This window comes from Thermobifida cellulosilytica TB100 (assembly GCF_001517975.1).
GTDB classification, from domain to species: domain Bacteria; phylum Actinomycetota; class Actinomycetes; order Streptosporangiales; family Streptosporangiaceae; genus Thermobifida; species Thermobifida cellulosilytica.
Map to the genome: position 1 here is coordinate 169,029 of NZ_KQ950184.1, position 57,671 is coordinate 226,699.

50 protein-coding genes, 1 tRNA gene and 2 pseudogenes (1 of these 53 only partly in view) are annotated in these 57,671 nt (G+C 71.3%); 42 read left to right on the forward strand and 11 right to left on the reverse strand.

Going from position 1 to position 57,671, the window contains the following annotated elements; all coding sequences use genetic code 11:
* Positions 1–91, forward strand: a pseudogene (locus AC529_RS20185) (4-amino-4-deoxychorismate lyase); the annotation flags it as partial.
* A 171-nt stretch (positions 92–262) separates the two neighbouring features.
* Here AC529_RS20185 and AC529_RS15340 read toward each other — a convergent pair.
* On the reverse strand, positions 263–679 hold the full coding sequence (locus AC529_RS15340; protein ID WP_068757893.1) for an SsgA family sporulation/cell division regulator: 417 nt from the start codon (positions 677–679) through the stop codon (positions 263–265).
* A 461-nt stretch (positions 680–1,140) separates the two neighbouring features.
* Between AC529_RS15340 and AC529_RS15345 the strand changes: the two genes are divergently transcribed.
* A tRNA-Val gene (locus AC529_RS15345) sits at positions 1,141–1,214 on the forward strand.
* Between the two features lie 73 nt (positions 1,215–1,287).
* Here the strand turns inward: AC529_RS15345 and AC529_RS15350 are convergent.
* Together AC529_RS15350 and AC529_RS15355 are read right to left on the reverse strand one after the other, a co-directional pair.
* Positions 1,288–1,683 carry a PGPGW domain-containing protein gene (locus AC529_RS15350; protein WP_332307067.1) on the reverse strand — a complete coding sequence of 132 codons (396 nt, stop codon included), beginning with the start codon at positions 1,681–1,683 and terminating at the stop codon, positions 1,288–1,290.
* 64 nt (positions 1,684–1,747) lie between these two features.
* Positions 1,748–2,875, reverse strand: a complete 1,128-nt coding sequence (locus AC529_RS15355) for an FAD-dependent oxidoreductase (protein ID WP_068757897.1) — start codon at positions 2,873–2,875, stop codon at positions 1,748–1,750.
* A 185-nt stretch (positions 2,876–3,060) separates the two neighbouring features.
* Between AC529_RS15355 and thrS the strand changes: the two genes are divergently transcribed.
* The 20 genes from thrS (at position 3,061) to AC529_RS15455 (ending at position 22,350) form a co-directional block, all read left to right on the forward strand.
* Positions 3,061–5,040 carry a threonine--tRNA ligase gene (gene thrS, locus AC529_RS15360; RefSeq protein ID WP_068757899.1) on the forward strand — a complete coding sequence of 660 codons (1,980 nt, stop codon included), beginning with the start codon at positions 3,061–3,063 and terminating at the stop codon, positions 5,038–5,040.
* 154 nt (positions 5,041–5,194) lie between these two features.
* On the forward strand, positions 5,195–5,962 hold the full coding sequence (locus tag AC529_RS15365) for an acyl-CoA thioesterase (RefSeq protein ID WP_068757902.1): 768 nt from the start codon (positions 5,195–5,197) through the stop codon (positions 5,960–5,962).
* Positions 5,963–6,042: 80 nt separating this feature from the next.
* Positions 6,043–7,731 carry a DUF885 domain-containing protein gene (locus tag AC529_RS15370; RefSeq protein ID WP_394326448.1) on the forward strand — a complete coding sequence of 563 codons (1,689 nt, stop codon included), beginning with the start codon at positions 6,043–6,045 and terminating at the stop codon, positions 7,729–7,731.
* 103 nt (positions 7,732–7,834) lie between these two features.
* Positions 7,835–8,611 (forward strand): TerC family protein, encoded by a 777-nt coding sequence (locus tag AC529_RS15375; protein WP_068757904.1) that lies wholly within the window; start codon positions 7,835–7,837, stop codon positions 8,609–8,611.
* Positions 8,612–8,709: 98 nt separating this feature from the next.
* Entirely contained in the window at positions 8,710–9,267 is a 558-nt protein-coding gene (locus AC529_RS15380) for an HIT family protein (protein ID WP_068757905.1), read from the forward strand.
* Positions 9,264–9,638 (forward strand): thiol-disulfide oxidoreductase DCC family protein, encoded by a 375-nt coding sequence (locus AC529_RS15385; RefSeq protein ID WP_068757907.1) that lies wholly within the window; start codon positions 9,264–9,266, stop codon positions 9,636–9,638. Before AC529_RS15380 ends, AC529_RS15385 begins: the two co-directional genes overlap by 4 nt.
* A 65-nt stretch (positions 9,639–9,703) precedes the next feature.
* Positions 9,704–10,339, forward strand: coding sequence for a phosphatidylinositol phosphate synthase (pgsA, locus tag AC529_RS15390; RefSeq protein ID WP_068758070.1), 636 nt, complete (start codon positions 9,704–9,706; stop codon positions 10,337–10,339).
* Between the two features lie 2 nt (positions 10,340–10,341).
* Positions 10,342–11,265, forward strand: coding sequence for a phosphatidylinositol mannoside acyltransferase (locus AC529_RS15395; protein WP_068757908.1), 924 nt, complete (start codon positions 10,342–10,344; stop codon positions 11,263–11,265).
* Positions 11,262–12,401 carry a glycosyltransferase family 4 protein gene (locus tag AC529_RS15400; RefSeq protein WP_068757910.1) on the forward strand — a complete coding sequence of 380 codons (1,140 nt, stop codon included), beginning with the start codon at positions 11,262–11,264 and terminating at the stop codon, positions 12,399–12,401. Before AC529_RS15395 ends, AC529_RS15400 begins: the two co-directional genes overlap by 4 nt.
* A complete protein-coding gene (locus AC529_RS15405) occupies positions 12,398–12,955 on the forward strand; it encodes a LemA family protein (protein WP_068757912.1) in 558 nt (185 codons plus the stop codon). The genes AC529_RS15400 and AC529_RS15405 overlap by 4 nt, the downstream gene beginning before the upstream one ends.
* A 205-nt stretch (positions 12,956–13,160) precedes the next feature.
* On the forward strand, positions 13,161–14,072 hold the full coding sequence (pdxS, locus tag AC529_RS15410; RefSeq protein WP_068757914.1) for a pyridoxal 5'-phosphate synthase lyase subunit PdxS: 912 nt from the start codon (positions 13,161–13,163) through the stop codon (positions 14,070–14,072).
* A gap of 286 nt (positions 14,073–14,358) precedes the next feature.
* Positions 14,359–14,964: a pyridoxal 5'-phosphate synthase glutaminase subunit PdxT gene (gene pdxT / locus AC529_RS15415; protein WP_068757916.1), complete on the forward strand. Its 606-nt coding sequence runs from the start codon at positions 14,359–14,361 to the stop codon at positions 14,962–14,964.
* Positions 14,965–14,966: 2 nt separating this feature from the next.
* Positions 14,967–15,716: a YebC/PmpR family DNA-binding transcriptional regulator gene (locus tag AC529_RS15420; RefSeq protein WP_068757918.1), complete on the forward strand. Its 750-nt coding sequence runs from the start codon at positions 14,967–14,969 to the stop codon at positions 15,714–15,716.
* Positions 15,717–15,837: 121 nt separating this feature from the next.
* Positions 15,838–16,386: a crossover junction endodeoxyribonuclease RuvC gene (gene ruvC, locus AC529_RS15425; RefSeq protein ID WP_068757919.1), complete on the forward strand. Its 549-nt coding sequence runs from the start codon at positions 15,838–15,840 to the stop codon at positions 16,384–16,386.
* 28 nt (positions 16,387–16,414) lie between these two features.
* The gene (gene ruvA, locus AC529_RS15430) at positions 16,415–17,023 is read left to right on the forward strand and encodes a Holliday junction branch migration protein RuvA (RefSeq protein ID WP_068757922.1); all 609 of its coding nucleotides are present in this window, start codon (positions 16,415–16,417) and stop codon (positions 17,021–17,023) included.
* A 12-nt stretch (positions 17,024–17,035) separates the two neighbouring features.
* Entirely contained in the window at positions 17,036–18,091 is a 1,056-nt protein-coding gene (gene ruvB, locus AC529_RS15435) for a Holliday junction branch migration DNA helicase RuvB (protein WP_068757923.1), read from the forward strand.
* 137 nt (positions 18,092–18,228) lie between these two features.
* Positions 18,229–18,600 carry a preprotein translocase subunit YajC gene (yajC, locus tag AC529_RS15440; protein ID WP_068757925.1) on the forward strand — a complete coding sequence of 124 codons (372 nt, stop codon included), beginning with the start codon at positions 18,229–18,231 and terminating at the stop codon, positions 18,598–18,600.
* An 89-nt stretch (positions 18,601–18,689) separates the two neighbouring features.
* Positions 18,690–19,220, forward strand: coding sequence for an adenine phosphoribosyltransferase (locus tag AC529_RS15445; protein ID WP_068757926.1), 531 nt, complete (start codon positions 18,690–18,692; stop codon positions 19,218–19,220).
* Positions 19,221–19,749: 529 nt separating this feature from the next.
* Positions 19,750–21,918, forward strand: a complete 2,169-nt coding sequence (locus AC529_RS15450) for a RelA/SpoT family protein (protein WP_068757928.1) — start codon at positions 19,750–19,752, stop codon at positions 21,916–21,918.
* A 48-nt stretch (positions 21,919–21,966) separates the two neighbouring features.
* Entirely contained in the window at positions 21,967–22,350 is a 384-nt protein-coding gene (locus tag AC529_RS15455; protein ID WP_068757930.1) for a cupin domain-containing protein, read from the forward strand.
* Positions 22,351–22,407: 57 nt separating this feature from the next.
* On the opposite strand, the pseudogene AC529_RS15460 reads toward AC529_RS15455, so the two are convergent.
* A pseudogene (locus AC529_RS15460) lies at positions 22,408–23,638 on the reverse strand (DUF349 domain-containing protein).
* Between the two features lie 482 nt (positions 23,639–24,120).
* Between AC529_RS15460 and AC529_RS15465 the strand changes: the two are divergent.
* From AC529_RS15465 to AC529_RS15520, 12 genes are all read left to right on the forward strand, one after another.
* Positions 24,121–24,795: an MBL fold metallo-hydrolase gene (locus AC529_RS15465; protein WP_068757932.1), complete on the forward strand. Its 675-nt coding sequence runs from the start codon at positions 24,121–24,123 to the stop codon at positions 24,793–24,795.
* Positions 24,796–24,981: 186 nt separating this feature from the next.
* Complete coding sequence (gene aspS, locus AC529_RS15470) at positions 24,982–26,718, forward strand: aspartate--tRNA ligase (RefSeq protein WP_068757934.1); 1,737 nt, start codon at positions 24,982–24,984, stop codon at positions 26,716–26,718.
* A gap of 273 nt (positions 26,719–26,991) precedes the next feature.
* Positions 26,992–27,441: an SSI family serine proteinase inhibitor gene (locus AC529_RS15475; RefSeq protein ID WP_068757936.1), complete on the forward strand. Its 450-nt coding sequence runs from the start codon at positions 26,992–26,994 to the stop codon at positions 27,439–27,441.
* A gap of 350 nt (positions 27,442–27,791) precedes the next feature.
* Positions 27,792–28,340 carry a septum formation family protein gene (locus tag AC529_RS15480; RefSeq protein WP_068757938.1) on the forward strand — a complete coding sequence of 183 codons (549 nt, stop codon included), beginning with the start codon at positions 27,792–27,794 and terminating at the stop codon, positions 28,338–28,340.
* A 469-nt stretch (positions 28,341–28,809) separates the two neighbouring features.
* On the forward strand, positions 28,810–30,756 hold the full coding sequence (locus AC529_RS15485) for a SpoIIE family protein phosphatase (RefSeq protein ID WP_083948312.1): 1,947 nt from the start codon (positions 28,810–28,812) through the stop codon (positions 30,754–30,756).
* A gap of 4 nt (positions 30,757–30,760) precedes the next feature.
* Positions 30,761–31,396 (forward strand): phosphatase PAP2 family protein, encoded by a 636-nt coding sequence (locus AC529_RS15490; protein WP_083948314.1) that lies wholly within the window; start codon positions 30,761–30,763, stop codon positions 31,394–31,396.
* Between the two features lie 9 nt (positions 31,397–31,405).
* Complete coding sequence (locus tag AC529_RS15495) at positions 31,406–32,731, forward strand: replication-associated recombination protein A (RefSeq protein WP_068757942.1); 1,326 nt, start codon at positions 31,406–31,408, stop codon at positions 32,729–32,731.
* Between the two features lie 562 nt (positions 32,732–33,293).
* Positions 33,294–34,364, forward strand: a complete 1,071-nt coding sequence (locus tag AC529_RS15500) for a protein kinase family protein (protein WP_068757944.1) — start codon at positions 33,294–33,296, stop codon at positions 34,362–34,364.
* On the forward strand, positions 34,364–35,785 hold the full coding sequence (locus AC529_RS15505; RefSeq protein ID WP_068757946.1) for a hypothetical protein: 1,422 nt from the start codon (positions 34,364–34,366) through the stop codon (positions 35,783–35,785). Before AC529_RS15500 ends, AC529_RS15505 begins: the two co-directional genes overlap by 1 nt.
* Before the next feature lie 11 nt (positions 35,786–35,796).
* Entirely contained in the window at positions 35,797–38,619 is a 2,823-nt protein-coding gene (locus tag AC529_RS15510; RefSeq protein ID WP_232306764.1) for an ATP-binding protein, read from the forward strand.
* Complete coding sequence (locus AC529_RS15515; protein ID WP_068757950.1) at positions 38,616–39,830, forward strand: hypothetical protein; 1,215 nt, start codon at positions 38,616–38,618, stop codon at positions 39,828–39,830. The genes AC529_RS15510 and AC529_RS15515 overlap by 4 nt, the downstream gene beginning before the upstream one ends.
* Complete coding sequence (locus AC529_RS15520; RefSeq protein WP_068757952.1) at positions 39,821–40,354, forward strand: hypothetical protein; 534 nt, start codon at positions 39,821–39,823, stop codon at positions 40,352–40,354. The genes AC529_RS15515 and AC529_RS15520 overlap by 10 nt, the downstream gene beginning before the upstream one ends.
* Before the next feature lie 28 nt (positions 40,355–40,382).
* Here AC529_RS15520 and AC529_RS15525 read toward each other — a convergent pair whose 3' ends face one another.
* Positions 40,383–42,041 (reverse strand): serine/threonine-protein kinase, encoded by a 1,659-nt coding sequence (locus AC529_RS15525; RefSeq protein ID WP_068757954.1) that lies wholly within the window; start codon positions 42,039–42,041, stop codon positions 40,383–40,385.
* A gap of 113 nt (positions 42,042–42,154) precedes the next feature.
* Entirely contained in the window at positions 42,155–44,041 is a 1,887-nt protein-coding gene (locus AC529_RS15530) for a serine/threonine-protein kinase (protein WP_068757956.1), read from the reverse strand.
* A 503-nt stretch (positions 44,042–44,544) separates the two neighbouring features.
* Here AC529_RS15530 and AC529_RS15535 point away from each other — a divergent pair.
* Positions 44,545–44,937, forward strand: coding sequence for a DUF948 domain-containing protein (locus AC529_RS15535; protein ID WP_068757958.1), 393 nt, complete (start codon positions 44,545–44,547; stop codon positions 44,935–44,937).
* Positions 44,934–45,182, forward strand: a complete 249-nt coding sequence (locus AC529_RS15540) for a DUF6167 family protein (protein ID WP_068757960.1) — start codon at positions 44,934–44,936, stop codon at positions 45,180–45,182. The genes AC529_RS15535 and AC529_RS15540 overlap by 4 nt, the downstream gene beginning before the upstream one ends.
* 78 nt (positions 45,183–45,260) lie before the next feature.
* Here AC529_RS15540 and AC529_RS15545 read toward each other — a convergent pair whose 3' ends face one another.
* Positions 45,261–45,620, reverse strand: a complete 360-nt coding sequence (locus AC529_RS15545; RefSeq protein ID WP_068757962.1) for a hypothetical protein — start codon at positions 45,618–45,620, stop codon at positions 45,261–45,263.
* A gap of 217 nt (positions 45,621–45,837) precedes the next feature.
* Here AC529_RS15545 and AC529_RS15550 point away from each other — a divergent pair, with 217 nt between their 5' ends.
* Together AC529_RS15550 and AC529_RS15555 are read left to right on the forward strand one after the other, a co-directional pair.
* Complete coding sequence (locus tag AC529_RS15550) at positions 45,838–46,689, forward strand: helix-turn-helix domain-containing protein (protein ID WP_068757964.1); 852 nt, start codon at positions 45,838–45,840, stop codon at positions 46,687–46,689.
* Positions 46,686–46,949, forward strand: a complete 264-nt coding sequence (locus AC529_RS15555; protein WP_083948316.1) for a DUF397 domain-containing protein — start codon at positions 46,686–46,688, stop codon at positions 46,947–46,949. The genes AC529_RS15550 and AC529_RS15555 overlap by 4 nt, the downstream gene beginning before the upstream one ends.
* 104 nt (positions 46,950–47,053) lie before the next feature.
* Here AC529_RS15555 and AC529_RS15560 read toward each other — a convergent pair whose 3' ends face one another.
* The 4 genes from AC529_RS15560 to fxlM all read right to left on the reverse strand — a co-directional run bounded on the left by AC529_RS15560 (position 47,054) and on the right by fxlM (position 52,777).
* Positions 47,054–48,280 carry a lanthionine synthetase C family protein gene (locus AC529_RS15560; RefSeq protein ID WP_068757966.1) on the reverse strand — a complete coding sequence of 409 codons (1,227 nt, stop codon included), beginning with the start codon at positions 48,278–48,280 and terminating at the stop codon, positions 47,054–47,056.
* A complete protein-coding gene (locus AC529_RS15565; protein WP_232306765.1) occupies positions 48,280–51,219 on the reverse strand; it encodes a lantibiotic dehydratase in 2,940 nt (979 codons plus the stop codon). The genes AC529_RS15560 and AC529_RS15565 overlap by 1 nt, the downstream gene beginning before the upstream one ends.
* A 71-nt stretch (positions 51,220–51,290) precedes the next feature.
* Positions 51,291–51,491: an FxLD family lanthipeptide gene (fxlA, locus tag AC529_RS15570; RefSeq protein WP_068757968.1), complete on the reverse strand. Its 201-nt coding sequence runs from the start codon at positions 51,489–51,491 to the stop codon at positions 51,291–51,293.
* 23 nt (positions 51,492–51,514) lie between these two features.
* Entirely contained in the window at positions 51,515–52,777 is a 1,263-nt protein-coding gene (gene fxlM / locus AC529_RS15575; protein ID WP_232306766.1) for a methyltransferase, FxLD system, read from the reverse strand.
* A 248-nt stretch (positions 52,778–53,025) separates the two neighbouring features.
* Between fxlM and AC529_RS21360 the strand changes: the two genes are divergently transcribed.
* The 4 genes from AC529_RS21360 to alaS form a co-directional block, all read left to right on the forward strand.
* Positions 53,026–53,310 carry a helix-turn-helix domain-containing protein gene (locus AC529_RS21360; protein ID WP_198156445.1) on the forward strand — a complete coding sequence of 95 codons (285 nt, stop codon included), beginning with the start codon at positions 53,026–53,028 and terminating at the stop codon, positions 53,308–53,310.
* On the forward strand, positions 53,214–54,227 hold the full coding sequence (locus tag AC529_RS19735; RefSeq protein ID WP_198156446.1) for a hypothetical protein: 1,014 nt from the start codon (positions 53,214–53,216) through the stop codon (positions 54,225–54,227). Before AC529_RS21360 ends, AC529_RS19735 begins: the two co-directional genes overlap by 97 nt.
* A gap of 273 nt (positions 54,228–54,500) precedes the next feature.
* Positions 54,501–55,169: a YdcF family protein gene (locus tag AC529_RS15585; protein WP_068757972.1), complete on the forward strand. Its 669-nt coding sequence runs from the start codon at positions 54,501–54,503 to the stop codon at positions 55,167–55,169.
* Between the two features lie 429 nt (positions 55,170–55,598).
* Positions 55,599–57,671 carry the 5' portion of an alanine--tRNA ligase gene (alaS, locus tag AC529_RS15590; RefSeq protein ID WP_068757974.1) on the forward strand. The gene runs 597 nt beyond the window's last position, so the window shows 2,073 of its 2,670 coding nt (coding positions 1–2,073); its start codon is at positions 55,599–55,601; its stop codon lies beyond the right edge, outside the window.

Genomic DNA, 57,671 nt, shown 5'->3' on the forward strand with positions numbered 1-57,671 from the left:
CGGCCGGGAGCTGCCCGCCGCTCCCGGGCCGTTCACGGCCAAGGCGATGGCGGTGTTCGCGGAGCGCAGCGCGGCCGACCTGGACCCCTGACCCTGCGTCCCGGCCCTCGGGCGGAGACGGAGAATGCCGCGATTCTGAGGAACCGCGGCATTCTCCGTGTTCTGCCAGGTATGGCGGTTTAGCCGATGGGCGGCCGGGTAAAGCACTGTGCGGAAGCTGCCGGACACCTCCGGTCGCCGGGGTGCGGGGGGTCCGACAGGGTCAGCAGAGGTGCTCGGCGATCTCGGCGTCCAGGTCGATGTGCTCGCCCTCCTGGCCGGCCGGGACCAGTTCGTAGGTGCGGTGCAGGAACTCCGAGAGGGGGGACACCTGCGCATCGAACTGCGCCTGCCCGAAAGGCGAGGAGAGCGCGATGTTGACGGTGCGCTCCCCCTCCCCCTGGGAGGGCCAGACGCGGACGTCGCCCTCACCGGCCGCGCGGACGATGCCGACGGTCAGTAGCTCCCGCGCGAAGATCCACTCCACGGGCTCGTCCTCGCCCACGTGGAAGGCGGCCTTGATGGCGTAGGGGTCGTTCACGGAGTAGTCGAGCCGGGCGACCAGGGGCACGGGGGCACGGTCCGGGACGATCAGTCGCAGACCGAGTTCGCAGGTGACGGAGGTGCCGCTGCTGTTCATAAGCCAAACCTTCTCTCGTCCGGGTCGGGTGCGTTCGGATGGCCAGGGCTTCCCCAGGCGTCGGGGCCTGCCATCTCGCCCGTTCCGACAGGGCCGGACGATCAGTGACGCGTAACCGGGGAACTTTTCGATTGGAGGTGAGGCGGCGTCGCGCCGGGACTTCCCACACTCTTCGGCCAATGTAATGAGCTGGGGAAACGAAGAATTTCCCGCGGGCCTGTGGGCCGCATCACCCAGGGGGTGGCGTGTGGGGCACCCGGGACCAGGGTATGCCTCGCATCGCCGATATATGAGGGGTTCTCACATTCTGTCCGTGTCAGCCTTCTCTTGCGCAAGTATTATGTGACATCGACCACACCTGTTGTCGAGAGGGCGCGCCCCAGAGTGGATCATCCACTCTCCGGGATGCGCTAGAGTCTTCCTTGTCCGGATCACCGCACGGGGAACCGAGACAGACGACCGGGCGATTAGCTCAGTTGGTCAGAGCGCGTCGTTCACACCGACGAGGTCACTGGTTCGAGTCCAGTATCGCCCACGGCCACCCCAGGTTACCCGCTGGCTCTCCAGCAGGTCACCTGGGGTTTTGTTCTTCAGCGAAGTTGCGGAGCCTAGGGGGAGTGCGCATCGCCCGGGGGCGAGGAACGGCGCGCCCGGTGCTCCCGGATCCGTTCGGCCGCCTGGGACCTCACCCGCGCGGCGTAGCCGCGGGCCCGCCGCAGCAGGCGGCGTGCCCACGAGAACTCCGTGGCCAGGATCGCCAGGCCCACGATGACTCCGCCGATGCCCGGCCCTGGGGTCACGCACATCACCACGCCTCCGAGCAGGACGGCCGCACCGACCAGACCGACCGTGAACCGCCAGGTCAGGTGGAGCGCCGGATGGGAGTGCATGAGCCTGCGCCACAGGCGGGAACGGGCGCGGAGCCTCCGCCAGCGGCGGCCCCCGGCGCGGCGTCCCGGCAGTACGGCCGCGCTGCTCGGGCCGGTCACTGGGTGTACAGACATGGCTCCACGATAACCGCCCCCGTGCCGGTGGCCCGGGGAAGACTCCGCGCGGGGCGCCGGGCGGTCAGCGGCCGCCGACATCCTCCAGACCCCGCGGCGGTCCGGCCGCCACGCCGGCCTCGCTCGCGGCACGCAGTTCGGTCAACGAGTCCAGCAGTTCCTGGGAGAGCTCCTGCAGGGAGCCGATCTGGCCCTGCCGCGCCGCGGCGTAGCGCTCCAGCACCGCCTCCACCGTCGGTCCGGTGGCCGTGCGCAGCAGGTCGGCCAGCGCCACCGCGTCCTCGACCGACTGGGCCAGCCCTTGGGGGAGGAAGGGCAGCACCGGGTGGGCCGCGTCGCCCATGAGCGCCACCCGGCCCCGGTTCCACGTGCTCGCCGGGGGAAGCTGCTGGGGCGTCCACACGCCGATCCACTCCGCGGCGGCGACCAGGCCGGTGACCTCGTCGCTCCAGCCCGCGAAGGCGGCGAGCAGGTCGTCGATCCTCCTGCGGGGCGCCCAGGACTCCAGCTGCCCCGGCTCGCTGGGCAGGACCGCGCCGAAACTGAGGGTGTGCCCGCCCTCCACCGGGTAGCAGGTGAAGTACCGGTCCGCCCGCGGCCACACCCTGATCCGCGCCTCGCCGGTGTCCGGCAGGCGCGCGGCCGGGGCCAGCCCCCGGCAGACCCGCAGTTGCAGGGGCCGGGGCACGGCGGGCAGCACGGCCTGGCGCACCGTCGAGTGGGCGCCGTCCGCGGCGATCACCGCCTCCGCGCGGACCCGGGTGCCGTCCGCGCAGCACAGGGTGACCACGTCGGTGCCGTCCAGCACGTCGGTGACGTAGCTGCCGGTCCGCACCGTCCCGGCGGGCAGCGCCTCCAGCAGCGTCGCGTGCAGCTCCGAGCGGAGCATCGTGTAGTAGGGCGCGCCGAAGCGGCGCTCGCAGTCGGGGCCCAGCGTCAGCTCCTCCAGCGGTGAGCCGTCCCGCCAGTCGAGGACGTCGACCCCGGTGGGACGGACGCCGCGGCGGTCCAGGGCCTCGCCCAGCCCGATCCTCCTGAGCCGGTGGACCACGGACGGGGGGACCTGGACCCCGGTGCCGGGCGGGGCGGGGTGGTGCGACTGTTCCAGCACGACCGGGGTGATGCCGTGGCGGCGCAGCGCGACCGCCAGGGTGAGCCCGGCGATCCCTGCCCCCACGATGACGATGCGCACCTGTTCTTCACCCCGTTCGATGAGGTCCCACTGAAGGTCTACCCGCGGTGTCCGCCGATGCACCCCCCGGGGTAACGCGGAGGCGTGGACCGGCGAAGGCCGCTAGCATCGGAACGGCGGGACGATCCCGCCGCCGGGCCGGTCCGGTCCGGTTTCCGGTACAGAGAACTTTCCAAGGAGACACCGTGTCCGCCGTGCCTGAACTGCGTATCACCCTCGCCGGAGCCGAGCGTGTGGTGGCGGCGGGCACCACGGCGGGCCAGGCCCTGGAAGCGGACGGGCGTACCGTGGTCGCCGCGCTGGTCAACGGGGAGCAGCGGGACCTCAGCCACGAACTCGCCGACGGCGACGTGGTGGAGGCGATCCGCATCGACTCCGAGGAGGGGCGCGCCATCCTGCGCCACTCCTGCGCGCACGTGCTCGCCCAGGCGGTCCAGGAGCTGTTCCCCGAGGCCAAGCTGGGCATCGGCCCGCCCGTGGAGAACGGCTTCTACTACGACTTCGACGTCGCCGAGCCGTTCACCCCCGACGACCTCAAGCGCATCGAGAAGCGGATGCAGGAGATCGTCAAGCAGGGGCAGCGCTTCTCCCGGCGCGCCGTCTCCGACGACGAGGCCCGGGCCGAACTCGCCCACGAGCCCTACAAGCTGGAGCTGATCGGCCTCAAGGGCGGCGCGGGCGAGGCCGCGGAGGGGGCCAGCGTCGAGGTCGGCGCGGGGCAGCTCACCATCTACGACAACCTGCACCCCCGCACCGGCGAGGTCTGCTGGAAGGACCTGTGCCGCGGGCCGCACCTGCCCGACACCAGGGCCATCCCCGCCTTCAAGCTGATGCGCACCGCCGCCGCCTACTGGCGCGGCAGCGAGAAGAACCCGCAGTTGCAGCGGATCTACGGCACCGCCTGGGAGAGCCGGGACCAGCTCAAGTCCTACCTCACCATGCTGGAGGAGGCGGCCAAGCGCGACCACCGCAAGCTCGGGGTGGAGCTCGACCTGTTCTCCTTCCCCGACGAGCTCGGCTCGGGCCTGGCCGTGTTCCACCCCAAGGGCGGGGTGGTGCGCAAGACCATGGAGGAGTACTCGCGCCGCCGCCACGAGGAGGCCGGGTACCAGTTCGTCAACACCCCGCACATCTCCAAGGCCAGGCTGTTCGAGACCTCCGGGCACCTGCCGAACTACGCGGACGCGATGTTCCCGCCCATGCAGTTCGAGGGGGCCGACTACTACCTCAAGGCCATGAACTGCCCCATGCACAACCTGATCTACCGGTCCCGGGGCCGTTCCTACCGCGAGCTGCCGCTGCGGCTGTTCGAGTTCGGCACCGTCTACCGGTACGAGAAGTCGGGGGTGGTGCACGGCCTGACCCGGGCGCGCGGCTTCACCCAGGACGACTCGCACATCTACTGCACCAAGGAGCAGATGCCGGCCGAGCTGGACAGCCTGCTCACCTTCGTGCTGGACCTGCTGCGCGACTACGGCCTGAGCGACTTCTACCTGGAGCTGTCCACCCGCGACGACTCCCCGAAGTTCATCGGCGAGCCGGAGGAGTGGGAGGAGGCCACCGAGATCCTGCGACAGGCCGCCCAGAAGCAGAACCTGGAGCTGGTCATGGACCCGGGCGGGGCCGCCTACTACGGCCCGAAGATCTCGGTGCAGGCCAAGGACGCCATCGGGCGCACCTGGCAGATGTCCACCATCCAGGTCGACTTCCAGCAGCCCAAGCGCTTCGAGCTGGAGTACCAGGCGGCCGACGGCTCCCGGCAGCGCCCGGTGATGATCCACCGCGCCCTGTTCGGCTCCATCGAGCGCTTCTTCGCGGTGCTGCTGGAGCACTACGCGGGCGCCTTCCCCGCCTGGCTGGCGCCGGTGCAGGCCGTGGGCATCCCGATCGCCGGCGAGCACGTGCCCTACCTGGAGGAGGTGGCGCGTCGGCTGCGCGAGCACGGGGTGCGGGTCGAGGTGGACGCCAGCGACGACCGGATGCAGAAGAAGATCCGCAACGCCCAGAAGCAGAAGATCCCCTTCATGCTGCTGGCCGGTGACGACGACGTCAGCAAGGGCGCGATCTCCTTCCGCTACCGCGACGGCTCGCAGAACAACGGCGTGCCCGTCGACGACGCGATCGCCGAGATCCTCAGCGCGATCCGCGAGCGCCGCCAGGTGTGACGCAGCGGGTCCCGGCGGGGCCGGAGGCGCGCGCCTCCGGCCCCGCCCGCTTTCCGGGGGGAGAGTTGGTTTCTCCAACTCGCCAGGTGTACGCTTCTGTCGTCTAATCAGTTGGATATTCCAACCCACTGTCCTGTGTGACCGAGGAGCCCTCATGACGACGGTGACCCCCGAGCACTCGCTGACGATCGACCGCTCCTGGTGGTCGTGGAGCGGCGTCCACGGCGGCCTGCTCGCCTTCCACATGGTCGAGCGGCTGCGCGCCGAGCACCCCGACCGGCACCTGCGCGACCTCTCCGTCGGCTTCCTCGCCGCCCCCGACGACCGTCCCATCACGATGGAGACCACCGCGCGGCCCGCGGGCCGCAACACCGTCTTCACGGACCTGCTGGCCCTCCAGGACGGGACCCCTGTTGCCACCGCACGGGCCGTGCTCGGCCGCAACCGGACCGGTCCGGCCTACACCGGAACGCCCGCACCGCAGGCGCCCCGGCCGGACGACATCGCGCCGCTGGACTTCCCCATCGAGCCGATCCCCTTCACCCAGCACCTGGAGTTCCGGCCGGTCAGCGCCGCCCGCCCGTTCGGCGGCGGCGACCGCGCCGACATGCTCACCTGGGTGCGGCTGCGCGACGGGCGCCCGCTGACCCCCGCCACGGTCGCCCTCCTGCTCGACGCGTTCGCCCCCGCCCTGTACGCGACGCTGCGCGACCCGGTCCCCATCCCCACCGTGCAGTTCAACCTCCAGCTCACCTCCCGCCTCGACGGGGAGCCGGTGGAGGGCTGGGCGCTGGGCCGCATCTCCACCCGCCACGCAGGCGACGGCTGGGCGGTCGACGACAGCGCGATCTGGTCCGTCACGGGGGACCTGCTGGGCCTGGGCCGCCAGACCCGCCGCGTCATCGTCCCCGCGCGCGGGTAGCGCACCGGGCGGCACCGCCGGGGGCCGACATCCCGCGCGGTGCCCGGCAGCCGGGCCGGGGCGCTGGCAGGATGGAGGAGATGACTCCGCCAGCAGAACCCCAGCAGCCCGACCCCGGCGTCAACGCCATGACCGACCGGTTCCGCGCCACCGCGGAGAAGATCCTCGACCGGCTGCTCGCCGACAACCCCGAGTGGGCCTTGCAGCTCGGCGACACCCGCAGCGCCGGGCAGCTCACCGACCGCTCGCCCGGAGCCTGGCAGGACCGCGCCGACGTCCTGGCCGACGGGCTGCGCGCGCTCGACGACATCGACGACACGCTGCTGCCCGCCGCCGACCGCGTCGACCTGGAGACGCTGCGCACCCGGCTCGGCGCGGACCTGTGGCGCACCACCGAGCTGCGCCCCCACACCTGGGACCCGCTGGCCACGCTGCCCAGCGACGCGCTCTACGCGGTCCTGCACCGCGGTCCCCTGACACCCGCCGAGCGCGCCGCCGCGCTCGGCGCCTACTGCTCGGCCCTGCCGGAGGCACTGCGCCAGGCACGGGACCTGCTGGCGGACGGACCCGGCATGCCCCGCGTGCACGTCGAGACCGCCGTCGGCCGCGCCCGCGGCGCCGCCGCGATGCTGGAGACGGACGCCCGTCGGCTGCTCGCCGCCCACGGGGACCGCCACCCCGGCCTGGCCGACCTGTGCGACAGCGCCCACCGGGAGTTCACCGACCACGCCGCCTGGCTGGAGGACCGCCTCGAAGAGTCCGCCGCCGACCCCCGCCTGGGCGAACGGGACTACGCCGCGCAGTTGTGGTACACCCTCGACTCCGAACTGGACCCGCAGACCCTGCTCACCCGGGCCGAGAGCGACCTGATCGCCACCGAGGAGGAGATCGCCGAGGTCGCCGCCGCCTACGAGGGGCGGCCGCGCCGCGCGGGCCAGGTCCGCGAGGTGCTCGACCGGCTCGCCGCCGAGGCGGCGTGCCCGCCCGACGCCGTGCGGCCGGTGTGCGAGCAGGCCCTGCGCCACCTGGCGGCCCGCACCGCAGACCTCGACCTGGTCACGCTCCCCGACCGGGAGGTGCGCGTCGTCGCCATGCCCGAGGTCCGCCGCGGGGTGGCCGTCGCCTACTGCGACCCGCCCGGACCGCTCGCCCCGGGAGACGAGCCCACCCTCGTGGCCGTCGCCCCGCCGCCCGACACCTGGCCGCGCGCCCGCCGCGAGTACCACACCTTCGCGCTGCGCAACCTGATGGTGCACGAGGCCGTTCCCGGGCACGCGCTGCAACTCGCGCACGCCGGGCGGCACGACGGCCCCACCCGGGTGCGCTCCGTGCTGCGCAGCGGCTCCATGATCGAGGGCTGGGCCGTCTACGCCGAGGAGGTGGTGGCCCGCGCGGGCTGGACCGGCGACGGCGGGGCCGAGGACCTGGCGCTGCGCCTCGCCCAGTTGAAGACGCGGCTGCGCATGATCCTCAACGCGATCGTGGACGTGCGGTTCCACGCCGGCGACCTCGACGAGGCGGGCGCTATGGCGTTGCTCACCGGACGCGGCCACCAGGAGGAGGGCGAGGCCGTCGGCAAGTGGCGGCGCGTCCAGCTCACCAGCGCCCAGTTGGCCACCTACTACGTCGGATACCAGGAGGTCAGCGGGATCGCCCGGGACCTGGCCGCGGCCCGCCCGCAGGCCGGCCCGCGCGCCCGGCACGACGCGATGCTCGCGCACGGCTCCCTCTCACCCCGGCACCTGCGCGCCCTGCTGGCAGTGGACTAGGAAACCGGACCGGTTGATTTTTATGCAAAACTTATTTTCTGTGCCCTAGAGTCCTTGCGCTTTCGACAGCCCCGTTGCTGACTACGTCCCGGAGCCGCGATCCATGGCCGCTGATCTCATCATCGGATTTCTGACGCTGTCGCTGTTGGAGATCGTGCTCGGGATCGACAACCTCGTCTTCATCTCGATCCTGTCCAACAAGCTCCCCGAGCACCAGCGCAGCAGGGCCCGCAAGACCGGTATCGCCCTGGCGCTGGGCACCCGCCTGCTGCTGCTGGCCTCCATCAGTTGGATCGTCCAGCTCACCACCCCGCTCTTCTCGATCGGCTCCTTCGAGTTCTCCGGACAGTCGATCATCCTGCTGGTCGGCGGCTTCTTCCTGCTCGGCAAGGGCACCTACGAGATCCACGAGAGCCTCGAAGGCGAGCACGGCCACAAGAGCGCCAGGGGAGGCGCGGTGTTCGGCGCCGTCGTGGCCCAGATCGTCGCCCTCGACATCGTCTTCTCCCTCGACTCGGTCATCACCGCGGTGGGCATGATCGACCCCGCGGGCCTCGGCATCTGGGTGATGGTCGCCGCCGTCGTCATCGCCGTCGTCGTCATGCTCTTCCTGGCCAACCCGCTGTCGGAGTTCGTCAACAGGCATCCCACCGTCAAGATGCTCGCCCTGGCGTTCCTGCTGCTCATCGGCATGAGCCTGGTCGCCGAGGGCTTCGGCTTCCACATCGAGAAGGGCTTCATCTACGCGGCCATGGGCTTCTCGGTCTTCGTGGAGGCCCTCAACCTCCTCGCCGCCCGGCGCCGCAGGAAGCAGCTCGAAGAGGTCGCCGAGCCGGTCAAGCTGCACAGCCGCTACGCCGAGGAGGCCGAAACCGCCTGACCTGGGAAACCATGCTGCGCCGGGCTGTTCCCGACCATTCCGGGGACAGCCCGGTTCTATGCTTGCCTTGCACGGACGAGAAAGGTGGGTCGGTGAGTATGCAGCGGGAAGCCCCGGACGACGGCGAGGGTCGGCAGACGCGCGGCCCCGACGGACTCCAGCGGTTGTGGACCCCGCACCGCATGGCCTACATCAAGGGCGAGAACAAGCCCAAGGGCACGGCGGCGGGGGAGGACTGCCCGTTCTGCCGCGCCCCCGGCCTGCCGGACGAGGAAGGGCTGGTGCTGGCCCGCGGCAAGACCGCCTTCGCACTGCTCAACCTCTACCCCTACAACAGCGGGCACCTCATGGTCTGCCCCTACCGGCACGTCGCCGACTACACCGAACTCGACGAGACCGAGACCGCCGAGATCGCCTCGCTCACCCAGGCCGGCATCACCGCGCTGCGCTCCGCCTACGGGGCGCAGGGCTGCAACGTCGGCATGAACCTGGGCGTGGCCGCGGGCGCAGGCATCGCCGCCCACCTCCACCAGCACGTCGTCCCCCGCTGGGGCGGCGACACCAACTTCATGCCGGTGGTGGGGCAGACCAAGGTGCTGCCCGAGATGCTCGACCAGACCCGCGAACAGCTCGTCGCCCACTGGCCGCGGCCATGACCGCCCCGGTGCTCGTCTACGACGGGGAGTGCGGCTTCTGCCTCTCCTGGGTGCGCGCCGTCGAACGCCGGGTCACCGACGGCAGCGGAGTGCGCAGTGCCGCCTGGCAGGAGCTCGACCTCGCCGAGCCGCTGCGGCGGCGCGCCCGCGAGGAGGCGCTGCTGCTGCACCCGGACGGGCGCCGCGTCTGGGGCGGTGTGGACGCCGCCGCGGTACTCCTGCTCAACAGCACCCACCCGTACTGGTGGCCGGTCGGCTCCCTGCTGCGCCGTCCGCTCGCGCGTCTTCTGGGCGCGGCCGCCTACCGCTGGGTCGCCCGCAATCGCAGCCGACTCCCGGGCGCTCCGGCACGCTGGACAACCGGAAAGTGAGTCCCCCGTGCTCAGGTGATGCAGTTCCGATGACCGGAGCCCAACTCCACGACGATGAAGAGATCATGCTGAGAATCCTGCGTCCCGTCACCGCCCGACTGCTCGCGCCCATCGGCCGTGGCCTCGTGCGCGTCGGCATCACTCCGAACACGGTCACACTCGTGGGAACCGCCGGCGTCGTCATCAGCTCGCTGGTGTTCTATCCCCTGGGCGAGCTCTACATCGGCACCCTCGTCATCGCGTTCTTCGCGCTGTTCGACATGCTCGACGGAGCGGTCGCCCGCGCCTCCGGGGAGACCAGCCGCTGGGGCGCGTTCCTCGACTCCACCCTGGACCGGCTCTCCGACGCCGCCGTCTTCGCGGGGCTGCTGGTGTGGCTCATCGACGGCGGACGAGACGAGGTCCTGGCCTGGCTGTCCCTGTTCTGCCTGATCACCGGATTCGGGGTGTCCTACATCAAGGCGCGCGCCGAATCCCTGGGCGCCAACTGCGACGTCGGCATCGCCGAACGCACCGAACGCTTCATCATCATCCTGGTCGCGGTCGGCCTGCACGGACTCGGCGTCCCCTACGTCTTGGCCGCCGGACTGTGGCTGCTGTCCGTCCTCAACGCCGTCACCATCGTGCAGCGCCTGATCGAGACCCGTATCCGCCTCACCGACCCCGAGGACAGGACCCTCAAGGAGACCGAGACTTCCTGACCATGCGTCCCGCCACCACGGACCGCGCGGTCGCCGCGGCCTACTCGCTGGGCTGGGCCCTCGTCCGGCACCTGCCCGAACGGGTCGGACGGTGGGCGTTCACCAGGATCGCCGACCACACGTGGCGGCGCCGCCCGAGCGGGGTCCGCCAACTGGAGGCGAACCTGCGCCGCCTCCTGGGCCCCGAGGCCACCCAGGCCGAACTGCGCGCCCTGTCCCGGGCGAGCGTCCGCTCCTACCTGCGCTACTGGTACGAACTGTTCCGCCTGCCCGCGATGGACCCCGGCGACCTCCTCGACCGCACCCTCAGCAGCGGGGTCGACAGACTGGAGGCGCACCTGGCGGCGGGCCGCGGCGTCGTCGCCGCCCTGCCGCACATGGGCAACTGGGACCACGCGGGAGCCTGGATCACCCTGCGCGGCTTCCCGCTGACCACGGTCGCCGAGCGGCTGCGCCCCGAGACCCTGTTCCGGCGGTTCACCGCGGTCCGCGAAGGACTGGGCATGGAAGTCCTGCCCCTCACCGGCGGCACCGCCAACACGGCCGGAACCCTCGCCCGCCGGCTCCGCGCGGGCGGCCTGGTGTGCCTGCTGGCCGACCGCGACCTCACCGCGCAGGGCGTCGAGGTCACCTTCTTCGGGGAGCGGGCGCGGATGCCCGCCGGGCCCGCCGCGCTGGCGCTGAGCACGGGCGCGGCGCTCATGCCCGTGTCGCTGTGGTTCGACGGACCGCACTGGGGCATCCGGGTACACGAGGAGATCGCACCGCCCTCCCACGGGGACCGCGCCTCCCGGATCCGCGCGATGACCCAGGAGCTGGCCTGCGTCTTCGAACAGGAGATCGCCGCACACCCCGAGGACTGGCACATGATGCAACCCGTGTTCACCGCCGACCTCACCGGACCGACGGACGGGGCGGGCCGATGAGGGTCGGCCTGGTCTGCCCCTACACCTGGGACGTCCCCGGCGGGGTGCAGCAGCACGTCGGCGACCTCGCCGAGGCGCTCATGGAGCTCGGACACGAGGTGTCGGTGCTGGCTCCCTGCGACTCCGACACCGAACTGCCCGCCCACATCGTCTCCGCGGGCCGGGCCGTCCCGGTGCCCTACAACGGGTCGGTGGCCCGCCTCGCCTTCGGGCTGCGCGCCGCCAACCGCGTCCGCCGCTGGATCCGCGAGGGCGCCTTCGACGTGCTGCACGTCCACGAGCCCGCCGCGCCCAGCCTGTCCCTGCTGGCCTGCTGGGTCGCCGACGGTCCCATCGTGGCGACCTGCCACACCTCCAACCCGCGCTCCCGCGCCATGGCCGCCTCCGCCGGCATGCTGAAGACCGCGCTGGAGAAGGTCAACGGCAGCATCGCCGTCTCCGAGGCCGCCCGCAAGACCCTGGTCGAGCACCTGGGCGGCGACGCCGTGCTCATCCCCAACGGGGTCTGGGTGCGCCGCTACGCCGACGCCGAACCGCTGCCCGGCTGGCCCGGTCCGGGCGGGGCGATCGGCTTCCTCGGCCGCATGGACGAGCCCCGCAAAGGGCTGGCGGTGCTCCTGGAGGCCTTCAACGACCTGGGCCGCCGTCGCCCCGGACTGCGGCTGCTGCTCGCCGGCCCCGGCGACGCCGACGAGGCGCGCGCCCGCGTCGCGCCGGACCTGCGGGACCGGGTGACCGTCCTGGGACGGGTCAGCGAGGCCGACAAGGCGCGCGTCTACCACTCCGTCGACGTCTTCTGCGCGCCCAACCTGGGCGGCGAGAGCTTCGGGATCGTCCTGACCGAGGCCATGGCCTCCGGCGCGGCCGTCCTGGCCAGCGACATCCCCGCCTTCCGGCACGTGCTGCGCGACGGCGCCGCCGGGGAGCTCTTCACCGTCGCCGACGCCGGATCGCTCGCACGCCGCGCCGCCGCGCTGCTGGACGACCCGGCGCGCCGCCAGGAGCTGTCCCGGGCCGCGCGCCGGGCCGTGCGCGCCTACGACTGGCCTGCCGTCGCCGCCGACGTGGTGCGCGTGTACCAGACGGTGCTGCCCGCCGGGGTCGGCGGACTGGTGGGGGCGGGGACCGACCGGTGACCGAGGTGCTCGCCGTCGTCTGCACCCTGCTGGTGGTGCTGGCGGTCTCCTTCTACCTGTCGTGGCGGGCCAGCCGGCTGGACCGGCTGCACACCCGGCTGGAGACCGCGCAGGCCGCCCTCGACGCCGCACTGGCCCGCCGCGGCGCGGTGGTGGGCGAGCTGGCCGCCTCCGGGGTGCTGGGACCGGCCGCCGGGGTGCTGCTCTCCGACGCCGCGGCCCGGGCCCGGCGCGCCGAGGACCGCGCCGAGCGCGAGGTCGCGGAGAGCAACCTCTCCCGGGTCCTGCGCGCGGTCCTCGCCGAGGCCGGGGATCTTGCCGCCGACGGCGACCTGCTCGCCGAGGTGCACGCCGCGGCCCGACACGTCCACATCGCCCGCCGCTTCTACAACGACACGGTCACCGCCGTCCACACGGCCCGCTCCTCACGCCTGGTCGGGGTCCTGCACCTGGCCGGGCACGCGCGGCTGCCCGCCTACTTCGAGATGGACGACGAGCCCCCGGGGCTTCCCGACCCGCACTGGCCGGATCCGGAAGGCGGGAATGACCGGTGACAGCGCGGTGTTGTGCCAACGGGTCGCCACTGTGGCGCAAACCTGCCGCCTGGCACGCCGGAATGTCCGCAAAAACGGACAAAACCGGATCTACCATTGAGAGTGCGGGTGAGGGAGCCGCCGCAGACGGCACACGTCCCACCCAATAAGATCCTCCTCGCATCGAGGCGATAGTCGTGTCCATCGAGAACCTGGAGCTGCAGTCGTGACCAACACCGCCGAGAACACAACCGAAAGCACGGTCGGCACCGATCGCGTCAAGCGCGGAATGGCCGAGCAGCTCAAGGGCGGTGTGATCATGGACGTGGTCACGCCGGAGCAGGCCAAGATCGCCGAGGACGCCGGTGCGGTCGCGGTCATGGCCCTGGAGCGTGTTCCCGCCGACATCCGCAGGGACGGCGGCGTGGCCCGCATGTCCGACCCGGACATGATCGAGGGCATCATCAACGCCGTCTCCATCCCCGTCATGGCCAAGGTCCGCATCGGCCACTTCGTCGAGGCGCAGGTCCTCCAGGCGCTGAACGTGGACTTCATCGACGAGTCCGAGGTGCTCACCCCGGCCGACGAGTCCTACCACATCAACAAGTGGGACTTCACCGTGCCGTTCGTGTGCGGCGCCACCAACCTGGGCGAGGCGCTGCGCCGCATCGCCGAGGGCGCGGCCATGATCCGCTCCAAGGGCGAGGCCGGCACCGGCAACGTCGTCGAGGCCGTCCGCCACATGCGGCAGATCCGCTCCGAGATCCGGCGGCTCACCCAGCTCGACGACGCCGAGCTGTTCGGCGCCGCCAAGGAGCTGCGCGCCCCCTACGAGATCGTCAAGGAGGTCGCGCGCGAGGGCAAGCTGCCCGTCCCGCTGTTCTCCGCCGGAGGCGTGGCCACCCCCGCCGACGCCGCGCTGATGCGCCAGCTCGGCGCCGAGAGCGTCTTCGTCGGCTCGGGCATCTTCAAGTCCGGCGACCCGGTCAAGCGCGCCAAGGCCATCGTCGAGGCCACCACCGCCTACGACGACCCGGCCGTCATCGCCAAGGTCTCCCGCGGCCTGGGCGAGGCCATGGTCGGCATCAACCTCGACGAGCTTGACGCCTCCCAGCGCTACGCGGGACGCGGCTGGTAGACCTACCGCGGGCGGGGCACCCGGCGAAGGAGCCGGGAGCCCCGCCCGCTCGGCGAAGAGCACGGTCCCGGGCGCAGAGCCGGACGGCCTCCGCAGCGGGCCGCCGCGCGGCGGCCCCGGGGCTCCTCCGGCACGCACCGCACCCAACCCGGCGCCCCGCGCCGTCCCGCGCGTTCCACCGCACCGCCTACCCTGGAGAACGCGGGACGGCGTCTCGGGCGCGGCCCGCGCCGCCGAACAGCACGTCGGCGGGCCGAGCAGCACGAGCAGTCAGCGAGGTCGTCCCTTGTCGTCCGTCCCACCCGTCATCGGAGTGCTCGCCCTCCAGGGCGACGTCCGCGAGCACGTCCAGGCCCTGGAGCAGGTGGGCGCCCGTGCGCGCGGCGTCCGCCGTCCCGACGAACTCGACTCCATCGACGGACTGGTCATCCCCGGCGGGGAGTCCACCACCATGTGGCGGCTGGCCGTCTCCTTTGACATGCTCGAACCGCTGCGCAAGTGCATCGCGGCGGGAATGCCCGCCTACGGCACCTGCGCGGGCATGATCATGCTGGCCGACCGGATCGAAGGCGGAGTCCCCGGACAGCAGACCGTCGGCGGGATCGACATGACGGTGCGGCGCAACGCCTTCGGACGCCAGGTCGAGTCCTTCGAAGCGCCGGTCGAGCTGGCCGGAGTGGACGGCGGCCCCGTCGAGGCCGTCTTCATCCGCGCCCCCTGGGTCGAGTCGGTCGGCGAGTCCGCCGAGGTGCTCGGACACGTCTCCCGCGGGGAGCAGGCGGGTAGGATCGTCGCGGTGCGGCAGGGGAGGCTGCTGGCGACCTCGTTCCACCCCGAACTCACCGGTGACACCCGTGTCCACCGGCTCTTCGTCGACATGGTGAAAGGATAGGCATGGCCGGCCACTCCAAATGGGCCACCACCAAGCACAAGAAAGCCGTCATCGACGCCAGGCGAGGCAAGCTCTTCGCGAAGCTGATCAAGAACATCGAGGTGGCGGCACGCACCGGAGGCGGCGACCCCGAGGGCAACCCGACGCTCTACGACGCCATCCAGAAGGCCAAGAAGAACTCGGTCCCGCTGGACAACATCGAGCGCGCCCGCAAGCGCGGCGCCGGTGAGGAGGCGGGCGGCGCCGACTGGCAGACCGTCATGTACGAGGGCTACGCTCCCGGCGGTGTCGCCCTGCTGGTCGAGTGCCTCACCGACAACCGCAACCGCGCCGCCTCCGAGGTGCGTGTGGCGGTCACCCGCAACGGCGGGTCCATGGCCGACGCGGGCTCGGTGTCCTACCTGTTCAACCGCAAGGGCGTGGTGATCGTCCCCAAGGAGGGCACCACCGAGGACGACGTCACCCTCGCGGTGCTCGAAGCCGGTGCCGAGGACGTCAACGACCTGGGCGACTCCTTCGAGATCGTCTGCGAGGCCAGCGACCTCGTCGCGGTGCGCACCGCCCTGCAGGAGGCCGGCATCGAGTACGAGTCCGCCGAGGCGAGCTTCCTGCCGAGCATGGAGGTCCCCCTCGACGAGGAGGGCGCCAAGAAGGTGCTGCGCCTCGTGGAGGCCCTGGAGGACTCCGACGACGTGCAGAACGTCTACACCAACGCCGACATCCCCGACGAGGTCATGGCGAAGATCAGTTGATCCGCCCCTCCCGTTCACGCACGCCCCGGCACGGTCCGGGGCGCGCGTGTTTTCCGGGTACGCCAGGAGAGGCGGCGGACGGTAGGCTCTGCGAACGAGCGTTCGAGAAAACGGGGGAGCAGTGCGCGTACTGGGAATCGACCCGGGTCTGACCCGCTGCGGCGTGGGTGTGGTCGACGGCGCCGTCGGCCGCACGCTCACCCTGGTCGCCGCGGGCGCCGTGCGCACCCCCGCCGACGAGGAGCTCCCCGCGCGCCTGCTCGGTGTCGAACAGGGCATCGAGCAGTGGCTCGACGACTACCGGCCCGACGCGGTCGCGGTGGAACGGGTCTTCGCCCAGCACAACGTGCGCACCGTCATGGGCACCGCTCAGGCCGGAGCCATCGCCGTGGTCTGCGCCGCACGCCGCGGCCTGCCCGTCGCCCTGCACACCCCCAGCGAGGTCAAGGCCGCCATCACCGGAAGCGGACGGGCCGACAAGGCCCAGGTGGGCGCCATGGTCGCCCGCATCCTGCGGCTCGACGGCCCGCCCCGGCCCGCCGACGCCGCCGACGCGGTGGCCCTGGCCATCTGCCACCTGTGGCGCGGCAGCGCCCAGGCCCACCTCGCCCGGGCCCGCCAGGAGTTCGCCCGTCGGATCGAGACCGCACGCCAGGCCCACGGCCTGTGAACCAGCACAGCACAGGGAGAGCACAACCGTGATCGCGTTCCTCAGCGGCCGGGTCGCGTCCCGCGGAGCCGGGACCGCGGTCATCGACGTGGGCGGCGTCGGCATGACCGTGCACTGCACCCCGGCCACCCTGGCCCGGTTGCAGGTGGGAGAGCAGGCCACCGTCGCCACCGCCCTGGTGGTCCGGGAGGACTCCCTCACCCTGTTCGGCTTCGCCGACGAGGACGAGCGCGACACCTTCGAGCGCCTCCAGACCGCCGGAGGGGTCGGGCCGCGCCTCGCCCTGGCCATGCTCTCCGTCCACACCCCCGACGCGCTGCGCCGCGCCGTCGCCGCCGAGGACACCGCGGCGCTCACCCGCGTGCCGGGCATCGGCAGGAAGGGCGCCCAGCGCATCGTGCTGGAGCTGAAGGGCAAACTCGGCGAGCCCGTCGGGGGCGAGACGGCCGCCCCCGCGCAGCCCGCCGCGCAGGAGCCCCTGCCGTGGCGTCCGCAGGTGGTCTCCGGCCTGGTCAACCTGGGCTGGTCGACCCGCGAGGCCGAGGCCGCCGCCGACGCCGTCGCCGCCGAGGCGGGCGAGCAGGCCGACGTCGCCGCCCTGCTGCGCAGCGCCCTGCGCAGACTCAGCCGGGTCTAAGGAGGCACCCTGATGAGCGAACACGAACGGGACCTGGTGTCGCCGGAGGCCGCCCTGGACGACCACGCCGTCGAGGGCGCCCTGCGCCCCCGCACCCTCGACGAGTTCGTCGGCCAGGACCGCGTCCGCGAGCAGCTCGCCCTGGTGCTGCGCAGCGCCCAGCAGCGCGGCAGGGCGCCCGACCACATCCTGATGTCCGGCGGCCCCGGGCTCGGCAAGACCACACTGGCCATGATCATCGCCGCCGAACTGGGCGCCCCGCTGCGCATCACCTCGGGGCCCGCCATCGAGCGGTCCGGGGACCTCGCCGCGGTCCTGTCCACCCTGCGCGAGGGCGAGGTGCTGTTCCTCGACGAGATCCACCGCATGGCCCGCCCCGCCGAGGAGATGCTCTACGTCGCCATGGAGGACTTCCGGGTGGACGTCGTCGTCGGCAAGGGGCCCGGAGCCACCGCGATCCCCCTGGACATCGCCCCGTTCACCCTGGTCGGCGCCACCACCCGGGCCGGCATGCTGCCCGCCCCGCTGCGCGACCGGTTCGGGTTCGTCGCGCACATGGACTTCTACCGGCCCGAGGAGCTGGAGGTCATCCTGCGCCGCTCCGCCGGTCTGCTGGGCGCCCGCCTGGAGGACGACGCCGCCGCCGAGATCGCCCGCCGCTCCCGCGGCACCCCCCGCATCGCCAACCGGCTGCTGCGCCGGGTCCGCGACTACGCCCAGGTCCGCGGCGACGGGCGGCTGACCCTGGAGAGCGCCCGCGCCGCGCTCGACCTCTACGAGGTCGACAACGAGGGACTGGACCGCCTGGACCGGGCCGTGCTGGACGCGCTGCTGCGCCGCTTCCGCGGCGGCCCCGTGGGGCTGTCCACCCTCGCGGTGTCGGTGGGGGAGGAGCCCGAGACGGTGGAGGTGGTCGCCGAGCCCTTCCTCGTCCGCTCGGGGTTCATCGCCCGCACCCCCCGCGGCCGCGTCGCCACCCCCCAGGCGTGGGCCCACATGGGGCTGACCCCGCCGCCGGACGCCGCTTTCGGTGCGGCCGCGCTGTTCGACACCGATGAGGAGCCGTAGGCTGGCAGCACGGGCGGCAGCATGCGCCCCGCTCCGGAGGGGACGCCCGAAGCGGACCGTTCGTTGACGGCAGCGTGCCCCTGACCGCAGCCGCGCCCGTCGGTGCGCGGCCACGAGAACCCAGAAAGGACGCCCCCGTGCAGGGCCTGATCACTCTCGCAGAGCAACAGCAGCAGAACCAGGGCGCCGGCCTGATCAGTCAACTGCTGATGTTCGCCCTCATCATCGTCGTCTTCTACCTGCTGTTCTTCCGGCCGCAGCAGAAGCGTCGGCAGCAGGAGCTCCAGATGCAGAACTCGCTGACGCCGGGCACCGAGGTGCTGACCAAGGCGGGCATCTACGCCACCGTCGTCGAGGTCCACGACGGCGACGTCGAGCTGGAGATCTCCCCGGGAACCCGCATCCGCATGGTCAAGGGCGGCGTGGGGGAGATCATCACCCGCCAGGAGCCCGACGCCGGCCAGCCCGAGGAGCGCCCCGACTCCGGCGACGACAGGGGCGACTCCTGACCGGACTCCCCGCACCGTGATCCCCGGTACCGGCCCGGCCCCGGAGAGCCGGTACCGCCGTCCCCACCAACCAAGAAAGCCGTCCACCCATGACCGCTGACCTGAACACGCTGATCACCCGGTACGTTCGTGACATTCCCGACTATCCGCAGCCCGGCGTGGTCTTCAAGGACATCACCCCGCTGCTCGCCCACCCCTCCGGCCTGGCCACCGTCGTCGACGCCCTCGTCGAACCGTTGCAGGGCAAGGGGATCGACCTGGTCGCGGGACTCGAGGCACGCGGGTTCATCTTCGGCGCGCCCGCGGCGGTACGGCTGGGAGCAGGTTTCGTACCGCTGCGCAAAGCGGGGAAACTCCCCTCACGCACCCTTTCCCAGTCCTATGATCTGGAGTACGGTACCTCCACCGTCGAGATGCACGCGGACGCGGTCGCTCCCGGCAGCCGGGTGCTCATCGTCGACGACGTGCTCGCCACCGGGGGCACAGGGCGGGCCGCGGTGGATCTGATCCGGCGGGCGGGTGGTACCGTCGTGGAATTCTCGGTCCTTCTGGAACTCGGGTTCCTCAAGGGGCGCGAGAAGCTGGCCGACGTCGAACTGCGGTCACTGGCCACCGTCTGACCCCGGTGGGCGTGCCGCGGGACTCCTCGCGGGCACGCCGCCCGGGCACCCCCCTCCGCCGCCGGTGGGGCCTAGACCGGGAATGACGGCACCGCAGTGCCGCGTTGGAAGAGGACATAAGGGCGCGTTCCGGACGCCCGCCCACAAACCGGTGTGCCGAATGGCGACGACCACGTCCCGCTCGTCTCGGCCTGTACGAACCGTCCGGCGTGGTGGCGGCCTCGCCGGCCCAGCCGCGGGAGGGTGCCCAATGCGTAGTGAAACGGTATCGACCCACAGCGAACCGGTGCGCTCCGAACCTCCCGCCCCCGCGGCGGAGACCCCCCAGGAGACGCCCCCGCCGGGTCGGGAGCACAGCGGCGAAGGCCATGACAGCACCGCACCACAGAGACAGCCCGCACCCCCCGCCGCAGCCGACGACCCCGGCGGCGCGGTCCCGCGCCCCGCACCGGCCGCCCCCTCCGGGCCGTCGTCCACGGTACGGGTCCGACGCAGGCTCGCCCGACTCGGCGCCCAACGGGGAACGACCATGAACCCGGTCCTCGAACCGCTCATCAAGACCGTCCGCGCCACCCACCCCAAAGCAGACATCCGGCTCATCGAACGGGCCTACGAGGTCGCCGCCCACCACCACCGGGAGCAGAAGCGCAAGAGCGGAGACCCCTACATCACCCACCCCCTCGCGGTGGCCACCATCCTCGCCGAACTCGGCATGCAGGAGGCCACCATCGCCGCGGGCCTGCTGCACGACACCGTCGAGGACACCAGCTACACCCTCGACCAGTTGCGCACCGACTTCGGCGACGAGATCGCCGAACTCGTCGACGGCGTCACCAAACTCGACAAGGTCAAGTACGGGGAGGCCACCCAGGCCGAGACCGTGCGCAAGATGGTCGTGGCGATGTCCCGCGACATCAGGGTCCTCGTCATCAAGCTGTGCGACCGCCTGCACAACATGCGCACCCTGCGCTACCTGCCGCAGGCCAAGCGGGAGAAGAAAGCACGGGAGACCCTGGAGATCTACGCCCCCCTCGCCCACCGGCTGGGCATGAACACCATCAAGTGGGAGCTGGAGGACCTCGCCTTCGCGACCCTCTACCCCAAGCGCTTCGACGAGATCGCCCGGCTGGTCTCCGAACGCGCGCCGCGCCGCGACGTCTACCTCCAGGACGTCATCGAGGCCGTCTCCGCCGACCTGCGGGAGGCCCGGATCAAGGCCACGGTGCGCGGGCGGCCCAAGCACTACTACTCGATCTACCAGAAGATGATCGCCCGCAACGTCGGGTTCGACGAGATCTACGACCTTGTCGGCATCCGCGTCATCGTCGACAGCGTCCGCGACTGCTACGCGGCGCTGGGCACCATCCACGCGCGCTGGAACCCGGTGCCGGGACGGTTCAAGGACTACATCGCGATGCCGAAGTTCAACATGTACCAGTCCCTGCACACCACCGTGATCGGCCCCGAGGGCAGCCCGGTGGAGCTGCAGATCCGCACCCGCGCCATGCACCGGCGCGCCGAGTACGGCATCGCCGCGCACTGGAAGTACAAGGAGGACCGCAACTCCGGCGGAAGCCGCACCAAGAGCGCCTCCACCGACATGGCCTGGCTGCGCCAGCTCATCGACTGGCAGCAGGAGACCAAGGACCCCGGCGAGTTCCTGGAGTCGCTCCGCTTCGACCTGTCGGTGCAGGAGGTCTTCGTCTTCACCCCCCGCGGCGACGTCATCTCCCTGCCGCAGGGCGCCACCCCCGTCGACTTCGCCTACGCGGTGCACACCGAGGTCGGCCACAGCACCGTGGGCGCCCGGGTCAACGGCCGCCTGGTCTCCCTCGACAGCGAGCTGCACAACGGCGACACCGTCGAGGTCATCACCGCCAAGACCGGCGAGGCCGGGCCCAGCCGCGACTGGCTGGACTTCGTCAAGAGCGCCCGCGCCCGCAACAAGATCCGGCAGTGGTTCACCAAGGAGCGCCGCGAGGCCGCGATCGAGCAGGGCAAGAACGCCATCGCCAAGGTCATGCGCAAGCAGGAGCTGCCGGTCCAGCGGCTGATCAGCGGCGAGTCGCTGATCGCACTCGCCCACGACCTGCGCTACCGCGACCTGGACGCGCTGTACGCGGCGGTCGGCGAGAACCAGATCAGCGCCCAGCGGGTCGTCGAGAAGCTCGTCGAGTCCCTGGGCGCGCTGGACAGCGAGGAGGACATCGCCGAGGTCGCCACCCCCATCCGGGTGCCCCGGAAGCGGGTCACGAGCAACCCCGGCGTGGTGGTCCAGGGCGACCCGGACGTGTGGGTCCGCCTCTCCCGCTGCTGTACCCCCGTCCCCGGGGACACCATCATCGGCTTCGTCACCCGCGGCGCCGGGGTCTCGGTGCACCGCAGCGACTGCGTCAACGTCAGCCAGCTCGACCCCGACCGCATGGTCTCGGTGGAGTGGCAGCCCACCGGCAACTCCATGTTCCTGGTGGCCCTGCAAATCGAGGCGCTGGACCGCACCCGCCTGCTGTCGGACATCACCCGGGTGCTGTCCGACCAGCACGTCAACATCCTCTCGGCGACCGTGCAGACCACCCGGGACCGGGTCGCGCTGAGCCGCTTCACCTTCGAGATGGCCGACCCCGCCCACCTCGGCCACGTCCTGCGGGCGGTCCGCGGCGTGGACGGCGTCTACGACGTGTACCGGGTCCGGAACTGAGCGGAGTGTCACGCTCTGTCCGTCGCGCCCATCGCGCAGACTGACAGCATGCAGAAACTCTCACTGGACGCGCTCGCCGACCACCAGCTCCGGCTCGCCCTCGACTCCTCGGCCGGCCGCAGCGCCACCACCGTCTACGGCGGGCACGAGCGCTCCCTGCGCCAGACCGTGATCGCGCTCCGTGAGGGAGCAGGCCTGTCCGAACACCCCAACCCCGGCCAGAGCACCCTCCAGGTGCTGCGCGGCAGGGTGCGGCTTACCGCCGGGGAGGACTCCTGGGAGGCCCGCACCGGAGACATGATCATCGTCCCGGAGGCCCGGCACGCGCTGACCGCGCTGGCCGACTCGGCGGTGCTGCTGACCGTGGTGATGAACGACGAGCCTCCGGAGGAGGTCAGCCGCCGCCGTCGCCAAGAGCAGCGGACGCCGTGACCGCGTCGGCGGGGCGGGCAACAACCCGGGGCCGGGAGCCGCCCGCCCCGCTCGCGCCTAGCTCATCTCCGCCAGCGCCCGCTCGGCCTCGGCCAGCCACGCCCGCCGGGCCTCCAGCGCCTCCTGCGCCTGCTCGGCCTTGCGCTCGTTGCCCGCCTCGCGGGCGTCGGCCAGTTGCTTCTCCAGGTTGTCGATGGACTCACGCAACTGGGCGATGGTCGCCTCGGCACGGGCGCGCGCCTCGGGGTTGGTGCGCTGCCACTCCTGCTCCTCGGCCTTGCGCACGGCCTCCTCGATCTTGCGGAAGGCGCCCTCCAGCCGGTCCCGGACGTCGCGCGGCGCCGGCCCCGCCTCCTCCCAGCGCTCCTGGAAGTCGCGCAGCTTCGCGCGGGCCTCCCGCGGGGGTCACCGGCAGCAGCGTCTGCCGCGCCTCCTCCAGCAGCTTCTCCTTGATCTCGGCGTTGCCGCGCAGCTCCGCGTCGCGTTCGGCGAACACCGCGTTGCGGGCCGCGAAGAAGCGGTCCTGGGCGCCCTTGAAGCGGCTCCACAGCGCGTCCTCGGTGGCGCGGTCGGCGCGTCCGGCAGCCTTCCACTGCTGCATCAGCTCGCGGTAGCGGCTGGCGGTGGGCCCCCAGTCGGTGGAGTCGGCGATGGCCTCGGCCTCGGCGACGATGCGCTCCTTGACCTCACGCACCTGCTCGCGCTGCTCGTCCAGACCGGCGAAGTACGCCTTGCGGCGCTTGGAGAACGCGTTGCGCGCGGCCGACATGCGCTTCCACAGCGCCTGCTCGGTGGCGCGGTCGGCGCGCGGCGCGGCCTTCCACTCGTCGATGAGCTGCCGCATGCGCTCGCCGCCGGTCTTCCAGTGCGTCGTCTCCTCGGCGACCCGCTCGGCCTCGGCGACGATGCGCTCCTTGATCTCGCGGGCCTGGTTGCGGGCTTCCTCCTGGGCCTTCTTCTGCTCGATCCGTCGCTGCTCGATCCGCTCGGCGAGCACGTCCAGGCGCTTGGCCAGGGAATCCAGGTCGCCGACGGCGTGTGCCTCGGTCACGGCCGTACGCAGCTTCTGCACGCTCGCCAGTGCCTGCGCGGCGGACAGGTCGGTGGTGGCCAGACGCTTCTCCAGCAGCTCCACTTCGGTCAGCAGCGAATCGTACTTGCGCTTGAAGAAGGCGAGGGCCTCCTCTGGCGCCCCCGCCTGCCATGACCCGACGACACGTTCGCCCTCGCTCGTGCGCACATAGACCGTGCCGTCGTCGTCTACGCGGCCCCAGGGGTCCGTGGTCACCGTGTCCTCCTGTGTGATGAGCCTGATGCTCGTCAGGTCCGTATGGTCGTGGCAGCGTGCCACCAGCACTGCGGCCGAGACGTCATCTCCCGCCGGAGCGACGGCGCGTTGGCACGTGTATGGGAACGAATCTACCCGTATCCGCCGGATCGACCTGTGATGTTGCCGCCCAGGTCCGTCGTCGTCCACCAAGCACGGTCCGGGCAGGGACCAATATGACACCGTCACGGCGTTTGGCAAAGAGCCACAGGCAGCGTGGTGACCGAATGGTGATGAATCGGGGCGGCAGAGTGACGGTTTCCCGGTATGCCCGTCCCGGACGGCGCCGCCCGGACCGTACCGCCGACGGCGCCCGCGGGCGACGGCCGCAGGCCGCGCCGCCGACGTGGGGGCTTGTCAAGTCGCCACCACCGGCGCCGCGTCGGTACGCTCATGGGGTAACCGACAGCGTCCCCGCTCTGGAAACGAGGTCAGCGCCGACCGTGCTCATCGCAGACTTCCCCGCCGGACCGCTCGCGGCCAACTGCTACGTGGTGGCCTCGGCCGCGGAGGCCGAGTGCGTCATCGTCGACCCGGGCCAGCAGGCCGCGGAGGGAGTGGCCAAGCTGGTGGACGAGTACGCGCTGACCCCGGTCGCCGTCCTGCTCACCCACGGCCACTTCGACCACGTGTGGTCGGCCGCGCAGGTGTGCCGGACCTACGGCGTCGCGGCGTACGCGCACCCCGCGGACCGGCCGCTGCTGAGCGACCCGGCCAGGGGGGTCGACCCGGGACTGGCCGCGCAGTTGGCGGCGCTGTTCGGCGGCGAGCGGCTGCGCGAACCGGAGCGGGTGGTCGAGGTCGCCGACGGCCAGGTCCTGGACCTGGCGGGACTGGAGATCACCGTGGCGCACGCGCCGGGCCACACGCCAGGGTCGGTCGTCTACGCGCTGCCCGCGACCGGGGACGCCCCCGAGGTCCTGCTCACCGGGGACCTGCTGTTCGCGGGCTCCATCGGACGCACCGACTTCCCCGGCGGCGACCACGCCGAGATCCTGCGCAGCCTCTCCCGGGTCTGCCTGAGCCGCGCAGACGACACCGCGGTGCTCCCGGGGCACGGTCCGCGCACCACCATCGGCCGGGAACGCGCCACCAACCCCTTCCTGCGCGACCTGTAGACGGACGCTGTCCAGCGCGAGGAACCGGGAACCAAGGACCATGAGCAGCATCGCCCCGCATGCGGTTTCGGGAGCACGGCCGCCGCGGAGACGAGATACCGGCACCGGCTCCGCACCGTGGAGCCGGTCGACCGCACGCCTCAGGCAACCACCGCGACATTCCGAAACTGCTGAAGGAGAACTCCGTTGATCCGCACGCACGAGGCGGGCACACTACGCGCCGAACACGCCGACGAGACCGTGGTCCTGGCCGGTTGGGTGGCCCGACGCCGCGACCACGGCGGCGTCGTCTTCCTGGACCTGCGTGACGCCTCCGGTGTCGTCCAGGTCGTGGTCCGCGAGGACGAGCTCGCCCACGACCTCCGCTCGGAGTACTGCGTCAAGGTGACCGGTACGGTCCGGATCCGTCCCGAGGGCAACGAGAACCCGGACATCGCCACCGGCGCCGTCGAGGTCGCCGCCGACCGCATCGAGGTGCTGAGCGAGTCCGCTCCGCTGCCCTTCCCGCTCGACGGCGTCCAGGAGGTCTCCGAGGAGGCCCGGCTGCGCTACCGCTACCTGGACATGCGCCGCCCGGAGACGGCGGAGGCGCTGCGCGTCCGGTCCCGGGCGACCTTCGTCGTCCACGACGTCATGCGCGAGCACGGCTTCGTCAACATCGAGACCCCGTACCTGACCCGCTCCACCCCCGAGGGCGCCAGGGACTTCCTGGTGCCGGTGCGCCTACAGCCGGGGCACTGGTACGCCCTGCCGCAGTCCCCGCAACTGTTCAAGCAGTTGCTCATGGTGGGCGGCATGGAGCGGTACTACCAGATCGCCCGCTGCTTCCGCGACGAGGACTTCCGCGCCGACCGGCAGCCGGAGTTCACCCAGATCGACATCGAGATGAGCTTCGTCGACCAGGAGGACGTTATCGGCGTCGGCGAGGCGCTGGTGGCCCGGCTGTGGGGCGAGATCCTCGGCTATGAAATCCCGCTGCCGCTGCCGCGGATGCCGTTCCGCGAGGCGATGGACCGCTTCGGCTCGGACAAGCCCGACCTGCGCTTCGGGGTGGAGCTGACCGAGCTGACCGAGCTGTTCGCCGACACCTCCTTCCGGGTCTTCCAGGCCCCCTACGTGGGCGCCGTGGTGATGCCGGGCGGTGCCTCGCAGACCCGCAAGCAGCTCGACGGCTGGCAGGAGTGGGCCCGGTCGCGTGGGGCCAAAGGGCTGGCTTACGTGCTGGTCCAGCAGGACGGGACGCTTGGCGGCCCGGTCGCCAAGAACCTGTCCGAGGCCGAGAAGGCCGGGCTGCTGGAGGCTACCGGAGCCGCGCCGGGCGACGCCGTCTTCTTCGCCGCGGGCACCCGCCGCCAGGCCCAGGAGCTGCTGGGGGCGGCACGGCTGGAGATCGGCAACCGGCTCGACCTGATCGACCGGTCCCAGTGGTCGTTCCTGTGGGTGGTGGACGCCCCCATGTTCGAGGAGGACGGCGAGGGCGGCTGGACCTCGGTCCACCACCCGTTCACGGCTCCCAAGCCGGAGTTCGCCGCCACGTTCCACGAGGACCCGGCCAACGCGCTGGCCTACGCCTACGACATGGTCTGCAACGGCCAGGAGATCGGCGGCGGGTCGATCCGTATCCACCGGAGCGAGATGCAGCAGCGGGTCTTCGAGACGCTGGGCATCAGCAAGGACGAGGCCGAGGCGAAGTTCGGCTTCCTGCTGGAGGCGTTCAAGTTCGGTCCCCCGCCGCACGGCGGCATCGCGTTCGGCTGGGACCGCATCGTCGCCCTGCTGTCCGGGGGGAGCTCGATCCGCGACGTCATCGCCTTCCCCAAGACCGCGTCGGGGGCCGACCCGTTGACGGGGGCGCCCACCCCGATCACGGCGGAGCAGCGCCGGGAGGCGGGTGTCGACGCCGTTCCGGAGGAGTCGGCCTGACCCGTCCGGGCGGAGTCTGCGGGGCGGGCGGCCGCGGGGCTGCCCGCCCCGTTCGGGTCAGGGCGGGGGAGAAGAGAACCCCTGGTGGTCGGAGAACGGTCCGAGGAAGATTCGCTTTCCGGTCATACAGCGCTTTTCTTGTTATTTTTCTCTCATTACAGTGATGTTGCGTCGCGGAACGGTCGCCGACAGTGATCGACTGTGTGGTGTCGGCCCGTGGGGAGCACCCGCGTCGCGTGTCCCGGAAGGACTGGACCAGCGAAAGGCGTGCCCATGCCCACCACGACACTCCGACGCTCCCTGGCCCTCCTGGCGGCCACCGGCTGCGCCGTCCTCGGCTTCGGCGCCAGCGCGGCCGCCGACGCGGTGGACTCTCCGCAGCGTCCGCCCACGGCCAGCCTCGTGCTCACGATCACCCCGGAAATCGACTCCCCCGTGGTCAGCCACGAGGTCCAACGGCCCCAGGCCAGGAGGGTGACGCTGACCTGCGGCCCCGACGGGGGCAGCCACCCCGCTCCGGAGAAGGCGTGCGAGGCGCTGCGCGAGGTCGACGGCTACTTCGAGCGGCTGCCCTCCATTCCCAACGTGTTCTGCCCGGCGGTCTGGGACCCGGTGCGGGTCACCGCGACCGGAAGCTGGGGGAACCGCAGGGTCGTCTACGCGGAGAGGTTCGGCAACTCCTGCGAGGCGGGAGTGGGGACCAACGGGGTCTTCTTCTTCTGACCGGTTGGAGGAAGGTGAGAGCCCGGCCGGTGCGGCCGGGCCCTCGTCGTGTGTCGCGTGTGCTTGATGTGTCTCAGGTCACAGGAACCACGAGGATGCTCGCGGAGTCTGATGGGGTGATGTGTCGACTGGTGGGTGGATTGACCGGTTGCGGCGTAAAAAGATCGAACATGTCGTAGCCGAGTGCTAGGGTCGCTCCACCAGATGCCACCCGCTTGGACGCCAGTTCAGGCCAGCCATGCCCCCGTACGTGGCCTGGGCGGTGGGACGACGGAGGATTCCGGGCTCTTCTGTTTCCCTCCGGTCGGCATCAGAAGAACCCCCGTATGCACGCAACAGTTGGAGAATTGATGACCCTGGGTTCGTCCCGGTGGGGGATCGGCCGTGTCGCCGCCGCCACCGCGATCGCTGCTGCAACCCTCGCCGTGTCCGGCTGCGGACTGCTCCTGAACCGCGGCGGAAACGCTCTGGACCAGACCCTCGACGAGCTGGAGCAGAACCTCGACGAGCTGGAGAACCCGAGCGGGACCACCGAGGAGGACGTCTTCAACATCGGCGTCGGGGACTGCTTCCCCTCCGAGGAGACCCAGGCCGAAGGGGAGGTCTCGACCGTCCAGACCGTTCCCTGCAGCGAGCCCCACGACGGCGAGGCGTACGCGGCCGGGGACATGCCCGACGGCGATTTCCCCGGTGAGGTGGAGATCCAGAACTTCGCGGACGACTTCTGCATCACCGAGTTCGACCTCTTCGTGGGAGTCTCCTACGAGCAGTCCGAGCTCGACTTCACCTACTACTACCCCACCGCCGAGTCCTGGGCCAGCGGGGACCGCGAGATCCTGTGCGTCGTCTACGACCCCGCGGGCGACGTCACCGGAACCCTCGAGGGCGCCGCTCGCTGACCTGTGACCCCGCACGGCCCCGTCGTGGCACCGCCACTGCGGGGCCGTCTTGTGTGTACGGGAAGACGGCCGATGTCACAACGGGGGGACGGTCGGGTTGAACCGCTAGAATTGTGAACGCTGTGCCGAGAATCCCGATGGCGTCAGGCAAGGGAATGGTCAAGGATCGGCAAGAAAAGTTCTGTCAGGGCGGAAGGATCGCGGCGAATTTCGGGGGACCGGCGGTTCTCAGACCCTGATACGGATGATCTCCAAGCGACCGAATCAAGCGAGAGTTCCCCTCGGCTGGTGACCCGAACGAAGGGGGATATTTCGTTAAAATGGGCTGAAACGGATGTCCGGGAGGGGTTCGCTGTGCGGACAGGACATTCGCGACGACACGGGGATGATCGATTACGTGAACGGATCGACCGGAACAACGGGCGACTTCGCCGGTTCTGGAGGAAAGACTGACGCTCTCGGGGCGGGAATGGACAATCCAGCGGGCACGGCCTTCCACCATGCGCCGACAGCAATGCTCGTGGCCGATCACGCCGGATCCGTCCTCGTGGCCAACCAGGCCCTCACTGCCCTCCTGGGACACCCGTCCAGCGAGATCACGGGCCGCCCCTGGCCCGAACTGTTCATTCCGGACGACCACGGCCGGGCCTGGGAGCAGCACAACAGGGCGCTGCGGGGAACCGTCTCCGGCCCCTGGCCCGACCTCACCCTCCGCACGGCGCAGGGACGGTCGCAGCGCACCGTCGTCCAGGCCCACCCCCTCCCCGCCGCACCCGGGGAGGACGGCCCCGGTGTCGTCGTCCAGATGTCGGTCGCCAGCCGCGACGAGGAGACCCTGCGCATCGTCACCGAACTGCGGCTCCGTGAGGCGGACACCGCCCTGTGGTCGCTCGACCTCACCACCGGCGAACTGAGCGAGTTGTTCGGCCCGTCCCCGCTGGGCCGGATGCTCGCCGGCGAGTCCTGCACCCTGGAGGACTGCCTGGCCCGGGTGCACCGCGACGACGTCGCCCGGCTGCGCGACGCACTGGAGACCTCCTACCAGGGGCGCGACTACGAGCAGCGGTTCCGCATGTTCGACCAGGTGGGCGACGAGCGGTGGCTGTACGCCCGCGCCACCCACGTCGGCGGTGAGCGCCCCCGGCTCGTCGGCGTCGTCGACGACATGACCGAGCACGTCCAGCTCGTCCGCCGCCTGGCCGACCGCCGCCGGATCGAGGCCGCCCAGGGGCGGCAGGTCAACGAACTGGCCGCCAAACTGGTCTCCGCCACCACGGTGCAGGAGGTCACCGACCTGCTCAGCAAGGAGTTCATGCCGATCTTCGGCGGCGACGGCGGCCACGTCCTGCTGCTGGACCAGGACGAACTGCAGATCTACCCCGCGGACACCAGGGATGCGGGCAGGTGGCTGCACCCCGGCGAACACCGGGACGTCTCCCACCCCACCGGGGCAGTCCTCCAGGACCGCCAGCTGCGCTTCTTCGAGAGCCGTTCCGAGCTGCTGGAACGGTTCCCCGCGGTGGAGGGGGCGCTGCGCCGCATCGGAAGCCACTCCTGGGCCTTCGTCCCGGTCTTCGGGGACGCCAAGGTGGCCCTGGGCGTGTGGGTGGTGGCCTGGACCCAGCCCCACCACGCCACCCCGGACGAGCGGGCGCTCATGCTGACCCTCGCCGGACTGGCCGGGCAGGCCCTGCAACGCGTCAACCGCCAGCGCGCCGAACTGGAGCTCGCCGACGCGGTCCAACGGCGCATGCTGCCCCCGCAGCCCCCGGACTTCTCCGAGCTCGACGTGGCCGTGCGCTACCTGCCCGCGCGGGCCGGCTGGCGGGTGTGCGGCGACTTCTACGACGCCATCAGACTGCCCGGACGGCGCATCGGCCTGGTCGTGGGCGACGTCCAGGGCCACGGCGTGGAGGCCGCCGCCGCGATGGGCCAGATCCGCATGGCGTTCCGCGCCTACGCCAGCAACCAGAGCGACCCCGGCACGGTCCTCACCGAGACCAACCGGCTGCTCACCGAGACCGGGGAGATCGTCTTCGCCACCTGCGGCTACCTGGTGATCGACGTCGACCTGGGGCAGTTGCAGGCGGCGTGGGCGGGACAGCCGCCCGTCGTCCTGGCCACCACCTCCGGCTTCGAGGTGTGGGAGCCCGAGACCGGGCCGCCGGTCGGCGTGGACGCGGAGGCGAAGTACCCGGTCAGCTCCCGCTCCCTGCCGTCCGGCAGCACCCTGCTGATGTGCTCGGACGGGCTCGTGGAGAGCGCCGAGGTGAACATGGACGACGGTCTGGCCGCGGTCGGCAACGAACTCAGCGCCAAGGCCGCCGACGTGCACAGCGCGGCCACCGCCCTGGCCGACCTCGCACCGGCGGGACGCGGCGACGACATCGCGATCCTCGTCGCCCGGGTCCGCTGACCCGATGGCGCGGATCGGGGCGGCCGCGGCCGGGCTGCTGCTCGCCTTCACGGCCCTGGCGCTCCTCCTGGCCGCGGGGACGGGCCGGTCCCCCGTCCACGGGTGGGACGCCGTCCTCACCGGAGCGGTCGCCGACACGCGGTCCCCCTTCGCGACCGGAGCGGCGCTGCTGCTCCACCACGTCGGGGCGTGGCCGTGGGGGAGCGTCCTGGTGGTCGGGCTGCTGCTGCCGCTGGTGCTGCTGCGCCGCTGGATCTCGGCCCTGCTGGTCGCGCTCGCCTGGGCCGCCACCTTCCTGGCCGCGGTCCCCCTGGCCAAGGACGTGGTCGGCCGCGGCCGCCCCGCGCAGGGCCTGGTCGTCGAGGACTCGGCGGCCTACCCGTCCGGGCACACCGCGTTCGCCGCGGCGCTGGCCGTCGCCGCGGCGGCCGTCAGCCCGCCGCGGGCGCGGATCCCCGTGCTGCTGGCCGGGGCCGCGTTCACCGCGGTGATGGCCTGGAGCCGGATGTACCTGGGAGTGCACTGGTTCTTCGACACGGTCGGGGGAGCGCTGCTGGGCGCCGGACTCGGACTGCTGGTCTGGTGGCTGCTCCACCCGCTGCTCCCGCGCCCCGTCACCGGAGGGGAGAGGCGGGACTAGGCTGAAGACGTGTCCGAAACGCTGTTCGACGACGCCGGAGCCGAAGCCCACCGCTCCGAGGAGCCGCTGGCGGTGCGGATGCGCCCCCGCACCCTCGACGAGGTGGTCGGCCAGCGGCACCTGCTGGGGGAGGGGAGCCCGCTGCGCAGGCTCGTCGAGGACGACGCGCCCATGTCGCTGCTGCTGTGGGGGCCGCCCGGAACCGGCAAGACCACGCTGGCCACCGTGGTCAGCAGGGCCACCCGCAGGCGCTTCGTGGAGCTGTCGGCGGTCACCTCCGGCGTCAAGGACATCCGCGCGGTGGTCGACGAGGCCCGCCGCGAACTCGGCATGCGCGGCGTGCGCACCCTGCTCTTCGTCGACGAGGTCCACCGCTTCAGCAAGACCCAGCAGGACGCCCTGCTGCCCTCGGTGGAGAACCGCTGGGTCAGCTTCATCGGCGCCACCACCGAGAACCCGTTCTTCTCGGTCATCAGCCCGCTGCTGTCCCGCTCGCTGCTGCTCACCCTGGAGTCGCACACCGACGACGACATCCGCACTGTCCTGGAACGGGCCCTGGTCGACGAACGCGGCCTCGCCGGCCGCTACACCCTGGCCGCCGACGCCGCCGACCACCTGGTACGGCTCGCCGGGGGAGACGCCCGGCGCTCGCTGACCTACCTGGAGGCCGCCGCACTGGTCGCGGGGGAGCGCACCGAGATCACCGTGACCGACGTCGAGCGCGCGGCCGACCGCACCGCGGTGCGCTACGACCGCTCCGGCGACCAGCACTACGACGTGGTCAGCGCGTTCATCAAGAGCATGCGCGGCAGCGACGTCGACGCGGCCCTGCATTACCTGGCCCGCATGATCGAGGCGGGGGAGGACCCGCGGTTCATCGCCCGCCGCATCGTGGTGCACGCCAGCGAGGACGTGGGCATGGCCGACCCCACCGCACTGCAGGTCGCGGTCGCCGCCGCCCAGGCCGTCGAACTGGTCGGCCTGCCCGAGGCGCGCATCAACCTCGCCCAGGCGGTCATCCACATCGCGCTCGCACCCAAGTCCAACGCGGTGGTCACCGCCATCGACCGGGCCGTCGGCGACGTGCGCGCCGGGCGGCTCGGCGCGGTCCCCGCCCACCTGCGCGACAGCCACTACCGGGGCGCCGCCGACCTCGGCCACGGTGTGGGCTACCGCTACCCGCACGACCATCCGGGCGGGGTGGTGGCCCAGCGGCACCTGCCCGAAGGGCTGGAGAACGCCGAGTACTACCGGCCCACCACCCACGGCGCCGAGCGCCGCTTCGGCGAGGTGCTGCGGCGGATCAGGGGAGTGCTGCGCGGCGGCTCCGACTGACCGCGGGCGGGAGCGTGCGGCTCCGCGGCGTACCGCACGCGTGCGGCGCCGGGAACGCGGGGACTGCTCCGGAGGCGCGCTGTGCGGCGGGGCGCTCCGCGGTTTCCGGTGTTGCGGACGCGACGGCGCGGTGCTCCCGAGTCCCCCGGTGCCGCACGGGAAATCTTCTCCGGAGGCCGGCCGGTGGGGAGACGCTTTCCTCGGCTGCGGTGCGTTTCCGGGGTTTCCGGGTTGCGGAGCTCTTCGGAAGATTGGCGACAGAAGAGATGTGTGTTGCTGTATCGCCATCAAAAGTAATGGATGTCGTTTTTGAGAGATTCTGTGCCGGTGGGCACCGGGCCGCCGCCCCCTCCTCCGAGTGGTTGGCACTCTCGGTGACCGTGTGACTCCTCTCGAGGGCTTCTTCGGGGGGCAGGGCTCTCTCAAGGTGTTTTTTGTGCTTATCCCCAAAAATGGGGGTGATCCATTGCCAGGGTGAACTATTAGGGTTATTCGTAATGACTTTTCGGACGGCTGACAGCGGCGTCTCCGCACGGACGCCGAACAGGGCGGGAAGCACTGGATGACCGAGTACGCCACCGGAACGGTGCAGGAGGACGGCCGCTACCGCTACTCCTTCCGCGCCGACAGCAGCGGCGGCAGTGGACGGGCCGAGGTTCTCATCGAAACGGTCGACCCGCAGCTCACCGAAGAGCTGGCCGCCGAGGCGGCCCTGGCAGCAGAGGCCACCGGCGCGGTCATGGACGGGACCGGAGGAAGGTTCCCGCGCACCCTGGCCGAGTACGTCGAGGCGGGAACCGGCGCCAACAGCTCCCGGAGCACGCTCGTGCTGCGCGTGCCCAGGGGGAGGGGCCAGCTCCTCTACCTGGAACCGGCGATCCAGGACAACCCCCGCCTCCTGCCGGTCACCCCCAAGGTCGTCCGCAAGATCGCCGTCGACGTGTACGAGGCGCTCGCCGTCCTGCACAGCGTCGGCTACGCCCACGGCGCCGTGAACACCTCCAGCCTGCTGTGGAACCGGCGCGAGGCGGTGCTCGCCCGCTACCACCGCGTCATCAGCGACCCCGACGGACGGCGAAGCAGCATCGACGTGGCCGACGCGGCCCGCCTGCTCTACCACGTCGCCACCGGACGGCCGCTGAGCGGCGAGCTGACCCACAGCGCCCACCGGGAGCTGAACAGCCGAGTGTCCGGCCTGGGCGACCTCGTCGCCGCCGCCCTGGACCCGCCCGACCGGCGGATCAGCGCCGCCGAGGCCCGGGACCGGGCCCGCCAACTGGTCCCGGTGGAGGAGAACGCACAGAGCGACGCGGCCTCCGCGCCCCGACGAGAGGACACCCCGGAGGAGGCCGCGGCACGGCGGGAGTTCCGGGAGCTCAGGGTCGAGCAGCAGGACGCCCGCCGCAGACGCCACCCTCCCGAGCCTCTCCCCGAGCCGCGCTGGCCCACGCCCGACCCGGGCCTCCTGAAGCCCCGGTCGCCGTGGCGGGTGCTGCTGGACGAGGGGGTCGGACCCGCCGCGCGCCAACTGCTCGACCGCGCCGGCGGACCGGCGACCCGGCCCCTGGCCGTCGGGACGGCAGCCGTGCTGCTGGTGATCATCCTCGGGGTACTGCTGGGAAGGATGCTGTGATGAGCCGACCGGTGGACCTGCCGCCGACGGTGGACTGTCCGTACTGCCTCGCACGGATCGACACCTCGCGCGCCAGAAGCGTCATCCGCGACATCGCCACCCAGGAGGTGAAAGGCGACGTCACCGACGTCGTCCGGCAGCACGGACTCATCGGTGTCGCCCCCTACAACCGCGGCAACACCTACCTGGAGTGCACCCGCAGGGTGCGCCTCGACCCCACGTCGGCGACAGGCTACGGTGCCGGCCTCCTGGACGAGCCCACCACCGTCGTCGTGGGCGGCTCCGGGGACGGCGAGCCCACGACCGCCTTCACCGGCGGCATCGACTTCGACGACCCGGACGACGAACCCACCGGGTCCCCCCTCTCACTGGACGACGACGTCGACGGGGAGGACGACGGGGACGGCTGGGAGAGCTCCACCGGCACCCAGCCCCGCCCTGTCCTGCCGACCCAGACCGACGAGAACGAACTGCCCGACCCGCACTACCTCCCCTACGAGTACTGCCAGATACGGCGCACCCTCAACATCGGACTCATCGGAACCACCCGCTCCGGCAAGTCGCACCTGCTCGCGGCGATGCTGTACCGGCTGCGGGAGGAGGAGAGGCGGCTCGCCCGGCTCGGCGTGCACGTGGAACCCTTCGCCGAGATGTGGGAACACTACATGCAGCGCGAGGACATCGCCGGCTTCCTCGCCCCCGACCGGCGCACCGCCCTGCGCCGCACCAACCGGACCGACCCGGTCGAGTTCCGCATGGCCTACACGGTCACCAGCACCTGGAACGGCGAGCCGACCGACTGCGTGGTGAGCTTCTTCGACGTGGCCGGAGAGCTCTTCCTCGACGCCAAGGCGCGCCGCCGCCTCCAGTTCATCTACGGCCTGGACGCCTACATCTTCGTCGCGGACAGCCAGGCGCTGTACGGCTGGGACGGCAAGCGCCGCGGCCTGCTCCACCGGTCGGGGTTCGACGAAGTCATCAACCAGATCCTCCAGAACGAGCGTCACATGGCGCACGCCACGAAGCAGAGACGGGAGACCTTCCTTCCCAAGCCCGCGGTGGTGGTCCTCGCCAAGGCCGACCTCCTGCTCGCCCAGAACGAGTACTGGACCAGCAGGTGGCTGGAGCGCGACGACGACTTCGAACTGGAGACGGTCGACGAGGAGAGCGAGGACGTCTACGTCTACTGCGCGACCAACGGGGCCAGGGAATGGCTGAAGCCGGTCAGCGCGTTCGAGGACGCCACCCTCCACTTCACCTCGGCCACCGGCTGCGAGGAGCGGGACGGGCACTACAACAAGCGGAAGTTCCGCCACATGCGCGTCCTGCGCCCCCTGCTGGCCCTGTTCGCCATGACGGGAATCATCGACCCGAAGACGATCAACCACGCCTACGTGCCAGGCGTGCGCGACCCGAGGTGAAAGGGGACGGGGTGAGCACGACCCGCGCAGAGCGGGACACGCGCGTCCACCAGGTGGTGTTCCGGTGGACCGACCAGCACCTGCTGGGCGGACGCGGCATAGGCCCGGTGGGAACGTCGCTGCCGGAGCAGCGGGACCTGGCCCGGTGGAGCGACCTGTTGGACAACGGGGACCTGGTCGGGCCGATGCACCCCGACCGGCCCGCGGTGGGGCTGCTGCGGCCGCGGTCCCGTTCCGGCCTGGCCGTGATCGTCCGCGCCGACGCGGTGCCCACCTCGTCCCGGGGCTCCCACCAGGTCCACGCCCTGGTGGGGGCGGCCGACGTGCTGACCGCACGGCTCGCCCTCGGCCTGCGGGACTGGACGGGATGGCTGCCCCCCGAGGACGGCCCGCTGCCCGACCCGCAACTGGAGGCGCTCGACGCCGCCGCCCTGGAGGCCGCGTGCGCGCGGCCCGGCAGCGCCGACCCGGGCGAGGTCGCGGCGCTGCTGCGGCACGTGCTGCACCACCCCGACTACCACTTCCACTTCGCCGGGGCGGCCAGCGACCCCTACGCCCTGGGGCACGCGCTGGCGAGCCTGCTGGACGTCTCCCTGATGGTGGAGGGCGACGTGCAGGCGGTCACGGCCCAGCCGCGGATCGCGGTCACCGTGGAGAAGACCCACCTGCGCATCCCGCCCTCGCACTGGTACCGCAAGTCCCCCGCCAGCCGCGCACCGCTGGAGGAGTGGGCCGAGGACATCGCCTACCTGGTGGAACGGGAGCTCGCCGCCCCGCGGACCACCCCGCGCAGCCCCCGGGAACTCCTGCGGAGCCTGTCCGACCTGCACTACCAGAAAGAGGGCCTGTACTGGGCCCTCAGCCACGCGCTCCAGGGAAACGCCAAGGTCCGCCGCTACCTGACCCAGGAGGACGGCCTGCACTGGGCACGGCAGGAGTTCGCCGCCCTGACCCCCGACGAGCTGGAGAAGCTCTGCCGGGCCTGGGGCGGCTGGCCCAACGCGCCCGGACAGCTCACCGAGGAGCTGAGAGGCAGGGTGGCCGCCCTGTCCCTGGACTGGCAGGACGATCCCGCCCTCGACAGCCTGCGCGACGCGGGCCGCCAGGTGTTCCGCCCGGCCCCCGGGGCCTCCACGGAGGAGCGCCGCGAACAGCTCCGACCGGTGGTCGAACGGATCCACCACCTGTGGCGCGACCGGCACAGGCGCTTCCTCACGGACTGCGAGGTGCTGCTGTGGCACGCCCACCAGCTCGCCCACCTGTCCTCCGACGAGGTCCACAGCCTCCTCAAGGTCCTGGAGGTCCCCGCAGCGGACCTGGTCGTGATCGCCCACCACTACACCGGGGACGCCGGGGCACGGGAGTTCCGTCGCGGAGTGCTGGAAGCGCTGCAGCAGGCCCCGACCACCCTGCAGGACCGCCCGAAGACACGCGAGGAGTTGCGGGGGAGCGACTTCCTGCTGGACACGTTGGCCGAGGTGACACCGGAACGACGGCGGGCGCTCTTCGCCCGTCTGCTGGAGCTCGGCTACGGCCCGTCCCAGGAGGTCCGGGACGACCTTCAGACCTCCGAGAAGCTGGGCAGGGACCTGGTCTCCGTCTCCGGGCACCGGGTGTTTCCCTCCCTGCTCCCGGTGGCGGCCCGCCACCTCCACACTGCGGCGCGCTTGGGAGTGTGGCGCGAGCTGCGGAGCGCCCTGACCAGCAGGGAGACCACCCCGCTGCTCGACGGCGCGCTCGCCTACCTGGTGGACCAGCTCATCGGTGCCCAGAACCTGGACTTCTTCCGCGAGGCCCTGCGCTTGCTCGTCGACCTGCGGCGCGCCGACGCGCTGCCGCTGCGCGAGCTCCAGCAGAAGCTCCGCAAGCACGACTACTTCCAGGAGAAGCTGCACGGCTTCGGCGGCAAGGACCGCTACGGCGCGGTGGGCAGGGAGATCATCCTCGCCTTCGCGGACCTGATGTGGCTGGCCAGCGGGGAGGTGCCCCCGCTGGACCACAGCCGCCCCCTGCCCGAGAAGAAGGTGCAGGAACTGGAACGGGCGGAGCGGTACCGCGACCCCGCCTACTTCCGGCTGGCGCTGATCCGCGTCTCCCGTACCGCCTCGGCCCGCACCCCGGCCTCCGAACGCCTGTGGAGCGATTTCCCCCCCGAAGTGGTGGAGAGTTTCCGGGACCGCCCCGAACTCCTCCGGCTGATCGGGGAACCCCCCAGGAACAGGGACGACCACGCCCGGATCTGGGAGGTGGGGCCGCGGAGCTCGCAAAGAAGCACTGGAGCGAAGGGCGAGCCGCCCTCGCGCGTCCTGTCCTACCGCAGGGGCGCAGCCGAGGTGGACCGGGACTCGGACTACGACAAGGAGTTGTTCGAGGACGAGGAGCCCGCGGCTGCCGCGTCCCTCCGGCCGCTGGGAACCGGCGGCACCGGCTCCGCGGACGCCGCATTCACTGACGATGCGTGGGACCCCGAGGACGAACCGCTCTGGGAACAGGGGGCGAAGCTCCGCACGGCCGAGGACACCGCATCCGCCGACGACGAGCGGGAGGACGAGCCCACACCGTTCTGGAAACGGGTGACGGGGCGCTGGAAGCGCCGGAAGACCGAGGACACCGCCGAGGCCGACCCGCAATACAGCGATTGGAGACCCTGGCTGGCAACCTTGGCTGTCTTGGCGATAATCGCCGCCGTCGCCGCTCTGATCCTCTACTTCAGTGCCCGGCTTCTCGACAGCCCGGCGAACGGCGGCCCCACTCCGGACCGGCCCGGTGCCGCCACCCCGACGCAGAGCCACGCCCCCTCCCCGTCGCCTTCAACTGAGGAGACTTCCAGGTGAGCACCCCGACCAGCAGTGCCCACGACCTGGCCGACATCGCCGAACAGCTCGACCGCCACGCCCGCACCGCCCCTCCGGCGGGCGCGCAGGTGCTGCGCTCGCTCGCGCGCAGCCTGGCCGACGGCGGAGCGGACCTGGCCGCCACCGACCTGGCCGCCGCCTACCCGCCCGACTCCCTGATGCCCGACCTCCCGCCGCCGCGCTGGATGAGCCTGCTGCTGTGGCTGCTGCGCGGGGCCCGCGACGTCCTCATCTTCCTCCCGGTGTTCTGGACCTGGTACCAGCTCATGCAGGTGCTGTCCGCCTTCGGCGACGCCCCCGAGGGAGCCAACTTCCTCTACGGCTGGCAGCAGGGCGGCTTCACCGGCACCGGCCAGTTCGAGCCGCTCAGCACCACCGCGTCCTGGGTCTGCGTCTTCCTGCTCGGCGTCATCGGCGCGACCCTCCTCGTCCACGTCCTGGAGGGGGTGACCGGCGCGCTCAGCGACCGCAGCCGCCGGCGCGAGCACATCGCCCAACTGCTGGCTCTGGCCACCTACCTGATCCCCGACCGCCCCGACTCGGTGCGCGCGGAGGTCCGCGGCGCCACCGAGACCCTGCAGGGGATCCGCCGGGCGATGGCCGGCATGGAGAACGCGCTGAGCGCCGCCACCGACAGCATGCACGGGGCCGCGGCCGACATGCGCCAGGCGGCCGACGGCATCGCCGAGGCGCTCGCCGGAGACCCCCGGGAGCAGCTCATCCGGGCACTGGACGAGTGGCAGACCCGGATGGGGCAGCTCGCCGACGCCGTCCGCGAGGCCCGCACCCCCGCCGAGCTCCTCGACAGCCTCACCGGACTCACCCGCAGCGCCGTCGAGGGCCAGGAGCGGTTCAGCGAGCAGACCCGCCGCATCCTGGAGCTGCTCAAGGAGCAGAGCGAGCTCGTGGAGCGGCACACCGCCGAGTCCGCGCGGTTCGCGACGGACACCATGGACCGCGTCACCGCCGCCCTGGAGAAGCTGGAGAAGGTCTCCGATGAGCTGGCCGCGGCCCAGGACAGGCTCGGCGCCTTCACCGAGCAGTCCAGCAACACCCTGCGGCAGGCGCTCGACGAGTTCACCGACCTCGCCGACGACCTCGGCTTCCTCGTCAAGGACGTGCAGCGCGCCGCGGCCCGGCACCGGGACGAGGAGACGTCGGGCGGACGCGAGGAGGACCCGTGGTCCTGACCAGGCGCCGCGGACGCACCGGCGGACGGGTCCCGGCCATCCACCTGGCGGGCTGGCTCTTCGCCGACCTGCTCCTGGTGCTGTTCCTCGTCTCGCTCAGCGCACAGCACGCCCCCGAGGCCCCCGAACCCCCGCCGCCGCCCCCGCCGAAACTGCTGAGCCCCGAATCCTGCGAGTTCACCGTCCGGCTGGGCAACGGGTTCACCGCGGACCGGGACCGGGTCGTCTCCGAGCTGGAACGCATCCTGTCCGCCCCGAAGGACAGCGACTTCAACACCGACGACGGCCACGGCGCACCCAGCGACAAGTGCCGCGAGCACCTGGCCGAGCAGCGGGACGTCGGCTTCGTCATCGCCTTCGGCAGTGGCAGCAACCAGCAGATAGGGGCGGCCAAGGAGTTCGCCGCCGACGTCGCCGAGATCGCGATCGAGGAGATCCCCCAGTTCAAGGACGCCAAGTACCGCGAGCTGTGGACCGGCGGCAGCCCCGGGTCGGTCGAGCTCTCCGTGTTCTTCCTGGAGTGAGGTGGTCCGCCGCGCGCGGCGGACCACCTCACTCCCGCCCGGCGGCCTCGGCGAACCGCCGGGCCGTGTCCGCGGCGACCGAGGCGATGACCACCCAGGCCAGCCCGCGGGCCGTGTCGGGGTCGGCGCGCACCACCGCCTCCTGCTGGCTGGTCCACCAGCGGGTGGGACAGCGCAGCGCCAGCACCGCCGCGCGGTGCCGGTCGAGTTCGGCGCTGCGCCGCCGCACCAGCAGCGCCGTCGCGTACACCCGGTCGGTCAGTTCCCGGTCCGGGGGCAGCAGGATCTGCGGGTGCCCCAGCGTGTCGTGCTCGGCCCAGATCTGGTGGCGCAGTTCGCGCAGCGGCTCCCTGGTGCGGTCCACGACCTCGGCGACCTGGGAGCGGAGCCGCCGCAGCACCCGGCAGCCCCGCCCGAGGTGCTTGCCCACGCACAGGCCGTGCCGGCAGACGTGCCGGGCCGCGTACCTCTCGACGATCACGCTGCGCTCCCCGAGGAGGCGGCGCAGCAGGGCCTGCTCCTGCGCCCCGCCGGAGGCCAGCGCCACCAGCCCGTCCTCGTCCACGGGGTGGCCCCGGTAGCGGGGCCGCTCGTGCGGGGCGAGCCGCAGGGCGATCTCCGCGAGGGCCTCCTCCAGCTCGGACAGCTCCAGGTACTCCTCCTCTGCGACCCGGCGCACCAGGTCGCGCAGGCCGCGGTCGGTGAGCCCGAGGCGCCGCGCCTCGCCGAGGAGGCGCTCCCGGTTGCGGCGCAGCCAGGGCACCGGGTTGCCGTGGTGCTGCTGCATCTCCAGGACCAGCAGGGTCGCCGCGTCTCCCGCTTTCCGGGAGGGGCGGTCCCGGGGCGCGGCGGCAGACCGGGGGGAGCCGAGCGCGTCGAGCTCCTTCAGCAACTGCTCCGCGGTGGGGCGCTTCTTGGGATCCTTGTCCATCGCCCGCACCGCCAGGTCCGCCAGCGGCCCGCGCAGGCCGTGCAGCTCGGGCGGGGAGTGCAGCACCCGGTTCATGACCTCCTCGGGTGAGGAGGCGGTGAACGGCAGCCGTCCGGTCGCGGCGAACACCACCACGCAGCCCCAGGCGAAGACGTCCGAGGGCGGTTCGGACACGCCCCGGTACCGTTCCGGGCTCATCGTGCCCGCCGTGCCGATCGGCGGCGCCCCGGTCCCGGTGAGCCCTTGGGCGTCCGCCGCCCGCGCGATGCCGAAGTCCAGCACGACCGGTGTGCCGTCGGGGCGGACCATGACGTTGGAGGGCTTGAGGTCGCGGTGGACGACACCGGCCCGGTGGATGGCGCACAGTGCGGCGGCCACCCCCCGGGCCAGCAGGAGCAGGCGCCGACCGGACAGCTTCCCGCACCGCTGCAGGGTGCGTCCCGGCACGTAGTCGGTGACCAGCCAGGGGTGCCCGTCGGAGACGCCGGAGTCCAGCAGCGGGACCACGTGCTCGCTGCGCAGCCGCTGCAGCGCCCGGACCTCCTCCTGGAAGCGCCGGTGCCGGTGGTCGACGTCCGGGGGCATCCCGGAGCGCATGAGCTTCACCGCCACGGGGCGCCCCCGGGAGTCCAGGGCGGCGTAGACGACGCCCATGCCCCCCGTGCCCAGGCGGCCGACCAGCCGGTAGCCGGGAATGCGGACGGCGTGGTCGCCGGGGCGCAGGGGGGACAGGTCGGGCGGAAAACCGTGGGGCATGGGCGTTCCTGGTTCCGGGGGGATGCTCCGTCGTCGATTATCGACTCTCGGACCGCTCCGTACTGCGGTTTCCCCGAAACCGGAAGGGGGCGCGACCGGCGCGCCCCCCACACTCAGCCCGCGGGCGGGTACAACTCCGTGACCGCCGTGATCACGGGCAGGCCGGTCTCGGGGTCGCGGTCGCCGAAGGTCACCTCGGCGATGACCACGTCTCCCCAGCTCAGGTAGTTGGCCAGGTCGCGTCCGGTGACCTTGTAGGTGCCCCGCCCGTCCTCGTCGACGAACACCTGGTCGGGGTTGAGACAGAAGTGCGCGCACATCACCTCGGCGTCGCTGGAGATCAGTGCCTCCAGCGGCTGGTCCGCCCCCTCGACCGGGGTCCACCGCTCGCTCCAGTCCTGCGGGGTGAGCTCGCTGCCGTTCTGCCCGGCGAACGCGTCGTCGCCGGACGCGGGCTCCACCGGGGTGTAGGGCCACGGCCCGGACAGCAGGTTGACCTCGCTGGAGCTGTCGAGGCGCACCACGAGGGTGCCGGAGTCCCACTCGGGCGGCGGGGCGGCCTCCGGGGTCTCCTCGCCTCCGGACGCGGGCTGCGCGGAGTTCTGCTGGGGGGCGGGGGAGTCGCCGCCGAGCAGGGAGACTGCTCCCCAGACGACACCGCCCACCAGGAGCAGGGCCGCGGCGCCGCCGCCCGCCAGCAGCAGGAGCCGCTTGTTCGACCCGCCCGAGCCCGACGGTCCGCCGGAGGACTGCGCGGGAACCGCGGCGGGTTTTTCGACCGGGGCGGGGGGCGCTTCGGCGACGGCGGTGGACGTCGCGAAGGTGGCGGTGGTCGAGGCCGCTTCGGCAGAGGCCGCGGCAGGCTTCTCGGCCGCAGCGGCGGGTTTTTCGGTCGGCACGGCACCGGCGTCCGAGCCGGAGGACCCCGCGCCCTGTGCCTTGGCCGGAGCGGCCTCCGGAGCCGTCTGTTGCAGCGACGAGAGCACCGGCACGGGCATGGTGAGGGACGACAGCCGTCCGCCCTTCTTGCCCTTGGGACGGCCGCCCACGTGGACCACCCGCGGCAGCAGCGCCGGTTCCACGATGCCCTGCCACTCCCGGTGCAGCACCCGGGTGACCCCGGAGCCCCGGCCGGCGTCGCTGCCGACCGACCCCAGACCGGTCTCCCACAGTTCGATGGAGGAGCGCACCAGGCTGCGCACGTCGGGCCGCTCCCCGGGGTCGGCTGCCAGCGCCGACTCCAGCAGCGGGCGGATCTCGTCGGCGACACCGTCGAGATCGGGCTGCTGCTCGCCGATCCGCCCGGCGACCTCCTCGGGGGTCCCGGTGCCGAACGGCGGACGCCCGGTCCCGGCGAAGGCGAGGACGGCGCCCCAGGAGAACACGTCGGAGGCCGGGGTGGGGGCCTCGCCGCGCAGCCGCTCCGGGCTCAGCCACGGGGCCGACCCGGGCGGCACCGCCGTCTCCCCGGACAGGGCGCAGTCCAGGATGCGCGGCCCCTGGGAGCTCAGCAGCACGCTGCCGGGCTTGAGGTCGCCGTGCACCAGGTCCAGGGAGTGCAGCGCCGACAGCCCCTCGCCCAGCCCGGCGGCCAGGGCGGTGAGCCGCCCCAGGGTCATGGGGCCGCGCTGCCTGGTGTACTGCTCCAGCGGGGTTCCGGGAGCGTAGCGCGTCGCCAGCCACGCGGGCGTGCTGCGGACGTCGAACGCCACGGGCGGCACGTAGCAGCGCCCGTCCACGGCACCCAGGACACGCAGTCGCTGCTCCAGCCGGGCGCGAGCGGCCTCGTCCGGGACGAGGGCGGGCGGAACGACCTTGACCGCCAGCAGTACGTCCGGTTCGACGTCCGGATGCACCGCGGCGTAGACACTGCCCGCACCCGTCGAACCGAGCCGACCCACCAGCACGTACGGGCCGATGGAGCTGGGATCCTCCGGCGTGGTGGGGGCCAGGTCAGGGGGGACCAGAACGGAAACCGTTCGTTCGGAACGTCGACTCATCGTGGTCCTGTCTCAAAAAATTCGAGGTGGAGTGCTGGAACGCGCAGTAGTGGGAAACGCGCAGTGGTCGGCAGTAGTAGCCGGTCGGTAGTTGTCGCCATTATCGGGAGAACTCGGTCATCTTGTCAGACCGAGACGCTTCTATCCTCTTCCCTGTCGCCCTCCGATCGAATGCGCCACTCCGTGTTGCCAAATCTCTACGTAAAGTGTCTGTCCTGTGAGATTGGTGCGTGAATCGGGGAAAGGTCCGGACTGCGGGGCCGCCCCGGCGGCGGGGTGACCGGCCACAGCGGGCGGACCGGACCGGGGAAACGGCGGGAAAGCGCCGCCGGAGGTCCCGTGGGGAACAGGAGAACCGCGATAGTGTCAGACCCAATCCGGTTCTTCCTGAGGTGGCGGCCCGACCCCCTGGGCAGCCCGGCCGCCGATCGAAGGCCGTCCTGCGCCGACCTCCGCGTCGGCTGCCCGAAACTCCAATGATCCCAAGTGTTAGCGGAGTCCGCATGCTCACCGGAGGAGAACTCGCGGCCCTGGTCGCGGCCGTGGCCTGGGCCGTGGTGGCCGTGTTCCTGTGCATCGCCCTCATCAAGCTCATCCGCCTGCTGACCGAGGCGACCAGCGCCGTGGCCGAGCTCCGGGCGCGCACCACCCCCCTGCTCGACGACCTCGCGACCACGGTCGAACGGGCCAACAGCTCGCTCGACCGGGTCGAGGAGATCACCGCCAACCTCGCCAGCAGCAGCGAGGACGTCTCCACGGTCACCGCGCTCACCCGTTCCGCGGTGACCGGCCCCCTCGTCAAGGTGGCGTCGCTGTCCTACGGGGTGCGCCAGGTCCTGGGACGGCGCAAGACCCTGGCGCTGATCCGCACCCGGCGCCGGAAGGAGCGCGTGTGATCGGCAGGGCCTTCTACTTCGTGGCCGGGGCGCTGGTCGGCGGCTACGCGGTCTACCGCGCCACCCGCGCCGCCCGGGCCTGGTCCCCCGGCGGCATCGCCGACCGCGTCGAGAAGCGGGTCTCCTCCTACCGCGAGGCGCTGCGCGAGCTCAACGAGGACGTCGCCGCGGCCGTGCGCGCCCACGAGGAGGAACTGCTGCGCCGCTACGCCGCCGACCCGTACCCGGAACTGCCCCGGCGTTGACCTTGACGGGAAGGGGCGCCTCCCCGCGCGAAGCAGCCCTCTCCCGTCAAGATCGTCAAAGGGATCGGGGGCGAGCCCTCAGCCCTGTGGGGGCGCGCCGTTGAGGATGCCGGTGATGGTGGCGGCGAGCCGGACGGCGGGGGTGTTCTCGGGGATCTCGTCGCCCGCGTCCAGGGACCACTCGGCGCTGCGGTCCTCGCGCATGTCGAGCTCCACGGTGTAGCCGGTGCGGGGGTGGCAGACCCGCAGCGAGGCCGGGTCCTCGGCGGAGTGGTGCACGGTCAGACCGGCCGCCTCCAGCAGGGCGGCCACGGTGGCGGTGTAGCGCTCGAACTGCTCCTCGCAGAGCAGCCGCGGGGTCTCGGTGTCGATGGAGGTGTCGACCTCCTGCCACGCCTGGGAGACAATCGGCGTGGGGAGTGCGTGGACATCGGTCATGCGGTGTTCTCCTCCCTGCGGCACCGCCCGGAGTGGTTGAGGGTTCCAAGCTCAAGAATCACTTCGGGCGGTGTTCTATTTGTCTGTTTTGCGGGCCTCTGGCCTGCGCTAAGTAATTCTTCGTGAGCTCTCCTTCACGTACTGCTAGAGTGATCCACGGGCAAGGGTAAGTCAAGTTTTAGGTCAAATTTTCCAAACTTCTCTCAAGGGGTAGCGGATGTCCAAACGGCGGCCGACGCTGCGGGCGCAGTGGCTGGGCAAGATGCTCAAGGAACTTCGGGAACAGAACGGGCTCAAGCTGACCGACAGTGCCGAGTACCTCCAGCGCAGCTTCTCCGCGATCAGCAAGTTCGAGTCCGGGGCACTGCCCATCCGGGAACCGGAGGTGCGCGCCCTGATGGACCTCTACGGAGTGGAGGGGGAGCGCCAGCGCGCCGCGCTGATCCAGTTGTCCCGCGAGGTCAGCAAGACCGGCTGGTGGGAGAAGTACTCCGACGACATCACCGACTGGTTCGTCGACTACGTGTGGTTGGAGAGCCGGGCCAGGCATATCCGCGCCTACGAGGTGACACCGGTCAACGGGCTGTTGCAGACGAGGGAGTATGCGGAAGCATGGATGCGTGCGGTGAATCCCCATGACTCCGCTGCTCAGATCGAGCGGGGCGTCGAGTTGAGAATGGCACGCCAGAAGATTCTGCGTGGTGAGAAGGCGGTCGAGTTGGAGGTTCTCCTGGACGAGGCAGCTTTGCGCAGGATCGTTGGTGGCCGGGACGTGATGAGAGAGCAACTCCAACACCTGCTGGTCTGTGGGAAACAGTCCAACATCGAGATTCGAGTCCTTCCTTATTCGGCTGGAGCCCACGCAAGTCCGGACGGAGGTTTCACCCTGCTCCACTTGGAAGACCCGTTCCCCTTGGTCGCCTACACCGTGGGAGTCGCTGGAGGGGTTTACTTGGAATCACACGAAGCAGAGAGAGTCGACGTCCTGTACAACCGTCTTCGAGAGAGCAGTCTGAGTCCAGAGGAGTCGGCCAAGTTGATCGTGGAACTCCAGAAGGAGATGAGATGAACCAGGACGACACTTTGGTTCTCGACTGGAGAATCAGCAGCTACAGTCCAAGCGGCGGCAAGAGCTGCGTCGAAGTTGGCTGGCACATCAGCAGCTACAGCGCCAACGGCGGTGGCAGGTGCGTCGAAGCGGGTCCTCTCCTCGACACCCCCGCCCGGGTCGCGGTCCGCGACTCCACGCAGCGCGGTCTCGGGTTCCTCACCTTCCCCGCCGCCGAGTGGCACGCCTTCCTCCGCGCGGCCACGAGCGGCGCGCTGTAGGGCACTCGGCGTTCCGACCGAAGCGGGCATGCGCCGCTCCACTCCTCCGGGCGGGACTCTCCCGCACCGCTTTCTCGCCCCAGCAGACGGAGTCAAGGCTCCGGTCAGCGGATCAGCAGGCATGCGTCCCAGTCGGACGCGGGAGGCTCGGGACGTGCGGCGGTGCGGAGCGCGAGAGCGAGCCCCGCGTCCCCGTCCAGGAACCCGGCCTCCTCGCCTCGCCGGGAAGCGCCGCACGTGATGAGGTGTTCGGCGAGGCGCGGCAGGCAGTCCGCGAGCACCGGGGTGTGCGAGTCGCGGGCGGTGCGCCAGACGGTCTGGAACACCCCGGCCCAACCGTGGCACAGGCCGGGGTCGATGATCTGGCCGAGTTGGGCCGGATCGTTCAGACAATCGGCGAGAACCTGCTCGGCCCTGCGCTGCCTGACGAGGTCTCCGGTGGCGAGGGCGGCGAGCTGCTGGGCCCGCGCGATCGCCGGAGTGCCGTAGCACCAGGAGGGGCGCAGCGGCCCCGGCTGTGTGCAGCGGCGGGCGCGGTGCTCGTCCCGGGTGATCCAGCGGGGCCACCAAGCCCCAGCGGGAGCGTCCTGCTGCCAGGAGTCCAGCCAGGCGCAGATGCGGACGATCGCCCCGACCTGCCCCGTGACGATGGCTCCTTGCTGGAGTGCCAGGGAGAGCAGAGCCAGGGGGCCGGTGATGCCGTGTGCCATGCCGAGGTTGGCGTGCCCACCGGCGAAGCCGGTCCGGTCGCCCTGATGAGGAGCGTGGCCCACCCACCACCCCGGCAGCGGGCAGCCGTCGACACGGACCGGTTCGGTCAGTCGGACCAGGTAGGACAGCACCCGTTCCAGAGCAGAGGAAGCCGGGTCCGTGCGCAGCAGTACGGCGCCGATGCCGGTCAGGCCGCTGAGGAGGTCGTACTCGCCGAAGACGGGGAGAGCGCCCCGGTCCATGCGGGCAAACGCCGCATCGAGGCGACGGTGGGCCACGGCACGGACATGGTGCGTCATCGTGCTGCGGGCCGTGGCGTAGCGTCCGCTTTCGTCGTCGGCGCAGACCAGGACAGCCGCCAGCGCGGGAGCACCGTGGAAGAGGCGGGCCCGGTCGGTGGCGTCCACGCCGTCGCGGGCCGCAGCCTGCAACCAGGCATGGGCACTGCGCCATGCTGCCTCGTCGCCGCCGCGGGCGCGTTCGATGTGCACGAGCGCGATTCCGAGCGCTCCCGCCGCCAGGGACTGGGGAGGAGCACCTAGGGGCACGGCGGCGGGCTCGGTCAGGCGCGCGGCCGCGGCGGCCGCGGCGGCCGCGGCGCGTCCGGCACGGATCGGCATCAGGGTTTCCCGGCTGTTCGGGTGTGTCTGCGGGTGAGGGCGACCGCGCGGGCCAAAGCCTGCACTCGCTGTTCGTCATCGCGGTCGGGTCCGCGGACACGGTTGTGGTGCATGTGGAACAGGGAGGGCAGCACTTGGCGCGGACGGGGGAGGCAGGCCAGGTAGGCGGTGAGGGCCTGGTCGCGGTCCGCCCAGGCGGCTGCCAACGGTGGGGAGAAGCTGCCGGGCCGGGTGAGGATGCGCGAGGCCAGGGCACGGGCCGCACGGTCCACAGGATCGGCTGGGCGGGGCAGATGGTCGAGCAGCCAGGTAGTGCCGGTATCAGCAGCGGCGGCCAGGCGTAAAAGGGAGGCCGCGGCCAGGGCACGGGTGCGAGTGGGGTCATGGTCGGCCGAGGCCAGTTGGGTCTGGGCGGCGCGGCTGTCGGCGACGAAGAAAGCCTCGGCGGCGGCCAGCGCGGGACCGTGGCCGTAACGGGCGGTCTCGGGCCGATAGGTGTGCAGGCTCAGAGAATGCAGCAGGCCGCAGGCGTGTAGAGACCGTGCCCAGGTGCCCACGGCAGCGGTCGGTTCCGCGGGGCTGGTTTCGGTGCGCAGCCGCAGCCGCAGATGCGGGCCGTCATGGTCGCGGTAGCGCACAAACCAGAAATCGCCAGGCCCTCCCAGAAGATCCCACAGTTCGGGAAGGCGGTCCAGGATCAGCAAGCACAGGTCAGGGCCGGTATACAGGTGGACGGACAGCCAGGGGCCGGTGCCGGGCGGGTCCGCCACCGGCGGCGACTGCGGACGGGCGGATACGGCGGTAACGGCCGAGAGCTGAGGAGCCGGGACAGGGGCTGCGGTGCGGCGCAGCGGAACCACGAGTTCGTGAGGGCGGCCGCCGCACCAGCCGAACGCCTCCTCATCCGGAGCTTCGGTGAGGACCGCGGTGCCGTACCGTGCCAGGTGGGTCTCCAGCAGGTGACGGTGGGCGGACCGGGACAGGTCAAGGGGCAGACAGCGTTCGCCCTCAACGAGCTGGACCCGCTGCGGCAGCGGCGGGTGGGAGCGGACGGTGGACAGGTCCTCGGCGGTGACGCGCCACTGGGCCGGGGCCGCGACGGTGCGGCCGCTGCGCAGCCGCGGCAGGAAAACGCAGTCACTGGCGGCGGACGGCCAGGTGAACCCCAGAGAGGGCAGGGTACGGGCGCGGGGGAGTTCGGTGACGAACCGGGCCAGGGGGTGGGTGTAGTGGTGCGGTTCCAGCGCCGAGGCCAGGAACGGTTCGATCACGCGTCCGGTGGGCAGGTGCAGCAGCCGCAGGTGGTCGGCGTCGACGCGCACGCCCACCTCCCGCGGGTTGATGACTTCGATTCCGGGAGCCGGCGGCGGGTGTTCGTCGATGACCAGTACGTGAGCAGCCACCACGGGGGAACGGGCCACATGGGCCGCGGTGTCGGCCATCGGCGGAGCCAGGACCTGAACGGTTACAGCCCTCTCGGTGAGTGTGGGCAGAGCCCGGTCCAGATCAGCGGGAACCATGCCGTCCAGGTGGGCGAACCGGCCGGTGAGCGTGCCCACCCCTCGGGAAACTGCGGTGATCCACAGACGGAAATCGCCCGCGTCCACCACTTCGGGGGTGGCAGCGTGCAGTTGGGCGCGGAGTTCCACGTGTACCGGCGGGTGAACCGTCTGCTCACCGCTCAGGTGCTGCCAGGCCGGGTCTTGCAGGTCGATCTCGAACAGGCCCTGGAGGGCGGCGGTGTGCAGGGCGGCGACCAGAATCCGGGAGCGTTCGAGGTTTCCCCGGTCCGGGGCGGGGGCGGACAGACGTGAGCCCCGGTAGCCGTGTGGGAATCCCAGCCCGGCAGGGCCGGTGAGGTCGAGCAGTCCCACAACCGTCCCCTGGCCGTAGGTCTCCAGGCAACGGGTGTGGTAGTCGATCCAGGCGGGGTGGCCGGTGGGGTGTGGGGCCAGCGTAGCCAGAACCCCGGCTGCGCGGGCTGCCTCATGGGCGACCTGGTGGGGCAGGACGAGGTCCACGTCCAGGCGGGTGTCCACCGCCAGCCGCGGCAGCGTCTCGGTGTCGGTGTCCGGTAGCCGCCGCAGGATCTGGCCGCGCAGGCCGGGGCGTTCCCCGGCGGGAGTACCGGGATCGTTGTGGCACTCCAGGAGTTCACTGGCCGCTTTCAGTCCGGGGTCGTGGTCGGCCAGGTGGGCCAGTGGCCGTGGATGCCAGACGGGAGGCCGCTGGGAGCCGATGAGGATGCGGTGCTCCAGGAGGGAGTCCACCAGCGCGGCGGCCTCTCGCGGATCGGCGTCGGGATAGGAGTCGCCGAGCATGCGGAGAAGCTCCGCGAGCGGCACAGGGGTTCGGGCGTTCTCCACCACCAGGGCGACGGCAGGAGTGAGACGTACCGACACCTCGGCCGCCTGGCGCGGATCGTCTGCCCCGGGCTTGTGGGACAGGACCAGCCGATCGCCCCGGACACGAGCGGTGGAGGCCGCCACCACAGTGGTGAAGGAGCCCGGGACTGGGTGGTGACGGGCGCGGACGGCCAGCCAGGCCGAAGCCGGCTGGGCTGTCTCCCGGTGATGCTCGCCCCACCGGACGCGGGTTCGACCACCCGAAGTCAGCGGAGCAACCCCCGTGAACAGCCCGTAAGGAGTTGGGCGGCCACCGTAGCGGAGCAGATAGCGCATGAGGGAGACAGCAGCCCGGCGGACCTTCTTCGCCGCGACGGCATCGGCGCCGACGATGGCGTCCAACTGCCGGACTAGGGAAGGGCTGGCCACGGCCAGGGCCTCGATCAGGGCGTGGTCACGGGTGTGGAGGTCGTGAATCCAACCGCGCAGCTCCTCGATGGGGGCGGTGCCCGGATCAGGCCAGGGGGTTTCCGTGTCGGGGGTGCGGGTGGTGGCGCGCAGGGTCAGGCCCACCGATTCCAGGGGGGCGTACACCGGGAATCCTTTCTCCGGACAGGAACTTCCTGGGCGCCCCGAGGAAGGCGCCCAGGAGTCGGTGGAGGAACTCAGCCGTTGTCGGTGCAGCTGGGGGTGCAGGCCGTCTCGCAGGTCTTGCCGCATCCGTCGTTGGTCATCGACCACAGCGGCTCGCCCTGCTGCGGCACGTGGACACGCAGGTCCAGGTCGAACAGGTCGCCGGCGGGGTGGCGGTCCCGGCTCACCGGGACCATGCCGTCGGGGGTGTCGGAGACCGTGAGTGTGCTCACTGGTTGTTCCTTCCTTTCTCTCTCTAAGGGGTGATGGTCCAGGTCAGGACCGTGCGGGTGTGGCGTTTGTCCACCACGCGCCCCCCGGGCAGGCGGTCGTCGGGGGTGGTGGCGGGAAACAGGGTGATGCGGGGGCCGGGGCCGCGGCGGTGGTCGCGGTCCCACTCACCGATCAGATGGGCCAGGTGTTCGGCGGTTGCGCGGGCATGCGGGCCGTGGCCGACCGCGCCGAACTCCCACCGGTCCGCGCGCCCGGGGCAGCGGCGCAGGGTCCGGTAGGCGAAGCCGGTGCCCTCGGCACTGATCAGGGCCGGGGTGCCCAGGCGGGAGATCGGGCTGACGAGTCCGGCTTTGATCGCACCGCGCTCGGCGGTCAACTGCGCCCACCGGTCGGCGACCGAGGCCAGGTACAGGTCCTGGGAGTCGGTGGGCTCTTCCGCGCCCACCTCGACGTTCGACCAGACAGTGACCGGCTCGCAGGCCAGGGCCTCACGCAGGGCCTTCTCCTCCACTTCGGGGCCGTCCTCCAGACGCAGCGCGACCTGGCAGCCGTCCTCGTCGTGGAGGCAGGGCATGGCCTCCCAGTGCTCGTCCCGGCCCCGCATCCGCACGAACCCGCACATGTCCACCGCCACCGCCTCCCAGCACCCCTCTTCGGGAGCGCGGCGCAGGGTCAGGCAGCGGGTCAGGCCCCGAATCCGCATGGGCACCACCAGAACCCCGTCCTCGGTGAGTTGCTGCTCCCAGGCGGGCGGCAGGTCCCAGGCTCCTGCGGTCACAATGATCCGGTCAAAGGGCGCCCGGGCGGCGAACCCGTGGGCGCCGTCGCCGACCGCCAGGTGCACGTCGTCGACGCCGATGCTCTTCAGGCACCGCTCGGCGCGGGCGACGACTTCGGGGTCGATGTCGATGGAGACCACCTGGCCGTCCACGCCAACCAGACGGCGAATCAGAGCGGCGTTGTAGCCACCGGAACCGACCTCCAGCACCCGATGCCCGGGACGCAGGTCGGCACGTTCCAACATGGTGGCGACGATGGTGGGCGCCGACACCGAACTGAGCGCCACTCCCCGCTCGTCGTCGCGCTTGGTCACCACCGCCTGGTGCGGGTCGTAGGCCTCGGTCAGCGGCAGTCCGGGCAGGAACGCCTCGCGGGGAACGGCACGCAGGGCTTCCTCCACGGCTCGTGGCAGCGGCTGTGCGCCGAGTCGTGCGCGCTCGGCCGCCATGGCGTCAACCATGGCCATGCGCGCCTGTTCAGGAGTGGGCGGGAGTGGTGAGGACACGGACTCTTCCCAACGTCGGTTGTCGTGGCTGAGTAGGAGTGCGGCGTGTTCGTCCGATCGCGATAGGGGATACGAGCGAGCACGGATTGGCGGAGTGACCGGATACTCCGGTCAGCCACAGAAAGAATGGCTTCGGGTGCCGAGAGTAGTGGCGCGGTGTCTTCCGGAGTACCAGGAAAGTGACAGCCCCTCGCGTCGGAGAGGTGCGTAGGCTGTCCTCGCCATGGCCAGTACGCGAAGGAGAGCTCATGGACGCATCCGCCCCTCGGCCGGAGACGCTGGGGCAGCGTATCGCCGCTGCACGTAAACTCGCGGGCCTGAGCCAGCAGGAGCTGGCCCGGCGCACCAACTACAGCGTGAGCCTGGTCCGGGCTGTGGAACAGGCCGCGAACCGGCTTCAGCGTCGTTCACCGCCGAGGTCAGCACAGTGCTCGGAGTGCTGCCTCAGGAACTCACCGGGCAGCCCTTCCAAACCCTGCTCGCCCAGGAGGGCGCTGCCCTCGGCGGGGCACAGGAGTTGCAAGCGCTGCTGACCGAAGGGCCTTTCCTCCATGCGGTCGAACCGGCTTCCCCGGCCGGCCTGGAAAGTGATTTGGCGGCACTTCGCGCAGACCGCCATCAGGACCGGTCCCTCGCGGCGCTGAAGCGGGCTCCGTCCCTGCTGCGCCAGTTGCACGGTCTCGTCCGCTCCGCGTCCGGGGAGGAAGACCGTGAGCATGCCTGGGAGCTGCTTGCCGACGCCTATGCCAACGTTTCCCAGATCACCTACCGGTTCGGCCTGCTGACCATGGCCGCCACGCTGCTGGAACGGATGGAGCATGCCGCAGAGCAGGCGGGGCAGCAGTTGCGAGTAGCACATGCCGCCCAGCAGCGTGCTCTGCTGCTCCTCTCCCATGCTGCCTACGACATTGGGCAGCGGTGCGTGGAACGGTCCCTCGACCTGGTCGGTCCGCCGCAGAACGAGACAGCTCTGGCTTTGGCCGGGTCGGCGCACCTGCGTGGTGCGGTCCTGGCAGCGCGTGCCCTGGATCTGGACCGGGCGTCGGCTCATCTGGATGAAGCTGAGGACCTGGCCCGCAGGATCGGACACGAGTCCGGGGTTTTCGACACCAACTTCGGCCCCGGTAACGTCGCAATCCACCGCGTGGCCGTTGAACTGGAGGCAGGAGACCCCGGACGAGCCGCACACACCGGTGAACACCTGCGTCTGCCCGCGGACGTCAAGCCCACCCGGGTGGGACGTCACTGGCAGGACATGGCGCGTGCCCACCTGCTGTCCGGCTCCCCAGCCAAGGCGTTCGCAGCACTGCAGAAGGCACGGGCTGTGGCTCCTCAGCAGACCCGCCACCATCCGCAGGTCCACGAGACCATGCGTGCCCTGGCGGCTGCCCGCCATCCCCCCTCGCCCGCGGTCACAGCCTTCGCCCGCTGGCTCGGGGTGCGGGCTTGAGGGGGAGCAGTACTCGGAAGGAACGGGAAGAATCAGAACGACAGCGGTTCTCAGCCGAAGAACCGGTGACGTCCCGAAAGTAAGGGGCAGCCGGGTCGAGAGCGGACGATGCATCAGCAGCCACGGCCGCCCGGCAGAGACACGGTCCGGGACCGTGCGCAGCCCGGTCCCGGACTCTCTGCAGCGGCCGTACCGCGGAGCCGTAGCGGGACACCCCGGGCGGTCCCAAGGGCAAGGGGGCAGACCTCCACAGGCACGACCAGAGAGACACCAATGTCCAACACTCCACCGACGATCAGCGATGAGCACTACCGCCTGGCCGAGCGGATCTGGGACTACCACCGGATGGGCCATGACCTGCGGCCGGTGGACGTGGCGGTCGTGCTGGGCTGCCACGACCTGGGCGTGGCGGCGTGCGCGGCGAAGCTGTACCAGGCCGGATTCTTTGCCCGCATGGTGCTCACCGGCGGCAACAGCCCCTCCACCGCCGAGGTGTTTCCCCGGGGCGAGGCCGTGCACTACCGGCAGCACGTCCTGGACCTGGGGGTGCCCGACGAGGCCGTCCTGGTGGAGCCCCGGGCGGCCAACACCGGGCAGAACATCACCCTGTCCCGACAACTGCTGGCCGAGGCGGGCCTGGCCCCGGCCACGGTGATGCTGGTGACCATGCCCTACATGCAGCGACGCGCCTACGCCACCACCCGCCGGGTCTGGCCCGAGGTCACCGTGGTGTGCGCCTCCGAACCGGTGGGCTTCCGCGACTACCTCGCGGGCATCGGCGACGACCGGCTCGTCATCGACACCATGGTCGGCGACCTGCAACGGGTCATCGAGTACCCCGACCGCGGCTTCGCCGTCGAACAGCACGTGCCCGACGACGTCCGCGCCGCCTACCGGGCACTCGTCGACGCCGGATTCACCAGCCGCCTCATCGGAGCCTGACCCGTACCCTCGTGCCGGGGAAGGGCCCTGGAGGCAGAAAACGGCGTCGGATCTGGCCCTGGGGCCAAGATCACGAGTGGGTTACTCCCGGAACCGGTGCCGCTAAGATCCTGAACCGCCGCAATCCCCGGGTTTCGGGCGTGTTCTATTCTGCTGTGCGTCCGCCACCCCAGCGAGTAGCCTTGGGCGTGAACGGTGCGTGACCGCATTCCCCCCGTTTCGGACGGGATGTCGCGGGGCACTGCACCGGCCGACGTCAACAGGGTGTCTCCGACCTCGGAGCTTTCCGGGACGGCGTGGAATGGGAAACGTCCGCGTCCCGTTCCCTCTACCATGGGCGCCTGATATCTGCTCACGCGCCGAGTCTCGACCGGGGCACCCAGTCCACCCGTACCGGTCGACTGGAGTCTCACACCAGGAGGGCATCACATGGAGACGGCAGAGATCGCTCGCCGCTTCCTCGCATTCTTCGAGAAGAACGGACACACCGTGGTGCCCTCGGCAAGCCTCGTCGCCGAGGACCCCACCCTGCTGCTGGTCAACGCGGGCATGGTGCCCTTCAAGCCGTACTTCCTCGGCCAGCGCACGCCGCCCTACACGCGTGCCACCAGCGTGCAGAAGTGCGTGCGCACCATCGACATCGACGAGGTCGGCAAGACCTCGCGGCACGCCTCCTTCTTCCAGATGCTGGGCAACTTCTCCTTCGGCGACTACTTCAAGGAGGGGGCGATCCCGTTCGCCTGGGAGCTGCTCACCAGCTCCGTCGCCGACGGCGGGTTCGGCTTCGACCCCGACCGCATGTGGGTCACCGTCTACCTCGACGACGACGAGGCCGAGACCATCTGGCGGGAGAAGGTGGGACTGCCCGCCGACCGCATCCAGCGGCGCGGCAAGGCCGACAACTTCTGGTCCATGGGCGTGCCCGGACCGTGCGGCCCCTGCTCGGAGATCTACTTCGACCGCGGCCCCGCCTACGGCGCCGAGGGCGGCCCCGTCGCCGACGAGAACCGCTACCTCGAGGTGTGGAACCTCGTGTTCATGCAGTTCGAGCGCGGCGAGGGCAGCGGCAAGGAGGACTACCCGATCCTCGGCGAGCTGCCCAGCAAGAACATCGACACCGGCATGGGCCTGGAGCGCATGGCCGCCATCCTCCAGGGCGTCGACAACATCTACGAGACCGACACCCTCGGCCGCATCCTGCGCCGCGCCGCGGAGCTCACCGGCGTCGCCTACGGCGACAACGAGCGCTCCGACGTGAGCCTGCGGGTCGTCGCCGACCACGTGCGCACCGCCACCATGCTGGTGGCCGACGGCGTCAAGCCCGGCAACGAGAAGCGCGGCTACGTGCTCCGCCGCATCCTGCGCCGCTCCATCCGCAACCTGCGCCTGCTCTCCGGCGACGAGTCGTTCCACATGCACGACCTCACCGCCGTGGCGATCGACGCGATGGGCGACCAGTACCCCGAGCTGCGCGCCGACGCCGACAAGATCCACAGCGTCATCGACGCCGAGGAGAAGAACTTCGCCGACACGCTGCGCGCCGGCACCGCGCTGTTCAACCGCGCGGCCGAGCGCACCCGCAGGAGCGGCAGCACCGAGTTCTCCGGCGCCGACGCCTTCCAGTTGCACGACACCTACGGCTTCCCCATCGACCTGACCCTGGAGATGGCCGCCGAGCAGGGCCTCAAGGTCGACGAGGAGACCTTCCACCAGTTGATGCAGCGCCAGCGGGAGGCCGCCAAGCGCGACGCCAAGGCCAAGAAGCTCGGCAACGCCGACATCAGCGTCTACGCCCGCCTGCTGGAGACCGGCGGACCCACCGACTTCCTCGGCTACACCGAGTCCGAGGGCGAGGCCCGGGTGCTCGGCGTCATCGTCAACGGCGAGGCCACCGGCGTGGCCCGCAAGGGCGACAAGGTGGAGCTGGTCCTGGACCGCACCCCGTTCTACGCCGAGAGCGGCGGCCAGCTCGCCGACAAGGGCACCATCGCCGTGGACGGGCGCGGCGTGGTCGACGTCGAGGACGTGCAGAAGCCCATCAAGGGCCTGTTCGTGCACCGCGGCACCGTGCGCGACGGCGAGGTCGTCGTCGACGACACCGTGCACGCCGCCATCGACACCGACCGGCGCGCCTCGGTGTCCCGGTCGCACTCGGCCACCCACCTCATCCACTCCGCGCTGCGCAACGCGCTCGGCCCCTCCGCCGGGCAGGCGGGCTCCGAGAACCAGCCGGGGCGGCTGCGGTTCGACTTCACCTCCAACAAGCCCCTCGACGCGGCCGAGATCGCCCACGTCGAGGAGGAGGTCAACGAGGTCCTCGCCCGCAACATCGAGGTCCAGTACATGGAGACCACCCTCGACAAGGCGTTGCAGATGGGCGCCCTGGCCATGTTCGGCGAGAAGTACGGCGAGCGGGTGCGCGTCGTCGACATGACCGACTACTCGCGCGAGCTGTGCGGCGGCACCCACGTCGGCGCGACCGGACAGCTCGGCCTGGTCAAG

What these genes read in the sequence shown, in the direction of transcription:
- AC529_RS15450 (WP_068757928.1), top strand. Translation starts at nt 19,750, where the DNA reads ATGAACCCGGTCCTCGAACCGCTCATCAAGACCGTCCGCGCCACCCAC.
- AC529_RS15370 (WP_394326448.1), top strand. Translation starts at nt 6,043, where the DNA reads ATGACTCCGCCAGCAGAACCCCAGCAGCCCGACCCCGGCGTCAACGCC.
- pgsA (WP_068758070.1), top strand. Translation starts at nt 9,704, where the DNA reads ATGCTGAGAATCCTGCGTCCCGTCACCGCCCGACTGCTCGCGCCCATC.
- AC529_RS15375 (WP_068757904.1), top strand. Translation starts at nt 7,835, where the DNA reads ATGGCCGCTGATCTCATCATCGGATTTCTGACGCTGTCGCTGTTGGAG.
- AC529_RS15420 (WP_068757918.1), top strand. Translation starts at nt 14,967, where the DNA reads ATGGCCGGCCACTCCAAATGGGCCACCACCAAGCACAAGAAAGCCGTC.
- AC529_RS15545 (WP_068757962.1), bottom strand. Translation starts at nt 45,620, where the DNA reads ATGACCGATGTCCACGCACTCCCCACGCCGATTGTCTCCCAGGCGTGG.
- AC529_RS15365 (WP_068757902.1), top strand. Translation starts at nt 5,195, where the DNA reads ATGACGACGGTGACCCCCGAGCACTCGCTGACGATCGACCGCTCCTGG.
- AC529_RS15535 (WP_068757958.1), top strand. Translation starts at nt 44,545, where the DNA reads ATGCTCACCGGAGGAGAACTCGCGGCCCTGGTCGCGGCCGTGGCCTGG.
- AC529_RS15530 (WP_068757956.1), bottom strand. Translation starts at nt 44,041, where the DNA reads ATGAGTCGACGTTCCGAACGAACGGTTTCCGTTCTGGTCCCCCCTGAC.
- AC529_RS15480 (WP_068757938.1), top strand. Translation starts at nt 27,792, where the DNA reads ATGACCCTGGGTTCGTCCCGGTGGGGGATCGGCCGTGTCGCCGCCGCC.
- AC529_RS15380 (WP_068757905.1), top strand. Translation starts at nt 8,710, where the DNA reads ATGCAGCGGGAAGCCCCGGACGACGGCGAGGGTCGGCAGACGCGCGGC.
- AC529_RS15490 (WP_083948314.1), top strand. Translation starts at nt 30,761, where the DNA reads ATGGCGCGGATCGGGGCGGCCGCGGCCGGGCTGCTGCTCGCCTTCACG.
- ruvB (WP_068757923.1), top strand. Translation starts at nt 17,036, where the DNA reads ATGAGCGAACACGAACGGGACCTGGTGTCGCCGGAGGCCGCCCTGGAC.
- AC529_RS15550 (WP_068757964.1), top strand. Translation starts at nt 45,838, where the DNA reads ATGTCCAAACGGCGGCCGACGCTGCGGGCGCAGTGGCTGGGCAAGATG.
- AC529_RS15525 (WP_068757954.1), bottom strand. Translation starts at nt 42,041, where the DNA reads ATGCCCCACGGTTTTCCGCCCGACCTGTCCCCCCTGCGCCCCGGCGAC.
- AC529_RS15395 (WP_068757908.1), top strand. Translation starts at nt 10,342, where the DNA reads ATGCGTCCCGCCACCACGGACCGCGCGGTCGCCGCGGCCTACTCGCTG.
- AC529_RS15400 (WP_068757910.1), top strand. Translation starts at nt 11,262, where the DNA reads ATGAGGGTCGGCCTGGTCTGCCCCTACACCTGGGACGTCCCCGGCGGG.
- AC529_RS15340 (WP_068757893.1), bottom strand. Translation starts at nt 679, where the DNA reads ATGAACAGCAGCGGCACCTCCGTCACCTGCGAACTCGGTCTGCGACTG.
- AC529_RS15585 (WP_068757972.1), top strand. Translation starts at nt 54,501, where the DNA reads ATGTCCAACACTCCACCGACGATCAGCGATGAGCACTACCGCCTGGCC.
- AC529_RS15455 (WP_068757930.1), top strand. Translation starts at nt 21,967, where the DNA reads ATGCAGAAACTCTCACTGGACGCGCTCGCCGACCACCAGCTCCGGCTC.
- AC529_RS15350 (WP_332307067.1), bottom strand. Translation starts at nt 1,683, where the DNA reads ATGTCTGTACACCCAGTGACCGGCCCGAGCAGCGCGGCCGTACTGCCG.
- AC529_RS15560 (WP_068757966.1), bottom strand. Translation starts at nt 48,280, where the DNA reads ATGCCGATCCGTGCCGGACGCGCCGCGGCCGCCGCGGCCGCCGCGGCC.
- AC529_RS21360 (WP_198156445.1), top strand. Translation starts at nt 53,026, where the DNA reads ATGGACGCATCCGCCCCTCGGCCGGAGACGCTGGGGCAGCGTATCGCC.
- AC529_RS15385 (WP_068757907.1), top strand. Translation starts at nt 9,264, where the DNA reads ATGACCGCCCCGGTGCTCGTCTACGACGGGGAGTGCGGCTTCTGCCTC.
- AC529_RS15485 (WP_083948312.1), top strand. Translation starts at nt 28,810, where the DNA reads ATGGACAATCCAGCGGGCACGGCCTTCCACCATGCGCCGACAGCAATG.
- AC529_RS15505 (WP_068757946.1), top strand. Translation starts at nt 34,364, where the DNA reads ATGAGCCGACCGGTGGACCTGCCGCCGACGGTGGACTGTCCGTACTGC.
- AC529_RS15555 (WP_083948316.1), top strand. Translation starts at nt 46,686, where the DNA reads ATGAACCAGGACGACACTTTGGTTCTCGACTGGAGAATCAGCAGCTAC.
- AC529_RS15475 (WP_068757936.1), top strand. Translation starts at nt 26,992, where the DNA reads ATGCCCACCACGACACTCCGACGCTCCCTGGCCCTCCTGGCGGCCACC.
- AC529_RS15445 (WP_068757926.1), top strand. Translation starts at nt 18,690, where the DNA reads ATGACCGCTGACCTGAACACGCTGATCACCCGGTACGTTCGTGACATT.
- AC529_RS15500 (WP_068757944.1), top strand. Translation starts at nt 33,294, where the DNA reads ATGACCGAGTACGCCACCGGAACGGTGCAGGAGGACGGCCGCTACCGC.